Origin of the sequence: Streptomyces sp. NBC_00878, from assembly GCF_026341515.1 — a bacterium.
Lineage (GTDB): Bacteria > Actinomycetota > Actinomycetes > Streptomycetales > Streptomycetaceae > Streptomyces.
The window spans coordinates 7731849-7788381 of record NZ_JAPEOK010000001.1; the positions used below are offsets into that span (position 1 = coordinate 7731849).

Consider the following 56533-nt stretch of genomic DNA (forward strand, 5'->3'; position numbering starts at 1 on the left):
AACCCTGGATGATGCCGATGATCAATATCGCGGCGCCAAGTGCCAGGCTTAGGACCACGACACACACGTTGACCTCCGAAAAAGGCATCGGTCCCGGCTGTACGGGGTGCCGGCGTTGACGCTGAGCTTCTCGGCGACCTCCGGGACCGGTTTCCCGGTCTCGATCACGATGCGTACAGCACCCTCGCAGAACTCAGCATCATACGTGTGTTGCTTGATAGCTCTGGCGTCGTTGAGTTGGTATTTCCTGATGCGCACTGTCAGGTTCAATCCGCGCGGGACGCTGTCCGACGACGAGCCCGCCAGCGTGTGGTTCGAGTGTGGCGCTGGTTGCCAGGTGCGCGGGTGACTCTCCCGGCCGCTACGAGTTGCGCAGGGCGAGCGTCACGTCGGCCTTGTAGTCGGGTTGCCCTTCCGACCAATTCTGCACGTGTATATTCCTGGCACCCGTTTGCAACGGGAAGAGGAACATGTTCGAGAAGGCTGACGTGCCGTCCAAGCCGCCCGTATTCGTGCTGGAGCCCTCAAAGAACTTGACCAGGCCGCCGGTCACGCGAATGAAGCCACCCTGCTGGCGGGTGAGAGTGTAGTGAATTTCGACTCCTATCTCTCCACCGCGTCTCCTGGGAGTGACGCGTCCGGCGATTACCGAATGGTGAAAGCGGCGGCCCGGGGATCGGGGGCCGCCGCCTTCGCGTACGGGGGTGTGCTGGACCGGTCAGTACCAGCCGTTCGCCTGCCAGAAGTTCCAGGCGCCGGTCGGGCTGCCGTAGCGGGACTTCATGTAGTCGAGGCCCCACTTGATCTGGGTCTTCGGGTTCGTCTTCCAGTCGGAACCGGCGGAGGCCATCTTCGAGCCCGGCAGGGCCTGGACCAGGCCGTAGGCGCCGGAGGAGGAGTTGGTGGCGGTGACGTTCCAGCCGCTCTCGTGCTCGACGATCTTGCTGAACGCCTTGTACTGCGAGTCGTTCGGGATCATCTTCTGCGCGATCGCCCTGGCCGAGGCGGAGGAGGACTTCGCCGGGGCGGCCTGGGCGGGGGCCGCCGCGAACACCATGCCGGCGGTGGCAGCGGCCACGGCGGCACCGGTGAGGGCCTTCTTCGGAGTGGCGATGCGGCGGATGCGGGTGGAGAGGGACACGGAGCACCTTTTCTTCGGGGACAGGGCGGTCGCTCGTACGCCGTGACCCGTAGGCCCCTGGCATGCGTCGGCGCCGAGGCCCGGGTGGGCACGTCGGCGCCTTGCGACTCGTCCAGAGAAACAGGCTCGGAGACTGCCCGCAATGAACCCTTTTGCTAGTTGTGGTCGTATCCGCCGCAAAAGGCCCTTCTGTGACGTGGCTCTCAATCCCCAGGTCAGGGGCGTTGGCGACGCGTGCATGACAGGGTGGATGATCTACGGCCGCGCTTCGTAAGTGACCTGGGTCCTGTGGGGCGCCTCACGGTAGGTGTAACCGGCAGTGGTTGAAGCGTCTACGAAGGGTTCGCGAAGGGTCTACGGCGTGCGGCCGGGCGGTGTGACGGGCGCCGCACCACCCGGGTCCTCGAACGTGACCGGCGTCTCGAAAGCCGCCCTCCGCGTGGCCCGGCGCAGCGCCTTGAGGATCGTCGCGCCGAGCGTGAGGGTCAGCACGACGGTGACCGTGGCCCGGCCCAGGTCCCAGCCGAGGGAGGTGGCCAGGCAGTACGCGACGAAACGGGCCAGGTTGGCGTCCACGTCGTCGCGCGGTTCGAAGGCGACGTTCGACGACAGCGCGTCCATGAAGGGCCAGCCCGCCAGGTTCATGATCGTGCCGTACGCGAAGGCCGCGACGAACCCGTACAGGGCGAGCATCGACAGCTCGCCCCGGCCGCGCAGCCGGTCCGGGCCCGGGAGCAGTCCCGCGCCCATCGTGAACCAGCCCATGGACAGCATCTGGAACGGCATCCACGGCCCGACCCCGCCCGTGAGCAGCGCCGACGCGAACATCGTGACCGCCCCGAGGACGAATCCGAAGCCCGGCCCGAGGACCCTCCCGCTCAGCACCATCAGGAAGAACATCGGCTCGATGCCGGCGGTTCCGGCTCCGATCGGCCGCAGCGCGGCCCCCGTCGCGGCGAGTACGCCGAGCATGGCCACGGCCTTGGGGCCGAGCCCCGACTCGGAGATCGACGCCGCGACGACCCCGACGAGGAGTACGAGCAGCCCGGCGAACAGCCAGGGCGCGTCCTTCGCGTGGGCACTCACCTGTGAGGTGGGCCCACTGAAGAAGGGCCAGGTGAGCGCGGCGAGACCGACGAGGCTGACGAGGAGGAGGGCGGCGAGGGAACGGGGGCCCAGACGGATGGGGCGGGCTTGGGATTGAGGTTGGGCTTGGGCCCGGGCTTGGGCTTGGGGGAGGGGGCGAGGTTCGGGGAGGGGGTGCGACTTCTCGTTCATGAGCCCGTCTCCCTCTCCCCTTCGGTCGCGCGGAGCGCCTCGCGTACGTGCGCGACCGTCAGCCACTTCTGTGGCGAGAGGATCTTGGTGACCTGCGGGGCGAAGGACGGGGAGGCGACGACGACCTCGGCCGTCGGGCCGTCGGCGACCGTTTCGCCGTCGGCGAGGATGACGACCCGGTGGGAGAGTTCGGCGGCCAGTTCGACGTCGTGGGTGGCCAGGACGATGGCGTGGCCCTCGGCCGCCAGCCCCCGCAGGACGGTGACCAGGCGGGACTTCGCCGCGTAGTCGAGGCCGCGGGTCGGTTCGTCCAGGAGGAGCAGGGGTGGGCGGGCCGTCAGCACGACGGCCAGCGCGAGCGCGAGCCGCTGGCCCTCCGAGAGGTCCCGCGGATGTGTGTCGTCCGCGATCCCCGGGAGCAGCCCGGACACCAGGGTCCGGCAGGCGCCCGGTTCCGCACCGGCGTCGGCATCCGCCGCCGCGCACTCCGCCGCCACCGTGTCGGCGTACAGCAGGTCGCGAGGCTCCTGCGGTACGAGGCCGACGTGGCGGATGAGTTCACGGGGTGCCGTGCGGTGGGGCTCGACGCCGCCCACGCGCACGCGGCCCGTCGCCGGTGCCACCAGGCCGACCAGGGCGGAGAGCAGGGTGGACTTGCCCGCGCCGTTGCGGCCCATGAGGGCGACCGTCTCGCCGGGGCCGATGCTGAGCGTGACGCCGTGCAGCACCTCGGTTCGGCCGCGGCGGACGGTGAGGTTCTCAACCACCGTTGTGGGGTGGGGGGTTGAGGGTGGGGCTGCGGTCGAGGGTGTGGGTTCGGGGGTGCGCTTACGGAAGAGGCGGGGGCGCCGGGAAGGTGCCGGGGTGGTTTCCGTCGGGAGCAGGGGCGCTGCGGTGTTCGCGTCCGCGTTCGCGCTCGCCGCTGCCGCTGCCGCTGCCGCTGCCGTTGTTGCCGTTGCCGCCGTTGCTGTCGCTTCGTACGTGGTCTTCGCCAGGCGTTCCCGCAACGCCCCCGCCCGGCGTCGGGCGTCCCGCACCGTCAGAGGCAGGGGTGACCAACCGGCGAGCCTGCCCAGCGCCACCACCGGTGGGTACACGGGGGAGACCGCCATGACCTCGGACGGTGTGTCCAGCGTCAACTGGGCGCCGGGGGACGGGAGTAGGGCGACCTGGTCGGCGTACTGGATGACGCGTTCCAGGCGGTGTTCGGCCATGAGGACCGTCGTGCCGAGGTCGTGGACGAGGCGCTGGAGGACGGCGAGGACCTCCTCCGCGGCTGCCGGGTCGAGGGCCGAGGTCGGTTCGTCGAGGACCAGGACCTTGGGGTGCGGGGTGAGGACCGAGCCGATCGCGACGCGTTGCTGCTGGCCGCCGGAGAGCGTGGCGATGGGGCGGTCGCGGAGGTCGGCGAGGCCGAGCAGGTCCAGTGTCTCCTCGACGCGGCGGCGCATCACGTCGGGCGCGAGGCCCAACGACTCCATTCCATAGGCGAGTTCGTCCTCGACCGTGTCCGTCACGAAGTGCGACAACGGATCCTGGCCCACCGTGCCGACCACGTCCGCGAGTTCGCGCGGCTTGTGCGTGCGGGTGTCGCGGCCCGCTACTGTCACGCGCCCGCGCAGGGTGCCGCCCGTGAAGTGCGGGACCAGACCGTTCACCGCGCCGAGCACCGTCGACTTGCCGACCCCGGAGGGTCCGACCAGCAGCATCAACTCGCCCTCGGGGACGGCGAGTTCGATGCCCTGGACGGTCGGCCCTGCCGCTCCGTCGTATGTCACGGAGACATTCTCGAAGCGGATCATGAGGGTTCCTTGCGGGTGTTCTTGGGGCGGGTGGTTCTGGGGTGGGTGTTCTCGGGCGCGGGCGCGGGTGCGGGTGCGGGGGCGACGAAGGCGGGGAGCAGGCCGAGGAGGATCGCCGCCGCGGGCCACAGGGGGAGGGTCGGCGCGGTGAGCGGGACGACGCCGGGGTGCAGGGACGTGGAGGCGTACGGGGCGTGGGAGGCGTACAGGATCAGCAGCGTCGCGACCGCTGCGCCCGACGCGGCGACCAGCCATGCGCGGACGCCCCACCTGTCCGGCCGGTACCGGGTACGCAGCGAGCGGCGGCCACCGAGCCACAGGCCTGCGAGGGCCGCGGCGAGTCCGGCGAGCAGTACGGGCAGGCCGTAGCCGCCGCTCTCCGCTGTGAGCAGGCCGTACGTTCCGGCGCAGACCCCGACCAGGCCGCCGAGCGTGAGGACGGCGGTGGTGCGGCGGACGGTTCGTGGTACGTCCGCCGTGCGGCCGTAGCCGCGGGCGTCCATCGCCGCCGCGAGGGCGACTGACCGCTCCAACGCGCCCTCCAGGACCGGGAGTCCGACCTGGAGCAGGCCGCGCAGGCCCTTGTCCGGGCGGCCTCGGAGGCGCCGGGCCGCGCGCAGGCGCTGGACGTCCGCGATCAGGTTCGGGGCGAACGTGAGGGCTACGACTACCGCAACTCCCGCTTCGTACAAGGCTCCTGGAAGGGACTTGAGGAGGCGGGCCGGGTTCGCGAGGGCGTTCGCCGCGCCTACGCAGATGAGGAGGGTGGCGAGTTTCAGGCCGTCGTAGAGGGCGAAGACGAGGCCTTCCGCGGTGACTCGGCCTCCGATGCGGATGCCCTGGGCCCAGTGGGGGAGGGGGAGTTCGGGGAGCGTGAGGAGGGCGTGCGTGCCGGGGATGGGGGAGCCGAGGAAGACGGCGAACGCCAGGCGGATGAGCAGGACGGCGAGGGCGAGCTTCACGAAGGCGCCGTAGGAGTGGGCCCAGGGGGCCTCTGTTCGGCGGGCCGCTACTACATAGCCGACCACGCCGATGAGGAGGGCCAGGAGGAGGGGGTTCGTGGTGCGGGATGCGGCTGTTCCCAGGCCGAGGGCCCAGAGCCACCAGGCGCCGGGGTGGAGGGCGTTGGTTCGGGTTGCCTGCGGCGCGGTGAGTCGGCGTTGAACTCTCTTGGATAGGGCGCCCGGTGCCGTGGGCACAGTGGTAGCGGCGGTAGCGGTAATAGCTGCGGAGGCGGAGGCGGAGGTGGGGGCCTGGGGCTTGTCGTCGTTGGCGGCGGTCACTGCATGGCCCCGTCAGCCTCGGCGGCGGCGTGCTTGCCAGATTGCTGCCGCGCCCAGCGTTGCCACGGCGGCGATTCCGGCCAGCAGGCCCACCGAGGGGCCGCCGTCCCCGTCCCCGTTGCCGTCGCCGGACTTGCTTTCCGTCTGCTCGCCGGGCGACGCCGAAGCCTTGGGGCGGTCGCCCGAGACCGGCTCCCCGCAGCCCGTGCTCGGGTAGCCCGCGATGGCGCAGAGCAGGGCGTTGGTGTCGTAGCGGAGGGGTTTGGCGACGGCGGCGAGGGCGTCCGCGGTCGTGGCGTCGTCGTCGACGCGGGCGCAGGCCGTGCGCGGGCGGGGCGGTGTCGAGTCGGACGGGGCGTCCGCGGCCGTGCCGAAGTCGAGGACGAGGCCGACCCGCTTGGACCCCTCCCGCGCGGGCGTCTTCGCGCAGATCGTCGCGAAGTCGGCCGCCCCGCGCGGCTTCGCCGAGTCCTTCGAGTCCTCGCTCACCGAGAAACGGAACCCCTGCACGTCACCGTCCGAGGGCCGCGCGGTGGACGGCCCCTGGGTCGCGTACGCCCACGTACCGGCGGCGGAGTCCCGGTCCCAGAAGGACCAGTAGCGGTAGCCGACCGCCTGGGCCTGCCCCGCCGTCGCGCCGAGGACGGCGAGCAGCAGGCCCAGGACCGGCAGAACCAGTCGGCGGCGGGTCACGGCTGCTGGTCCTTCTTGGTACGGCCGCTGATGAGGAACCCGACGCCGATGCCGCCGACCAGGCCGACGCCGATGATCCACCAGAGGCTGACCCCGCCGTCGTCCTGGGCGTTCTCGCTGTCGGCCTTGTTGTCGACCGGGACACTGGAGTAGTCGGAGGAGTTGGAGGACGTCCCCGTGGGGCCGGTCGCGGCGAGTTCCTTCACGAGGTCGACGCCGCCGAAGTCACGCGGGTCCGTACCGGTGGCGTGCGCCGCGAAGATCAGCTGTGCGTACGCGGCCGGGCCGCTCTTCGCCGCCCAGGTACCGGAGTTCTTCTCCAGCCAGGCCAGCGGCTTCGCGGTGTCGGCCGAGCGGCCTGTAGCGGCGAGCGCGACGACCGCGTCGGCGGTCGTGCCGTGGTCGGGCTGGTCCTCGGCACCGGGGAGGACGGACTTCAGGTAGCCGTTCTTGGCAACCGCGCCCGCGAGGTACGCGGCACCGCCCGTCGCCGCGTCCTTGATGGTGACGAAGTCGCCGCTCACGCACTGGGCTTCCTTCGGGCTCTCCTTGGCCCCGGGTTCCACCACCATCCCCTCACCGAGTGCGCCGAGCACCCCGGCCGCCGTGGCGTCGGCGTTCTCGGTGAGCGCACCCTCTTTGTCCGGGAAGCCGAAGGCGCCGATGCCCTTGTCGCAGACGATGGTGAATGCACGCAGGGCCTCGTACGGAGTCTGGCCGTTCTTCGTCTTCATGCCCGCCACGTCGGTGTCCGCGGCCTCCAGGGCGCCGATCACGACGGACGTCGAGTTGGGGTCGCTGGGCGTGCCGGGGAAGTAGCCCCAGCCGCCGTCCTTGTTCTGCACGGACTTCAGCCACGTCACGGCCGCGCCCATCACGGCGTCGCTCGCGTCGAGCGCCTCCAGGGCCTGCAACGCGGCCCCCGTGCTGTTCGTGTCGACCTTGGTCTTGGCGTCGCACTTCGCGCTCGGGTCGGCGCGGTACGCCGCGAAGGCCCCGCTCTCGCACTGCTGGCCGACGAGCCAGTCGACGGCCTGCTTCGCGGGCTTCACCCCCACGGTGTCCTGGGCGAGCAGCGCGAGCGACTGCCGCCAGACGCCGTCGTAGGTGGGGTCGGTGCTGCCGTACAGGGCGGAGGGGAACGCCAGGGATGGGGACGAGGACGGGGTCGCGCCGGGTGACTCGTCGGCGAGGGCGGCCGGCGTGAACGCCGTACCGATCACGGCGGTGGCGGCCAGTACCGCTGCGCTGCGGCGGACAAACATGATCGGCGGATGCCTTTCCCGGTCAGGAAGCCGGGCAGCCCAGAGCCCCGGGCGGCTCGGCTCCGTATGCCTCGACGGTGCCGGTCACCGGCGGACCCGATGACGCGAGCCGGTCACGTCCGTACGAGGCAATCCGGCTCGCCGCCCCTGATCGACTGATCGGCGATCCACTGATCGACCGGGCGGCACACGGTTGCGGGTCAGCGCCGGATTTGCACCAGCTTCCCCCCGTACGACTGTGATGACGACCTGCTCACTGTACCGGCCCGTAGGAATTCGCTGAGGGGCGGCTGTGAGGTGGCTGAGTGGCTTCGGTTCATGGAGATTCCTGCGGGCGCTTGACGAGACGGATCGTCTCGTCTAGCTTTGTGCTCGTCGGTCAAGCAGTCGGTGCTCCGTCTGCTTGCCGCACGACCCTGATCACCGAGCAAAGGACCGCACTTGCACTGTGCTTCCGTCGGCACCACCGTCACTGCTTCTCCTCTCACCGTGTCTCTCGCCATGTCCCAGATCGCTCTCGCCGAGGTGACCAAGCGCTACGGCGACCGCATGGTGCTGGACCGCGTGTCCCTCACTGTCCGGCCGGGCGAGAAGGTCGGGATCGTCGGGGACAACGGCTCCGGGAAGTCCACGCTCCTGCGGCTGCTGGCAGGACAGGAGCCGGTCGACAACGGCAGTCTGACCGTTGTCGCACCGGGCGGGATCGGTCACCTCCGCCAGACTCTCGACCTGCCCGGTGCGGCGCGCGTGGGCGATGCCGTGGATCACGTACTGGGCGAACTGCGCGCCCTGGAGCACCGTATTCGTGTCGCCGAGACCGCACTGGGCACGGCCGGCGCCGCAGAGTTCGAGCGCTACGCCGCACTGGTGGCCGAGTTCGACGCGCGGGGCGGGCACGGAGCGGATCGCCGGGTCGAGGTGAACCTGCGCCGACTCGGCGAGCGCGCGCCACTGGACCGGGAGCGGGCGCTGAGCACCCTCTCTGGAGGGCAGCGCTCCCGGCTCGCGCTCGCCGCGACTCTGGCCCTGGCGCCCGAACTGCTGCTGCTCGACGAGCCGACCAACGATCTGGACGACGAGGCCGTGGCCTGGCTCGAAGGACAACTGCACCGTCATCGGGGCACGGTCGTCGTGGCCACGCACGACCGGGCGTTCCTGGAGCGCGTCACCGACACCATCCTGGAGGTGGACCACGACCAGCGCACGGTACGGCGCTACGGCAATGGTTACGCCGGCTTCCTCACCGCCAAGGCGGCGGCCCGGGCCCGTTGGGCGTGGGATCACGAGCAATGGCGCGACGAGGTCGCCCGGCAGGAACTCCTCGCCGACTCCGGTATCGGGATGCTGGGCGAGATCCCCCGCAAGGGGCCGCGGGCGTTCAGCGGCGCCGGCGCTTTCCGAGGGCGCTCGCGGGCACATGGAGCACAGAGCCGCATCCGCAACGCACGCGAGCGGTTGGAACGGCTGATCGAGCACCCCGTGCCGCCACCTCCGCAGCCACTGCGGTTCACGGGCCGCGTCGAAGGCACGCCGACGCCAACGCCGACGTCAACGTCAACGCCGATGACCGTCGAGGAAACATCAACGGCAGCGCACCTGGAAGGAGTTCTGGTCGACGGGCGGTTGTCCGTTCCGTCCCTGACCCTCGCCCCGGGTGACCGACTCCTCGTCACCGGCCCCAACGGTGTCGGCAAAAGCACCCTTCTCCACCTGCTGGCAGGGGAGTTGACACCCGACGCCGGTGTAGTACGCACACCGCGCCGGGTCGGATTCCTGCGTCAGCAGAGCGCGCCCGACGACGCCTTCGACGCCCGTACGCTGCTCGCGGCATTCGCGGCCGACAGGGCTGGGCACCCCGACGAGCGCGCCGACGCACTCCTTGCGCTCGGCCTGTTCCACGCCGCCGACCTCACCGTCCCCGTACGGAACCTGTCCGTCGGGCAGCGGCGCAAGCTCGAACTGGCCCGGCTCGTGACGGCCGGTCCACTTGATCTGCTCCTGCTCGACGAGCCGACGAACCACCTGGCCCCCGCCCTGGTGGAGGAGATCGAGGCGGCCCTGGCCCGCTACACCGGCACGCTGGTCGTGGTGACGCACGACCGGCTCCTGCGCGAACGCTTCCACGGGGCCCGCCTGGAACTACCCATGGCCGCCGAGAAGGCGCCACGTCAGACCGCCGAGACGACACGCCAGAATTGACGACCTTGAGCCGCCTGACACGCCCTGGGCGTCGAGGGGGAGGATCCAAGAGGATTCAAACGGCCACGTACGTCACCGGATCGCTCCCCGCCACCGCCTCCGCGTGGCCCAGTTTGATCAGTCGGCGCAGGTGGGCCTCCGCCTCCGAGACCGCGATGTTCCTGGAGCCGTAGGGGATGTCGGCCCACGGGCGGTTCCACTCCATGCGGACGGCGAGTTGCCATGTGGTGAGCGGCGTGGCGAGGAGGGCGCGGAGGTCGGTGAGGCGGGACTCGTGGTGGTCGAGCAACTCCCGTACGCGGGACGGGGCGTCGGTGAAGGCGTGCAGGTGGGCCGGGAGGATCTCCGCCGGTTCCAGGCGGCCGATCCGCTCCAGGGACGCCAGGTAGTCGCCAAGGGGGTCGGCGACGGTCTCGTCGTCCGGGTCCTCGTACAGGCCGATGTGAGGGGTGATCCTCGGCAGGAGATGGTCTCCCGAGAACAGGCGGCCGTGGCCCGGGAGTTGGGCCGGATGGGTCTCCTCCAGGTGGAGGCAGACATGGCCGGGGGTGTGGCCCGGTGTCCAGATCGCGCGGAGGCGGCGGCCGGCGAGGTCGAGGAGTTCGCCGGGGACGATCTCGCGGTCGGGGAGCGCGGGGGAGGAGCCCGGGAACATGTGGGAGCGGGCGGTACGCATCGGCGCCACGTGTTCCTCGGGCGCCCCCGCGGCGGTCAACTTGTCCGCCATGTACGTGAACCAGCGCCCGGGCCGCGTCCCGCGCGTCCGCCGTACGATCGAGATGTCGGCGGCGTGCATCGCGATCCAGGCGCCGGACGCCTCGCGCACCTTGCCCGACAGGCCGTGGTGGTCCGGGTGGTGATGCGTGATCACCACTCCGTGGATCTCCGCGGTCGACGTCCCGCACGCCACGAGCCCCTCGGCGAGCGCGTCCCAGGACGCCGGATCGTCCCAGCCCGTGTCGATCAGTACCGGCCCGCGGTCGGTGTCCACGACGTACACGAGCGTCGTTCCGAGGGGATTGTCCGGGATGGGAACCTCGACGGATCGTACGCCCCCGCCGTGATCGGTCACCTGCGTCATGGGTTCCCCTGTCGCCGACTCCCGGCCACTATAACTAGAACCGGTTCCAATGGGAGCCCAAGTCACTCACCGGGTCGGCGTGATGGATCGCGATGGATCACGGGAGTGGTGAAGTGGCGTGGAGCGGCCAAGTGGTGTGAGGTCCGTGGACTCCTCCAACCGGAACTGGTATCAGTTCCAGTGTTGTTGTTTCTGATGCATCGTCAGAAAGCGTCCCGCGGAGAGGCAGTCGGCCATGACCGAGCTCGTGGAACACGGACAGCTGTTCATCGGCGGGGAGTTGGCCGCTCCCCTGGGCCAGGACGTCATCGAGGTCGTCTCCCCGCACACGGAGGAGATCATCGGACGGGTGCCGCACGCCTCGCGGGCGGACGTCGACCGGGCCGTCGCCGTCGCGCGGACCGCGTTCGACGAAGGTCCCTGGCCGCGGATGTCCCTCGACGAGCGCATCGCGGTCGTCACCCGGATCAAGGACGCGATCCTCGTACGCCACGAGGAGATCGCCCGCGTCATCTCCTCCGAGAACGGCTCCCCGTACTCCTGGAGCGTCCTCGCGCAGGCCCTCGGCGCGATGATGGTGTGGGACGCGGCGATCACGGTCGCGCGCGACTTCACGTACGAGGAGTCGCGCGACGGAGTGCTCGGACGCATCCTCGTGCGGCGTGAGCCGGTGGGGGTCGTGGCGGCCGTCGCCCCGTGGAACGTGCCGCAGTTCGTGGCGGCGGCCAAGCTCGCGCCCGCGCTGCTGACCGGCTGCACGGTCGTGCTCAAGCCCTCGCCGGAGTCGCCCCTCGACGCGTACATACTCGGCGAGATCGCGCAGGAGGCCGGGCTGCCCGAGGGCGTGCTGTCGATTCTGCCGGCGGACCGCGAGGTCAGCGAGTATCTCGTCGGGCATCCCGGGATCGACAAGGTCTCCTTCACGGGTTCGGTCGCCGCGGGCAAGCGCGTCATGGAGGTCGCGTCGCGCAACCTCACACGCGTGACACTGGAGTTGGGCGGGAAGTCGGCGGCCGTGGTCCTGCCGGACGCGGACATCGCGACCTCCGTGCCGGGCATCGTCTCGGCGGCCTGGATGAACAACGGCCAGGCGTGCGTCGCGCAGACCCGCATCCTGCTGCCGCGCTCGCGCTACGACGAGTTCGCGGAGGCGTTCGCGGCGGCGGCGAACGCGCTCGTGGTCGGCGACCCGCTGGACCCGGCGACCCAGGTCGGACCGCTGGTGGCGCAGCGGCAGCAGCAGCGCAACCTCGACTACATCCGCATCGGCCAGGAAGAGGGCGCCAAGATCCTCACGGGCGGCGGGCGTCCGCCCGGTCTGGACCGCGGCTGGTACGTCGAGCCCACGCTCTTCGGCGACGTCGACAACTCCATGCGCATCGCGCGCGAGGAGATCTTCGGCCCGGTGATCTGCCTGCTCCCGTACGGCGACGAGGCCGAGGCGGTCAAGATCGCCAACGACTCCGACTACGGCCTGAGCGGCAGCGTCTGGACGGCCGACGTGGCCCGCGGCATCGACGTGGCCCGTCAGGTCCGTACCGGCACGTACTCCGTCAACACCTTCAGCCTCGACATGCTCGGCCCGTTCGGCGGCTACAAGAACTCGGGCCTGGGGCGGGAGTTCGGGCCCGAGGGCTATGGCGAGTTCCTGGAGCACAAGATGATCCACCTGCCGGCCGGCTGGGAGGGCTGACCGATGGGCGACCGCTGGCACGTCGAGGTCGACCGCTCCGTCTGCATCGGCTCGGCCCAGTGCACCCACCTCGCCCCCACCGCCTTCCACCTCGACTCCGCCATGCAGTCCCACCCGGCGGAGCCGGAGGCCGACGCCAACGAGAAGGTCCTGGAGGCGGCGGAGGGGTGTCCGGTGGAGGCGATCATGATCACGCTGATCGGGAGCGGGGAGGCGGTGTTCCCGCCCGAGGAATGAGTGCCTCGGGCGGCGGGGGCTATCGGTTCCTGTCGCTTCCCGTCGCTTCCCGTCGGCCCTACCGCCAGGAGGCGATGGTGCGGGCTACGTCCCTGAGGTTGGCTTCCTGGGCGCGAATGGCTCCGGCCAGCAGGTGAACGTCGTCGGGCTTGGGATCGACCGGCTGCTCCGAGGCGTTCATGTAGAGCGCGGTGCAGGCCCAGCCGATGACGGCGTTGTAGTCGGCAAAGGGGCGGAGGAGCAGGGCGGTGTGGAAGAGCGTCGCAGCGCGCGCAGCCGGCTCCTCGTAGTAGAGCTGGCCGTGCGGCTGCTCGAAGAGGTGGCGGTCCGCCATGGTGTCTAGGGCGCCCCAGTCCGCGACGGGGGTGTTGACGGGCGAGACACGAGTCTGGACCTCCAGGATCCATCCCGCGTCGACGCGGATGACAGGGCTCAACGCATGCCCTCCGGCATGTCCTTGAACACGTCCATTGCCCAGGCGACGGTCTCGTCGACGCCCTGTAGGAACGCCGTCCGCTGTGCGTCCGCGAGGATTATGTCGTGCGCGTGGGCACGCATCGACTTGCCGAGCGAGGCCACGTGCGCCTTGGCGAAAGCGAGCTCTTCCTCGGTGAATTCCACTGTGATCATCGGCATGCCGAAATGGTAGCAGCGATGAAATCGATGGCAGTAGCACCGGTCAGTCGTCCGTTGACGTCAGGTCGATCAACCTGCACACCGTCTCGATGTCGATCTTGACCTGGGCGATGGAGGCTCGGCCGGAGAGCCAGGTGATCAGGGCCGAGTGCCAGGTGTGTTCGATGACTCGGACTGCGGAGAGCTGGGCGGGGGTGGGGTCGTCGAGGCCCATCGCGTCGAGGATGATCACCGTGGTCTGGCGGGAGACCTGGTCGACCTCCGGGCTGACGCTGCGGTCGGCGAACGTGAGGGCGCGGACCATCGCGTCGGCGAGGTGCGGCTCGCGCTGGAGGGCGCGGAAGGCGCGCATCAGCGTCTCCGCCACCCGCTCCGCCGCCGTGTCGCCCGTCGGCGGCTTCTTGCGGAGCGTCCCGTGCATATGGGCGAGCTGGTCCTGCATCGTCGCGACCAGCAGGTGCACCTTGGACGGGAAGTAGCGGTAGAGCGTGCCCAGGGCCACCTGGGACGACTCCGCGACCTCCCGCATCTGTACCGCGTCGAACCCGCCCCGGCTCGCCAACTGCGCGCTCGCGTGCAGGATGCGCCGCCGTCGCGCCTCCTGGCGCTCGGTGAGCGGGGGAGAGAGCGGGGGAGTGACCGGCTGTGCGGCCCGTACCGCCGGCTGCGCGGCCTTCGCCGCAGTCTTGGCTTCCGCGGCCTTGGCTTCCGCGGCCTTGGCTTCCGCGGTCTTGGCATCCGCAGTCTTGGCTTCCGCAGGCATGGATCCCGTTCCGTGACGTTCGTACAAGATTCGTACAACAGAGGGCTCGATGGGGACGAGTGGGCGACAGCAGCGTAGAGCCCGGCCGTGGCGTGAATCACCCGATCCACCGCTCACAGGAGGGCTACCTGCCGGTAGATTCGGTGCTCCCTGAACGATCAAGTCTGAAACTTGTTCTAGATTACCGTCCCGAAGTAATCTCGCGGGAACGTGCTGGAAGAAGGGGGCCGAGAGTGACCCATGAGGCCATGGAGGCAGGCCTCCACGCGGGCTCGGCCGCCGACGCCGACCGACCGCTGCGCATCGCGCTCCTCACCTATAAAGGGAACCCGTTCTGCGGCGGCCAGGGCGTCTACGTACGGCATCTGTCGCGCGAGCTCGCCCGCCTCGGACACGAGGTGGAGGTCATCGGCTCCCAGCCGTATCCCGTGCTGGACGAAGGCCTTCCCGCCCTGAGCCTCACCGAACTGCCCAGCCTCGACCTGTACCGCCAGCCGGACCCCTTTCGCACCCCGAAGCGCGACGAGTACCGGGACTGGGTCGACGCGCTGGAGGTCGGCACGATGTGGACCGGCGGGTTTCCCGAGCCGCTGACCTTCTCGCTGCGCGCCCGGCACCATCTCCGGGCCCGGCGCGGTGAGTTCGACGTCATCCACGACAACCAGACCCTGGGATACGGGCTGTTGGGGGACGTGGGCGCCCCGCTGGTCACCACCATCCACCATCCCATCACCGTGGACCGGCAGTTGGAGCTGGACGCCGCGGACGGCCGGCGGCGCCGGATGTCCGTACGCCGCTGGTACGCGTTCACGCGCATGCAGAAGCGCGTCGCCCGCCGCCTCCCCTCCGTCCTCACCGTCTCCGGCACGTCCCGTCAGGAGATCGTCGAGCACCTCGGCGTACGCGACGACCGCATCCACGTCGTCCACATCGGCGCCGACACCGACCTCTTCTCGCCGGATCCGTCCGTGCCGCAGGTGCCGGGCCGGATCGTCACCACGTCCAGCGCGGACGTCCCCCTCAAGGGCCTGGTCTTCCTCGTCGAGGCGCTCGCCAAGGTCCGTACCGAGCATCCCGCCGCCCACCTCGTCGTCGTCGGCAAGCGCGCCGAGGACGGGCCGGTCGCCCAGCTCATCGAGCGGTACGGCCTCGAAGGCGCCGTCGAGTTCGTGAAGGGCATCTCGGACGCGGAACTCGTCGACCTCGTACGGTCCGCCGAAGTCGCGTGTGTGCCCTCCCTGTACGAGGGGTTCTCGCTGCCCGCCGCCGAGGCGATGGCGACGGGGACGCCGCTCGTGGCCACGACCGGAGGGGCCATCCCCGAGGTCACCGGCCCCGACGGCGAGACCTGCCTGGCCGTCCCGCCGGGCGACGCGGGGGCGCTGGCCGCTGGGCTGAGCAGGCTGTTGGGCGACCCCCGCCTGCGTGAACGGCTCGGCTCGGCCGGGCGCGCACGCGTGCTGGACCGCTTCACGTGGGCCAAGGCGGCGGAGGGCACGGTGGCTCGCTACCGTGAGGCGATCGCGAGCGTTGACCGCTCCGGGGCCCAGCGTCCCGGCCGCTCCGCGGCCTCACAAGACGCGGACCCGGCGCCCGTCACGCCTGCACACGCGGTGCCCGTCGCCCCCGCGAACCCGGAGCCCACCCCCACCCCCGTGAACATCGCCCCCTCCGGGGCCACCCCCGTGGAACCCCCTCACCGCGAAAGCAGGACCACGTGCTGACCGTCGACTTCTCCCGGTTTCCGCTTGCCCCGGGGGACCGTGTGCTGGATCTCGGGTGCGGGGCGGGACGCCACGCCTTCGAGTGCTACCGGCGCGGCGCCCACGTCGTCGCGCTGGACCAGAACGCCGAGGACATCCTCGAGGTCGCCAAGTGGTTCGCCGCGATGAAGGAGGCGGGCGAGGCCCCGGAGGGTGCCACCGCCACCGCCATGGAGGGTGACGCGCTCCAACTCCCCTTCCCCGACGAGTCGTTCGACGTCGTCATCATCTCCGAGGTGATGGAGCACATCCCGGACGACAAGGGCGTGCTCGCCGAGATGGTCCGGGTGCTCAAGCCCGGCGGGCGGATAGCCATCACGGTCCCGCGCTACGGGCCCGAGAAGGTCTGCTGGACGCTCTCGGACGCGTACCACGAGGTCGAGGGCGGCCACATCCGCATCTACAAGGCGGACGAGTTGCTCGGCAAGATCCGCGAGGCGGGCCTGCGGCCGTACGGCACGCATCACGCCCACGCGCTGCACAGCCCCTACTGGTGGCTGAAGTGCGCGTTCGGCGTCGACAACGACAAGGTGCTGCCGGTGCGGGCGTACCACAAGCTTCTCGTCTGGGACATCATGAAGAAACCCCTCGCCACCCGGGTCGCCGAACAGGCGCTGAACCCGCTGATCGGCAAGAGCTTCGTGGCGTACGCGACCAAGCCCCACCTGCCCGTCGACGCCGCCGCGGTGGCCCCTTCCGGCGCTGCCACGGTGGCCCCTTCCGGCGCTGCCACGGTGGACCCCTCCGACGCTGCCACGGTGGACCCTTCGTGACGACACCGCGCACGGAGCACCTCGTCCTGACCGGAGTGCTCACCGCGGAACAGGCCGCGCAGACCGTCCGGGGCATCCTGGCCGTACAGCGCGCCGACGGCGCCATACCGTGGTTCCGCGGCCACCACCTCGACCCCTGGGACCACACCGAGGCCGCCATGGCCCTGGACGCGGCCGGCGAGCACGAGGCCGCCGGGCGGGCGTACGACTGGCTGGCCCGGCACCAGAACGAGGACGGTTCCTGGTACGCCGCCTACGCCGACGGGGACGCCGACGACGTCACCGACCGCGGCCGCGAGACCAACTTCTGCGCGTACGTCGCCGTCGGCGTGTGGCACCACTACCTGGCGACCGGCGACGACACGTTCCTCGACCGGATGTGGCCGACCGTGTTCGCGGCGGTGGAGTTCGTCCTCGAACTCCAGCAGCCCGGCGGGCAGATCGGCTGGAAGCGCGAGGAGGACGGGACGCCCGTCAACGACGCGCTGCTGACCGGGAGTTCGTCCGTCCACCACGCGCTGCGCTGCGCGCTCGCCATCGCCGAGCAGCGCGAAGAACCGCAGCCCGACTGGGAGTTGGCGGTGGGCGCGCTGCGCCACGCGATACGCCGGCACCCGGAGCGGTTCCTCGACAAGGACCGCTACTCGATGGACTGGTACTACCCGGTGCTCGGCGGCGCGCTCACGGACACCGAGGCCAAGGAACGGATAGAGGAGCACTGGGACCGCTTCGTGGTTCCGGGACTCGGCGTGCGCTGCGTCGTCCCCAACCCGTGGGTGACGGGCGGGGAGTCGGCCGAACTCGCCCTGGCGCTCTGGGTCGTGGGCGAGTCCGACCGGGCCCTGGAGATCCTCCAGTCGATCCGGCATCTACGGGACCCGGCGACCGGCCTCTACTGGACGGGCTACGTCTTCGACGCCCAGGCCGTCTGGCCGGAGGAGTTGACCTCCTGGACGGCCGGCTCCCTCCTCCTCGCCGTCGCCGCGCTCGGTGGTGACGAGGCGACCTGCACGGTCTTCAGCGGCGACCGCCTGCCGACGGGCCTCGACCCGGACTGCTGCGAGTAGGAACCCGGAAGCCCGGGAGCCCGCTCCCAACTTGGTCCATAACCTGGTCCGTACTCAGCGGTGGGCGCGGTTGGCGATCGCGTGCCCCACGAAGAGGTAGACCACGGCCGCGAGGCCGTAGCCCGCGACGACCCGTGCCCACTGCCTGTCGAAGGTGAACAGGTCGTACGACCAGCCGGCGAGCCAGCGGGCCGTGTCGTGGATGAGCTGGACGAAGTCGTTGCCCTGGTTGGCGTCCAGCAAGTACATCAGGATCCAGAGGCCGAGGATCAGGGCCATGATGTCGGCGACGATCGCGATGATCGTCCCGGCCTGGTTGGCACTGCGAGATCGAGAGGACATGTCCTGCGGGTAGCCCTTGAATCCTGGATGAAACCCCCGCGGCGGGACGGGGGTGGCGCCGCGGCCGTGAAAACGCCGTGAACACGGTGCCGGTCAGGCTCTCCACGCGACGCTTCGTCAGCCGTTAGCCTTTGCTTCAACTGCCGTTCGCCGTGAGGCGGTTCGGCGGTAAGCGCGGTCACCGACGATCCTGCCCCACGCTAGGGGGAGACGCCGATGTCCGCGAGCAGAGTTGTTGCAGAGGAACCCCGTTTAGTCGTCAACAGACCTGAGCGCGGTCGCCTGCGCCGCGCACTCACCCTCACGCTCCCGGTCCCCGTGATCGGCCTCGTCCTGTTGCTCTCCCACGGCCATCTGCTGATGCCGCTCGACCGCATCGTCACGATCGAGGCCAAGATGGCCTCCAAGCGGGACTTCTTCGAGGATCCCGAAGTCCAGCGCATCCTGATGAAGCGCGGCTTCCGGGTGCACATCACGAGCATGGGCTCCCGGGGCATCGCCACCCAGGACGTCGAGGGATACGACGTCGTCTTCCCCTCCGGGCAGCCCGCCGCCGACCTGATCACCGACAGGCGGGCAGCGGCAGGCCGACCGGCCCTCACCTACCGGCCGTTCGTCAGCCCCATCGTCCTCGGCACCTACCGGGAGTACGCCGAGACGCTGCGGGACGTGAAGATCGCGAGCCCGCAGCCGGGCCAGGGCGCCGATCCGCTGTACTACACGCTCGACATGGCCAAGTTCCTTCAGCTGGCCGAGGACGGGACGAGGTGGGACGGTCTCCGCCCCGAGGGGCGCCGCCGCGTGCAGAACGGCAACAAGGTCCTCGCCCAGACCTCGGACATCTGCGAGTCCAACTCCGGCGGCACCTACCTCGGCCTCGTCTCCTTCGTCTGGCACAAGAACGAGGCCCCGAGCACCGCCAAGGAGGCCGACAAGTACGCCAGTGACATCAAGAAGCTGCTCATCGCACAGGGTCTGCCGGGCTCCGAGCGGGCCGAGACGTATCTGTCCGTGGACGGCAAGGGCATCGCACCGATCTCGGTCATCTACGAGCACCAGTTCCTGGCCCACCAGATCCAGTACGAGGCCACGCACGGCAAGCCGGACAACGAGCGCGTGCTGCTCTACCCGTCGACCCGCTTCGTCACCGAACCCCAGCTCGTGGCGCTCACCGACGACGGTGAACGGCTCGGTGAACTGGTCCTGAAGGACCCCGGACTCCAGGAGAGGGCAATGGAGTTGGGCTTTCGCGTACGGGACGCCACCAGTGACTCGACCAGTGAGCAGCTGGCGGCCTTCCTGAAGGACCGCGGCATCCAGGCGCCCGTCACCTCCGCCGACGACACCAAGGCGGTCCTCCCCAGCCTGCCCCTCCTGGAACGCATGATCAAGGCCGTCGGCGACTGCCCGGAGCTGCCCCGGGAACCCAAGTGAGGCGCGCGCTCGGCATTCTGACGCTGTGTCTGACACTGACGCTGACGGTCACCGTCGGCTGCTCAGGCGGCGACGAGGACCGGACCACGCTCCGCGTGCTCGCCGGTCCCGACCTTGCCGTACTGGAGCCGCTGCTCGACGAGTTGAAGGAGGAGACCGGCGTCGAGCTCGACATGGACTACGAGGCCGACGCGGACACCGGTGACGCGCTGGCCGCCGAGAAGGGGAGCGGGCACGACCTGGCGTGGCTCTCCACCGACCGTTCCTTCCGGCTGCGCCACAAGGACTCCGCCCAGGGGCTGCCGCGTACGCCGACCATGCTCTCGCCGGTCGTCGTCGGCCTGCGGCCGGACGTCGCGCGCGAGCTGCGCGCCAAGTCGCCGGGCGGGCGGCTCAGTTGGGCCGACATCGCCGATGCCGCCGCCACCGGGACCGTACGCTTCGGGATGGCCGATCCCCGGCAGACGGGCAGCGGGCTCGCCGCGCTCGTCGGCGTCGCGACCGCCGCGGCGGGCACCGGCGGCGCCCTGCGCGAGGCGGACGTCTCCTGCGACCGGCTGCGCGGCTTCCGCTCCGGCCAGAAGCTCACCGCCGACTCCACCCGCGACCTGCTCGACGACTTCGTCGACCACCCCGGCACGGCCAACGCGCTCATCACCTACGAGTCCGACCTGCTCGCGCTCAACGCCGGTGGCCGGCTGAAGGAGAAACTGGAGATCGTCCGCCCCGAGGACGGCATGGTCCTCGCCGACTTCCCGCTGCTGCTCCTCGACCCGGACGACCCGGACCGGCGGGCCGCGTACGACAAGGTCGTGGAGTGGCTCCAGCGGGACTCCGTACAGGAGAAGATCATGCGGACGGCTCTGCGGCGGCCGGTGAGTCCGTCGGTCCCGCGGGACGGACAACTGCGTGCCCCGGTCGGCAACGCGCTCTACTTCCCCGACCAACAGGGTGTCGTGGAGAGTCTGTTGGCCGACTACGGCGATCCCCGCCGGCGCGTCCCGGACCAGGTGATCTTCCTGCTCGACTTCTCCGGGTCGATGCGCGGCGCGCGCATGGCGGCCCTGCGCGAGGCGTTCGCGGACCTCAGCGGCGCGGACGACTCGGCGACGGGCAAGTTCGCGCGGTTCTACCTGGGCGAGCGGCTGACCGTCGTACGGTTCGGCGGCCGCGTACTGGAGGAGCGGACCGTCGCCGTCGACGGGCCGAAGGACCTCAGCACACTCGCCGACATCGTCGCGCGCGGCGGCTACGGCGACGCGACCGCCGTATGGACCGCGCTCGACCACGGCTACCGCACGGCCTCGGCCGTGGTGGCCGACGACCCCGAACGGGCCGTGTCCATCGTGCTGATGACGGACGGCGAGAACAACGCCGGTATCGCGTACGAGGAGTTCGTACGCCGCTACGAGGCGCGGGCGGCCCAGACCCGTGCCGCGGTCCACACCTACCCCGTGCACTTCGGGGAGGCGGACGCCGACGCACTGCGGCGCGCTGCCGAGAAGACGGGCGGGCGCATGGTGGACGCGCGAGGTTCATCCCTTTCCGAGTCGTTCAAGGAGATCCGTGGCTGTCGTTGACGCGCAGTGGTGGGGTGTGTGGTGGCCTTGGATGACGGTGTGGCTGGTCACCGCGGTCGGTCTGGTGGTGCTCGGTGTCGTGCTGGTGCGGGACGTCCGCGAGCGACGACGACGGACCCTCGACCGGCGGTCCGCGTACAGCATCTGCTTCTACCTCGACGACAAGTCCGTCATGGACCTCTTCCAGATCGGCAACTACAGCGCGGCACTCGAACAGGCCGTCGAGCACCGGACCAACGTCAATACGAGCGTGGGGTTCTGGGGCCGTTTCCTTGCCTGGATGTTCCGGGCGAAGCGGGATGTCACCCAGGAGACGTTCAGCAGCTATGTGCGCAAGAGCGAGCCGATCAGTGTGATCGGCATGCTCATGGACGCCTTCGAGCGGGCCGACCTCATCGTCCACGCCGATCTGCGCGCCGGCAGCGTCACCCCGAACCGGGCGCTCGCCGCCACCCTGGACGACGAGGGCGGGGCCACCCTGAGCGACATAGAGGAGTTCGTGTCGGTCAAGGGCCGCTTCCTGATGGAGTCGGACACCTCGGAGGGCATCGTCCTGCGTGCCCCGTACGGAGGACGTGCCCCGTACAGCGAACCGGCGGCGTACGTCCGCGTCGTCGGCGCCCCCGGCGGCCTGCGCCGCGACAAACTGCCCGAGGGCACCTTCCCGGCGCGCTGCCTGGGCAAGATGACGGGCTGGCGGGAGGAGACGGGCGAGGTGACGTTGGAGGCGCTCGCGATCTTCCGTTAGGGCCCCGACGGGCAGCGAGGTGCGGCGACGCGCGGCGGCCTGTCCGGCACGGTCCGCCGTAGAGGGGGCTATGCGTTGAGCTCGGCCAGGACTCGGAGGGTGTGCGGGTCGGGGGACAGGAGCAGCAGGTCGGTCACCGGTCCCTTGCGCCACAACTCCAGCCGTTCCGCGATCCGTTCGCGCGGGCCGACGAGGGAGATCTCGTCGGCGAAGGCGTCGGGCACGGCGAGTACGGCCTCCTCGCGGCGGCCCGCCAGGAACAGTTCCTGGATGCGGCGGGCCTCCTCCTCGAAGCCCATCCGCGCCATCAGGTCGGCGTGGAAGTTGCGTGCCGCGTGGCCCATGCCGCCGATGTAGAAGCCGAGCATCGCCTTCACGGGCAGCAGCCCTTCGGCGATGTCGTCGCAGACCTTGGCCCGGGCCATGGGCGCGATGAGGAAGCCCTCGGGAGCGGCGTCGAGGGAGGCCTCGTACACCTCGGTCCGCAGCGGCGACCAGTACAGGGGCAGCCAGCCGTCCGCGATCCGGGTGGTCTGCGCGATGTTCTTCGGGCCCTCGGCGCCCAGCAGGACGGGCAGTTCGGCGCGGAGGGGATGCGTGATCGGCTTGAGAGCCTTGCCGAGTCCCGTCCCGTCCGCGCCCCGGTACGGATGCGTGTGGAACCGTCCGTCCAGCTCAACGGGGGCCTCGCGCCTGAGGACTTGGCGGACGACGTCGACGTACTCGCGGGTCGCGGTGAGCGGCGACTTGGGGAACGGGCGCCCGTACCAGCCCTCGACGACCTGTGGCCCCGACAGGCCGAGGCCGAGCAGCACGCGTCCGCCCGAGAGATGGTCGAGGGTGAGCGCGTGCATCGCGGTCGTGGTGGGGGACCGGGCGGCCATCTGGGCGATCGCCGTACCCAGCTTGATCCTTGAGGTCTGCGCGGCGATCCAGGTGAGCGGGGTGAAGACGTCGGAGCCCCAGGACTCGGCGGTCCACACGGAGTCGTAACCGAGCCGCTCCGCCTCCTGCGCGAGAGGCACATGGTCCGCCGAAGGGCCGCGTCCCCAGTAACCGAGAGCCAGTCCGAGCCGCATGCACACCACTCCACTCCTGACGATGCGTCAGATATGGGATACCCCGGCGACTGTACGTCGAACGGCCCCCCACCCGGAAGAGCTCCCGAAGAGCTCGTGAGGGTGGAGGGCCGTGACAGAACCCGGCGGTGGCGGTGTGCGTCAGTCGCAGTCGACGGCGGTATGCCTCAGCCGCGCTGTATCCCCGACGTGTCCTGCAGCACGCCGCGGCGGCCGTCCTGCGTCTGCGCCACCAGGCTCGGGCCGCGCTGCTCGACGGCCAGGTACCAGGTGCCCGGCGCCAGTTCGGCGATCGGCGTCGGCGAACCGTCCTCCGCGAACAGCGGACGCGGCACCGGCACGGCGAACCAGAACGGCGAGAAGTCCCCACCGGGCGGCTGCGCCTGCGGGGCCTGCGCCTGCTGCGGCTGGGGCTGACCGGGCTGGGTACCGAACGGCTGGCCCTGCTGCGGCTGACCACCGTAGGGCTGGCCCGGCTGCGGGGCACCGGCGCCCGGGTAGCCGTAACCACCCTGCGGCTGGCCGCCGTACGGCTGGGGGGCGGCGGGCTTGGGGGCGGGGAGGAGGGCGCCCTTGAGGGCCGGGACGAGAGGGGAGGCGACCGCGCCGGCGGCGAGGACCAGGGAGCCGATGAGGAGCAGGATGAGGCCGGTGCCCGCGTCCGGGCCGGGCGAACCGTCGCCGACGTTGTTGACGCCGCCCGACGGGTCGAAGATGTTCGCGAGCGCGCTCCACGCGGAGAAGATGCTGAGCGCGATGCCGAACTGACCGAGGTCGAGACCGGCGACCTTGGGTACCTGCGGCAGACTGTGGGCGACGACGATGAGTGCGGCGCCCGCGATGCCCGTCAGGACGACTCCCAGCAGGAGCGGCGCGCTCGACCAGGCGTTGGGCATCTCTACGGCTCCGGCGCCGTCGTACGAGTAGATGTCGAGGAACGACGCGATCAACAGCAGAACCGCTGCTCCGATCACCACGCCGTCGCCTCGAGTGAGGGAGCGGATATTCACTTCAGGTCCTTCGTCAGTCGTCTCGTCATCGGTGGAGGCGTCGCTGTTCACCCTGTCGCCGTCAGACCGATGTCGCCGTCAGGCCGTGGTGTGTAGCGCGGGGGTGGCCCCTCATCGTAGGGACGACACTATCGCCCGTCCCACACGGGTGTCCGCCCGGATGTATGGGCTGATCACTACCCGTGCAGGAAACTCACGATTCCCTCAGAGATCCCCTGCGCCGCCTTCTGCCGCCACGCGCCGCTGGTCAACTGCGCGGCGTCCGTGCTGTCGCGCATGTTGCCGCACTCGATGAACACCTTGGGAACCGTTGACAGATTGAGACCGCCGAGGTCGGTGCGTACGTCGAGGCCGGTGCCGTCGCCGATGTAGTTGGAGGGCGCGCTGCCGGTGACGCGCAGGAAGCGGCCGGCGACGTGCTCGCCGAGATCGCGGGAAGAGGCCACGATGGGACGGGTGTCGGCGGCGCCGGAGTGCACCGGGCCGGGCAGGATCACATGGAAGCCGCGGTTGCCCGCCCCCGAACCGTCCGCGTGGATCGACACCACGGCGTCTGCCTTCGCCTTGTTCCCGATCTCGGCCCGCTCGTCCACACACGGACCCCAGGCGCGGTCGCCGTCCTGCGTGAACTTCACCGTGGCGCCCTCCTCTTCGAGGATCGCGCGCATGCGACGGGCGACGTCGAGGGTGAACTTGGCTTCCGTGTAGCCGTCGTTGGTGGAGGTACCCGTTGTGTCGCACTCCTTCCAGTTCGTCCCGATGTTCACCTTCTGGTTGATCTCGGACGTGTGCTGGAAGTTGCCGGAGTTGTGGCCGGGGTCGATGACGACGACCTTGCCCTTGAGCGGGCCGGAGGCGGCGGGGGCCGAGGCGGAGGGCGACCCGCCGGGCTCGTCGCCGTCACCCGTACGGTCGGTGCCGCCGCCCGGTTGCTCCTTGCCGTCGTCCGAGGAGCCGAGCGTGGCGGACCGGCCCGACGAGGAGGACGAGGACGACGTCTGCGCCGCCGACTCGTCCCCGCCGGAGTCGCCCACCGTCTGCCACGCCAGCCAGCCCACCAGCGCCCCCGGCACGAGCGCGGCGACGGCGACGGTCAGGGGGCCGCGCAGGGGGCGGCGCGGAGGGCGGGGAGGTTCGAAGTCAGGACCTACGTACGACACGCCTGCCACCTTACGGGGAGGCCCTGAGGTCCGCTGGATTCCAGCCGTCGAGCGGGTGAACGGGGTGCGCCCCTCCGGCAAGGTCAGGGCGGAGGGGCGCACCCCGTGGGCGCATCGTGTGTGGGTTCGGGCCTACGGGCAGGCGGACGCCGTGTCGATCCTGATGCCGGTCACGGTCTGCGACGCGTTGAAGGAGACACCCGAGTTGGGGTTGATGCAGTAGTAGTACGTGCCGCCGTTCTGGGTGTAGCGGAGGTACGCCCGGTCGTCGTTACGGGTGTTCCACACGTGGTTGGCGCCTTGGCTGTTGGGGCCGAGGTTCTGGTAGGCGGTGGTGACGTCCTGGTACGCGGCATTGGGCGCCGCGGCGTTCCAGTCGGTGAGGGTCTGGTAGAAGCAGACGCGGGGGTACACGCATCCGTTGTAGGTCGTGGCGGACGCGGGAGGAGCCGTGATGGCCATGACGCCGGCGAAGGCGGCTGCGACGACACCGACGGTGGTGACCTTTTTGGGCATCTTCATGACCCCTGAGCCTGATGGCGGAGCACCAGCCTCAGGAGGGGACTTCCGGACAAGACGGCGACGGAAGACGAACCAACTGGCTGGAATGTGCGGCGAGTCGGGACGAGCTGAAGTGGGTTGGAGCGAGTCGGGGTGATTGGACGCCGCAGGTGATCAGACTCCGGAGGTGATCAGACTCTGCGGGTGAGTCAGACCCCCGCGCCCGTCCGCCGCAGCACCCGCAGTGAATCCGTAGCCGAGACTTCCGTGAACGCGCCCGACTCCAGCGCCCGCAGATACACGCGGTACGGCGCCTGCCCGGTGAACTCGTCCACCGGGTCGGGAAACACGTCGTGGATGAGCAGCAGCCCGCCCTCGGCGACATGGGGCGCCCAGCCCTCGTAGTCACCGGTCGCGTGTTCGTCGGTGTGGCCGCCGTCGATGAAGACGAGGCCGAGGGGGGAGTTCCAGAAGGCGGCGATCTGCGGCGAGCGCCCGACGACGGCGACCACGTGGTCTTCGAGGCGCGCCTGGTGGAGCGTACGGCGGAAGGTCGGGAGCGTGTCCATGAGGCCGAGCTCCGGGTCGACCGTCGCGGGGTCGTGGTAGTCCCAGCCGGGCTGCTGCTCCTCGCTGCCGCGGTGGTGGTCGACGGTGATCGCCGTGACACCGGCCGCGCGCGCCGCGTCGGCGAGCAGGATCGTGGAACGCCCGCAGTAGGTCCCGACCTCCAGCAACGGCAACCCCAACCGCCCCGCCTCAACGGCAGCTTCATACAAGGCGAGCCCTTCACCCACGGGCATGAACCCCTTGGCAGCCTCGAAGGCGGCCAGGACATCCGGCTTGGGTGCGACGGCGGGCATGGGGTTCCTCCAGGTCGTACGTATGCGTTATGCGTTGGCTGGCCGCCTCATGGTGCACCACACCCCGGCCCGCTGAGATGGCAGGGGCGCAGCCCTGCCATCTCAGGGGCGCGGGGCTGTGACACATGCGGCTCCTCCCCCACTCTCGGCTTCGCTCGAGCGGGGGGACCCCCATCGCGGGCGCGACCAGCCCCCACCGCCCCGCAGACGAATCACGACGTGACCCGGGCGACCGGCTCGCCGTCGGCGCTGAGGACACGGCCACGGAAACCGGCCCCGTCGGCCCAGGCGACCCCGGCGGCATCGGGCAGCTCGGGCGCGTCCTCACTGGACGCCACCAGATGCGGCTTCGCCGCACGCGCTGCCACTCGCGCCGCCGCCCGCCGCCCCGGCAAGAGCACCGCGAACACCAGCCCCACCAACACCGCACCCGTGGCGATCAGGAACGACACCCGGAACCCCTGCATCGTCGGCACCGCGACACCGCCCACCTGGTCAGCCGTGTTCGCCAGCACCATGCCGATCACGGCACTCGACACGGACGTACCGATCGAGCGCATCAACGTGTTGAGACCGTTCGCCGCGCCCGTCTCCGACGCCGGTACGGCCCCGATGATCAGCGCGGGCAGCGAGGAGTACGCGAGACCGATGCCCGCGCCCAGGACCACCGCGATGACGACGGTCTGCCAGGCGGCGCTCATCAGGCCGAGCCCGGCGCCGTACCCGACCGCGATGATCAGCATGCCCATCATCAGGGTGACCTTGGGGCCGTACTTGGCGGAGATACGGGCGTACACCGGCGCCGTGAACATCATCGTCAGGCCGAGCGGCGCCACGCACAGACCCGCGACGACCATGGACTGGCCGAGGCCGTAACCGGTCGACGTGGGCAGCTGGAGGAGCTGGGGCAGGACGAGCGAGACGGCGTAGAAGGCGACGCCGACCATGATCGAGGCGAGGTTGGTGAAGAGCACCGCAGGGCGGGCCGTGGTGCGCAGGTCGACCAGCGGCGCCTTCACCCGCAGCTCCATCACGCCCCAGAGGAAGAGGACGACGGCCGCCGCGCCGAACAGGCCGAGCGTGGTGCCGGACGTCCAGCCCCAGTCGCTGCCCTTGGTGATCGGCAGGAGGAAGAGGACCAGGCCGGCGGAGAGGCCGAGCGCGCCCCAGACGTCGAAGGTGCCCTCGGCGCGCATCGGGGACTCCGGTACGAAGACGAGGGTGAGCAGGATCGAGAGGGTGCCGAGGCCCGCCGAACCGAAGAACAGCGCGTGCCAGTCGGTGTGCTGCGCGATCAGGGCGGCGACAGGCAGTGCCAGTCCGCCGCCGACGCCGATCGAGGAGCTCATCAGGGCCATCGCCGAGCCGAGCTTCTCGCGCGGCAGCTCGTCGCGCATCAGGCCGATGCCGAGCGGGATGGCGCCCATCGCGACACCCTGTAGGGCACGGCCGACGATCATCACGAGCAGTTCGCTGGTGAAACCGGCTGTCAGTGAGCCCACGACCATCACGGCCAGGCTCGCGATCAGCATGCGCCGCTTGCCGTACAGGTCGCCGAGGCGCCCCATGATCGGCGTGGCCACGGCGCCCGCGAGCAGGGTCGAGGTCATCACCCAGGTGGCGTTGCTGGGCGAGGTGCCCAGCAGCTCCGGCAGGTCCTTGATGACCGGCACCAGCAGGGTCTGCATCACCGCGACAACGATGCCCGCGAAGGCCAGCACCGGAACGATTCCGCTGCCGCTGGGCCTCCGTGTGCGCGGTTCCGTCGTTGTCCGGGTCATTACGTGCTGCCTCCAGAGGCGTGAGCGGGGTAGGTGCAGTGTGAACCCCGTGCGCCCAGGCAACTATTCCGTTGCTTCGAGCCGCTAACGAATTCTTGACCTTCTCATTACGTGGAGAAGTGGAGTCGGGGGCGGATCGGCCCGTATCTGACCTTCCGTCAGATTGGAACGTGTTCTAGTCTTGCGCCGCATGGGGATCGCGATCACGCGGGAACAGCGGGACCTGGCCGAGGCCGTACGCGGCTGGATCGCCCGGACGGTGCCACCCGAGGAAACGCGCAAGCTGCTCGACGCACCCGGCGGCCAGGGCGGACGGCCCGCGTACTGGGACGCGCTCGCCGCGCAGGGATTCCTCGGGGCGCACCTCCCGGAGGAGCACGGGGGCGGCGGCGGGACGGTGCTCGACCTCGCCGTCGTACTGGAGGAGGCCGCACGGGCGGCACTGCCGGGGCCGTACGCGGCGAACGCGCTCGCCTCGCTGGTGCTCGCGCGGGCGGGCGTCCCGGCCGAGGGCCTGGTACGGGCCGTGGTGGCGGGCGAGCGGATCGGGGCGGTCGCCTTCGGGGCGGGGACGCTGACCGCCGTGGCCGACACGGAGGGCGGGGAGGACGGGGAGGGCAGGGAAGGTGGGGAGGTCGGGGGCGGGTACGTGCTCGACGGGACGGCCCCGCCCGTACTGTCCGGCGGTGACGCGGACCTGCTGATCCTGGAGGCGGCGGAGGCGGGGGCGGGGGCGGGGGCGTCGGGCGGTCGCACGCTCTGGATGGTGGTGGACGCCGCGCAGTTGTGCGTCCGCGTCCATGAGAGCGTCGACCCGACGCGCGCGACCGCGGAGGTCGTGGCCACGGCGGTACGTGTCCCGCGCGACCGCGTTCTCGACATCGACTCCGGACTCGTACGGGACCTCGCCGCGACCGTGTTCGCCGCCGACGCGTGCGGAACCGCCGCCTGGGCGCTGGAGACCGCGACCGCGTACGCGAAGGTGCGGGAACAGTTCGGGCGGCCCATCGGGCAGTTCCAGGGGATCAAGCACCTGTGCGCCGACATGCTGGTGCGCGTCGAGCGGGCCGGTGCGCTGGCGTGGGACGCCGCCCGCGCCGTACAAGAACCCGACGGCCAAGAACCTCACGACATACGGGAGTTGGTGAGCGCCCTCGCCGCCGGTGTCGCGCTCGACGTGGCCCTCTCGTGTGCCAAGGACTGCGTCCAGGTGCTGGGCGGCATCGGCTTCACCTGGGAACACGACGCGCATCTGTACCTCCGACGGGCCCTGGTGGCACGGCAGTTGCTCGGGAACGGGCACCTGCTACGGGCGGTCGCGGCGGCGGAGAGCGGGGCGAGACGCGAGCTCCGCACCGAGCTTCCCGAGGCGGAGGCCGCACCGCACCGGGTGGCGGCCCGCGCCGCGATCGCGCGCGTACGAGGCCTCGAACCGGCTGCGGTGCGGAGGGAGTTGGCGCCGACCGGGTATGCCGCGCCCCATCTGCCCCCGCCGTACGGACTCGGTGCGGGAGCCGTCCAGCAGATCGCCGTACAGGAGGAGTTGGCGACCGCCGGAGTGCGCGTCGGTGAACTGGGGATCGCCACCTGGGTCGTACCGTCGCTCATCGCGTACGGGACCCCGGAACAGCAGGAGCGGTATCTGCTGCCGACGCTGTGCGGGGACGTGCTGTGGTGCCAGCTCTTCTCGGAACCCGGGGCCGGGTCCGACCTGGCCTCGCTCCGGACCCGCGCCGAGCGGACGGCGGACGGGCGCTGGCGCGTCAACGGGCAGAAGGTGTGGACGAGTTCGGCGCAGTGGGCGGACTACGGGATCCTGCTCGCCCGGACGAACCCGGACGCGCCCAAGCACAAGGGGCTCACGTACTTCGTCGTCGACATGAAGGAGACGGACGGCATCGAGATCCGTCCCCTGAAGGAGATCACCGGCGAATCCCTCTTCAACGAGGTCTACTTCGACGACGTGGTGCTGCCCGCCGACGCCGTGATCGGTTCGGTCGACGACGGCTGGCGGGTCGCGCGCAACACTCTCGGCAACGAACGCGTCCACATGGCCGACCAGTTGACCTTCGGCACGGGCCTCGAAGCGATCGTCGCCCGCTCCGCCGACCTCGACGACACCGTACGGGCCCGGGTCGGGACCCTGATCGCGGAGGCGCACGCGCTGGGCTGCATCGGACTCCGTACGACCATGCGGCAGGTCTCGGGCGTGGACCCGGGCGCCGGTGCCTCCGTACGCAAGCTCGTCCAGACCGCGCACCAGCAGAAGGTCGCCGACCTCGCACTCGAACTCCTCGGCCCGGCCGGTGCGTTGCGCGAGGGCGCCGGGGAGCGGGCCGTGCACGGATTCCTGCTCTCCCGGTGTCTGACCATCGCCGGCGGGACGACACAGGTGCAGCTGAACGTGGTCGCGGAGCGCATCCTCGGCCTGCCGAGGGATTGAGGGAGCGAGCAGATGACGGCGTACGTCGCCGGTGTGGGCATGACCAAGTTCGAGAAGCCGGAGACCCGGGACTGGCAGTACTGGGACATGGTCCGGGAGGCGGGCACCAACGCCCTTGCCGACGCCGGGATTTCGTACGAAGCCGTGGAGCAGGTGCCCGTCGGCTACTGCTTCCAGGCCTCCACGGCCGGACAGCGGGCCGTGTACGAACTCGGCCTGAGCGGTGTGCCCGTCTACAACGTGAACAACAACTGCGCGACCGGCGCGACCGCGTTGCTGCTCGCCCGGCAGTTCGTCGAGGCCGGTGCGAGCGACTGCGTACTGGCGGTGGGGTTCGAGAAGATGGCGCGGGGCGCGCTCGGGGGCGGGGCCGACGGCGGTGACTTCAAGACGTCACCGGTTGCGCGTCATTACGCCGTGATGGCGGCGCGGCACGGCTTCGAGATGACGCCGCCCACCGCCCAGATCTTCGGCAACGCGGCGCGCGAGCACATGGAGAAGTACGGCACGACTCAGGCGCAGCTCGCGGCCGTGGGCGCCAAGAACCACCGGCACTCGGCGAACAATCCGTACGCGCAGTTCCAGGATGTCTACTCGGTCGACGAGATCCTCGCCGCGCGTACCGTGCACGCGCCGCTGACCAAACTCCAGTGCTCGCCCACCTCGGACGGGGCCGCCGCGGCCGTCGTCGTGTCGGAACGGTTCGTGGAGCGGAACGGGCTGGGGGAGCGGGCCGTGGAGATCGTCGCGCAGGCGATGGCCACGGACACGGAGGAGTCGTTCGCGTCCGGGTCGTGCGTCGACGTCGTCGGGCAGCCGATGTCGCGGGCCGCCGCCCGGCAGGTGTACGAGAGGGCAGGGCTCGGCATCGAGGACGTCGACGTCGTGGAACTCCACGACTGCTTCTCCATCAATGAACTGCTGACGTACGAGGCGCTCGGCATGTGCGAGGAGGGCGAGTCCGGGAAGCTCGTGGAGTCGGGCGCGACGACGTACGGCGGACGGTGGGTGGTGAACCCCTCGGGTGGGCTCATCTCCAAAGGGCATCCCCTGGGAGCCACCGGAATCGCGCAAGTGGCCGAACTGGTATGGCAGTTGAGGGGCGAGGCGGCGGCCCGACAGGTGACGGGCGCGCGGGTGGGGCTCGCGCACAACATCGGGCTCGGGGGCGCGGCGGTGGTGACCCTGTTGAGGCGGGGCTGAGCGGGGCTGAGCGGGGCTGAGCGGGGCTTCCGGGCGGGGCCAGGCGGCTTGGCGCGTGAGAAGGGGCGGGGTCGGGGTCCTCGGGGTCCTCGGGGTCCACGGGGTCCTCGGGGTCCACGGGTCCTAGGTCTCGCGGCCGACGGATCGTGCAGCGAAATTCCGATGTACGGGGCACGGGACCGCTGCGACCATGACACCCATGCCGACGCTCAGAACCGCCGCAGAGACACCCGTGTCCGGTCGTGCCGCGCCGCCCACCTGGGTGGTGGTCGCACTCGCCTGCGCGGGGCAGTTCCTCGTCGTCCTCGATGTGTCCGTGGTCAATACGGCGTTGCCGTCGATGCGGGCCGACCTGGGGCTGAGCGCTTCAGGGCTGCAGTGGGTCGTCAACGCGTACACGATCGCCTTCGCCGGTTTCATGCTGCTCGGCGGGCGGGCCGGTGACCTGTACGGCCGCAAGCGGATGTTCCTGATCGGGCTCGCGCTGTTCACGCTGGCCTCGCTCGCGGGCGGACTCGCCCAGGAGGGCTGGCAGTTGCTGGCCGCGCGCGCCGCGCAGGGGCTGGGGGCGGCGGTGCTCGCGCCCTCGACGCTGACGATCCTGACCTCGGCCGTGCCCGAGGGCGCGGCACGCGCGCGAGCCATCGCGACCTGGACCGCGGTCGGCGGGGGCGGCGGCGCGGCGGGCGGCCTCGTCGGCGGGGTCCTGGTCGACGGGCTGTCGTGGCGGTGGGTCCTGCTGATCAATGTGCCCATCGGCGCGGTGGTCCTGGCCGGCGCCCTGCTCCGGCTCGCCGAGAGCCGGGCCGGTGACGGACGGCGGATCGACCTGCCGGGAGCCCTGCTGGTGACGGCGGGCCTCGCGACCCTCGCGTACGGGATCGTGCAGACCGAGGCGGAGGGGTGGGCCTCGGCCGCGACCCTGGTGCCGCTGGCCGCCGGGGCTGCCCTGATCGGGCTGTTCGTGCTCGTCGAGGCGCGGACGAAGGTGCCGTTGATGCCGCTGAAGCTGTTCCGGCTGCGGTCCGTGTCGTCGGCGAACGTGGCGATGTTCCTGTGCGGTTCGGCGATGTTCTGCATGTGGTTCTTCATGACGCTGTACGCGCAGAACGTGCTCGGCTACTCGCCGCTGGACGCCGGACTCGCGCTCGTGCCCAGCTCGCTGGCGGTCGTGCTCGGCTCGAAGGCGGCGCCGCGGTTGATGCGGGTGGTGGGGGCGCGCAACGTCGCCGTGCTGGGCGCGCTGGTGGCCGCCGTCGGGTTCGGCTGGCAGTCCACGATGACCGCCGACGGCTCGTATCTCACCGCGATCATGTTCCCCGGGATCCTGATGATGCTCGGCGCCGGGTTGTCGGCGACGCCGCTCGCCGCGTTGGCCACCTCCGGGGCGGAGGCGGGGGAGGCCGGGTTGGTGTCGGGGCTGATCAACACCTCCCGCACGATGGGTGGTGCGATCGGGCTCTCGGTGATGTCGACGATCGCCGCGGCGCGGACGGGGGGTGGGGTGTCCTCGCCGGAGGCGTTGACGGAGGGGTATGCGTTGGTGTTCCGGACGGGTGGAGGTGTGTTGCTGGTGGGGGTGGTGCTGATGGTGGTGTGGCTCCCGCGTGGGGTGGTGGGGCGGGGTTGAGGTTCGCAGCGGTTGCGCTCCGCTGGGGGTGCGTTATGTGGCTGCGGGTCCGTTGTGGCTTGTCGCGCAGTTCCCCGCGCCCCTGAAAACAGGCGGTACGCGCAACGCCCTGCTTTTAAGGGGCGCTGGGCTGTTCCGATTTGCGGCTCCGCCGCGGGGCGCGACCAGCCCCCACCCACCCGCAGACAAAGAACCCCTCTTACAGCCAACCCTGTTGGCGAGCCTCCCGCATGGCCTCCATGCGATTGCGCGTGGCCGTCTTGCCGATCGCCGACGAGAGGTAGTTGCGGACGGTCGACTCGGAGAGGTGGAGCTTGGACGCGATGTCGGCGACCGTCGCACCGTCCGCCGACGCCTTCAGTACGTCGCACTCCCGGGCGGTGAGCGGATTGGGCCCGGCGCTCAGCGCAGCCGCGGCCAGCGCCGGATCGATGACGGTCTCGCCGGTCAGCGCCCGGCGGATCGCCTCGGCCAACTCCTCCACCGGCCCGTCCTTGACGAGGAACCCCGCGGCGCCCGCTTCCATGGCCCGCCGCAGATAGCCCGGCCGGCCGAAGGTGGTGAGGATCAGCACCCGGCAGTCGGGCGCCTCGTCCCGGAGCAGCGCGGCGGCGTCCAGGCCGCTGATACCGGGCAGTTCGATGTCCAGCAGCGCCACGTCCGGCCGCGACTCCAGGGCCGCACCCACGATCGCGTCCCCCGTCCCGACCTGCGCCACCACCTCGATGTCCGCCTCCAGACCGAGCAGGAGGGCGAGGGCGCCCCGCATCATCCCCTGATCCTCGGCGAGAAGAACGCGGATGGATTTGGCGGGCCGATGGTCTCGGGGCATCTCGTTCACGGGCTCAGAGTAGGCGGCGGTTGCGCTCCGCTGGGGGCGCGTTGTTTGGCTGCGGGTCCGTTGTGGCTGGTGGCGCAGTTCCCCGCGCCCCTAAAGACAAAAGCAGGGGCGCAACCGCCTGCCTAGGGGCGTGGGGAACTGCGCGACCAACCCCCACCCACCCGCAGCCAAACAACACACCCCCCGGCCCCCCGGCGGAGCCGACCCGCACCTATAGAACGGCCTCCGCCGGTTCCACCGGAAGCTCCGCCATCACCGTGAACCCGTTCCGCACACCGGGCCCCGCCTCCAACGAGCCCCCGGCCGCCGCGAGCCGCTCGGTCAGCCCTTTCAGCCCGGTGCCGCCGATGCCGGGCATGGGCGTGTCCGGCGCGGTCGGCGTGTCCGGCGCGGCCGGCGGCGCCGCCCCCCGGCCGTCGTCCGTGACGCGCAGCCGGACATGCTCAGCCGAACCATCCACCGTGATCTCGCAACGCGTCGCGCCGCTGTGGCGTACCGCGTTGGTGACGGCCTCGCGGACGACCCAACCGAGCAGCGCCTCGGTCTGGGCGGCCAGCGGCGGACCCGACTGACGCACCACGGCGTCGATGCCCGCGGCCCCGAGAGCCGAGCGCGCCCGGTCGAGGTCGGTGGCGAGGCTGCCGTCGCGGTAGCCGGTGACCGCCTCACGGATCTCCGTGAGCGCCTGGCGGCCCACCGACTCGATGTCGGAGACCTGGACCAGCGCCGCGTCCATGTCGCGGGGCGCGAGCCGACGGGCCGCCTCCGACTTCACGACGATGACGGAGAGCGTGTGGCCGAGGAGGTCGTGCAGGTCACGGGAGAACCGAAGGCGTTCCTTCTCGACGGCCTGGCGGGCCAACTCCTCGCGGGCCGCGCGCAGTTCACGTACGGCGTCCGACAAGGACAGGATCGCCGCCGTCACCATGGTGGACAGGAACGTGCCGTACGCGACGTTCACCGCGCCCCAGCCGTCCCGCAGCCCGGCCACGACACCCGCGAGCAGGCTCAGTCCGATGCCGGTCCTGCCGAGCCACGGTCCCCGGACGATCGCGCCCGCGGCCAGGCCGAGCAGCGGGAAGAAGAGCAGCCAGCTGCCGCCGTACAGGCCGCCGAGGAGGCAGGTCACCACGCCGAGCGCGATCAGCGCGCCCCGGGTGGAGCGGGCCTCGCGGGCCTCCTTGGTGAAGGCACGGAACACCACATGGATGTAGAGGGAGTTGAAGACGAGGAGGCCGATGCCGCCGATCCACGGGTTCGGGGTCTTGCCCTGGAAGAGGTTGGAGAAGGCGCCCATGCCCATCAGGAGCCAGGGGAGGAGCGCGAAACCGCTGGGCGGCGGGCCCAGACGTTCCGGCAGCTTCCCGGTCTTCCGTACGGCCTTCTGGTCGGCCACGAACGCGTCCCGGTCGGCCTTCCAGTCCGGCCGCGACATCTGCCACTCAGCCATCCGGCAGCTGGTCCTTCGCAACCAGGACATGTCTTCAGCCCCCGTTCAGGCGGTCCGTGCGGCCCTGCGGTACGAGACCACAGCGTACGAGCCGAAGGCCAGCAGCCACCCGGTCAGCACCAGCACCGCCCCGAGGGCGGGCGCGTGCCCGTCGGCGACCGACGTGCCGAGCTGTGCGAACCGGTTCGTGGGCGTGTAGGCGGACAGCGACCGGAGCCAGGAGGGGAAGAGGCTCAGCGGGAACCACAGGCCGCCGACCACCGCGAGCCCAAGATTGCACACCATGTTCAGCACGCCCGTGGCCTGCGCGGTCAGCCGATAGCCGTTGCCCAGGCCGAGCAGCGTGAAGGGGATCGAGCCGAGCCACAGCAGCAGCGCGATCGCCGCCCACTTCCAGGCGTCGAGCCGTACGCCGTTGACCAGGCCGCCCGCCACCAGGACCGCGACGATCGCGGGCAGTACCGTCACCGCGCCCGTGAGCGCCCGGCCCGTCACGACCTGGCGCGGGCTCATCGGTGTGATCCGCAGCTGCCGCAGCCAGCCGATGGTCCGGTCCTCGGCCACCCCGCCGCCGGTGTTCAGGGCCGCGCCCATCGCGCCGTACGCCGCCATGCCGATCATCGAGACGGTCCGCCAGTCGCCGTCGGCGCCGTCACCGAGGTTCGTGAACAGCAGATACATCACCACCGGCATCACGACACCGCCGATCACGAAGCCGGTGTCGCGCAGCGTCCGGCGCACTTCGAGTCGCAGGTAGTCGACCATCACACCGTCTCCAGAGAGGTACGCGTAGAACCGGGAGTGGAAGTGGAAGTGGGAGCGGAGGCGGGCGGGGAGGTCAGCGTCAGGAACGCGTCGTCCAGCGAGGCCGGTGCGACCTCCAGGCCGCGTATCGCGCCGCGCTCGGCGAGCGCGATCACCGTCGCGTCCGAGTCGTCGGTCCGCAGCCGAGCCCGGCCCCCGCGCACCTCCACGGAGACCACACCGGGCAGGTCCGCCAGCCCGTCCGTGCCCATGCCCGTGCCCATGCCCGTGCCCGCGTCGGCGAGGTCGAAGGCGACCAGGCTGCCGCCCGCGGCCCGCTTCAACTGCTCGCCGGTGCCGTCGGCGACGATCCGCCCGTGGTCGATGACGACGATCCGGTCGGCGTTGGCGTCCGCCTCCTCCAGGTAGTGGGTGGAGAAGAGGACGGTGTGACCGCGCCGCGTGTACGCCCGCATCGAGTCCCAGAAGGCGTACCGCGCCTCCACGTCCAGCGCCGCGGTCGGCTCGTCGAGCACGATCAGCGCGGGGTTCCCGACGAGCGCGACCGCGAACCGCACCCGCTGCGCCTGGCCCCCGGACAGCCGGTCCACGCGCCGCCCGGCCAGCTCGGCGATCCCCGCGAGCTCCAGCGCCTCGGCGACGGGCATCGGCGCGGGATACGTACCGGCCACGAACCCGACCAGTTCGCCCACCGTCACCCGTGGCACCGGCCGGGTGTCCTGGAGCATCGCGCCCACGCGCCCCGCCCGTACGGACTGCTCCGGGGCGGCGCCGAAGAGGCGTACGACGCCCTCGTCGGGCTCGTTCAGGCCCAGCAGGAGCGAGATCGTGCTGGACTTGCCGGCGCCGTTGCGGCCCAGCAGCGCGACCGTCTCGCCGCGCGCGATCTCCAGGTCGACGCCGTCCACGGCCCGCACCGCACCGAAGGCCTTGACCGCCCCCCTGAAGCACACGGCCTGGTCCTCCCCACTCGCCCGCGTCCCCGCCCGCTTGCCCGTCTTCGTCCCCGTCTTCGTCATGGGTACGACGCTACGAATCCGGGGTGTCGTCGGGGCAGATGCGCATGTACGGACTCGGGCAGGACAAATGTCACGGCCGCGTCCGTGCGAACGTATCTGACATGCCGTCAGGAGTCTTCACATGTGCCGGGCCCTGGGCTATACAGGGGGTCGCCGTACTGGAACGCGTTCTAGAACAGGCGGGTTCCTCGGCTCAGTGTCGACCTCGGTGCGGCCGACGGTGCGGACGGCCGCACCGGGGTCTTCTTCACCGGCAGTCAGGAGCCCCATGCCCATCGACGTTGCCCAGGCCCTCGCGGCCGAGCCCCGGTCCGCCGGGATCGCCTGGGGTCCCAAGGACGTCCAGCTCTACCACCTCGGCCTCGGCGCCGGAGCGAACCCCGACAAGGTCAGTCCGGCGACCGACCCCGACGAACTGCGCTACACCCTGGAGTCCAGGCTGCACGTGCTGCCGAGCTTCGCCACCGTCGCGGGCGCGGGCTCACCGGGCGTGATCAACGGCCTCTCCATGCCGGGCATCGACGTCGACCTCGCGCACGTCCTGCACGGCGGCCAGGCCATCACGCTGCACCGCCCGATCCCCGTCGAGGGCGCGGCGGTCGCCACCGCGCGGATCGCCGCCGTCCACGACAAGGGCAAGGCCGCCATCATCGTCGTACGCACCGATGTCGCCGACGAAGAGGGCCCGTTGTGGACCAACGACGCCCAGATCTTCGTACGAGGCGAAGGGGGCTTCGGCGGCGACCGCGGCCCCTCCAGCCGCCCCGAACCGCCAACAGGCGATCCGGACAGGACGGTTGAGCGCCCGACCCGCGAGGACCAGGCGCTGCTGTACCGGCTCTCCGGCGACTGGAACCCACTGCACGCCGACCCCGAGTTCGCCAAGCTCGCCGGGTTCGACCGGCCGATCCTGCACGGGCTGTGCACGTACGGGATGACGCTGAAGGCCGTCGTGGACACGGCACTCGGCGGCGACGTCGGCCGGGTCCGCTCCTACGCCACGCGCTTCGCCGGGGTCGTGTACCCGGGCGAGACCCTGCGCATCCGCATGTGGCAGGGGGACGGCAGGGTCCGCGTGACGGTGGGCGCGGCCGACCGGGACGACGCACCGGTCCTCGCCGACACCGTCGTGGAGCACACCTGAGCCCCGCACCTGAACCGGAGTAAGTCCCGCACCTGAGCCGTAGCAAGTCCCGCACCTGAGCCCCGCACCTGAGCCGTAGCAAGTCCCGCACCCGAGTGTCGGCACACCTGAGTGTCGTACGTAATTTCCGAGGGGAGCCGCACCATGCGCGCAGCCGTACTGCACGAGATAGGCCAGGACAAGCTGGAGATACTCGACGACGTCGAGGCGACGGGCTTCGGGCCCGGCCGGGTGCGGATCCGGGTGCGGGCCACCGGCCTGTGCCACTCGGACCTCTCCGCGATGGCCGGGGTGCTGCCGCAGCCCGGGCCGTTCGTCCCCGGCCACGAAGGGGCGGGCGAGATCCTGGAGGTCGGCGAGGGCGTCACCAACGTCAGGCCCGGCGACCGGGTCGTCGTCTGCTGGCTGCCCGCCTGCGGCGCCTGTCCCGCCTGCAAGCGCGGCCAGACCGAGCTGTGTCTCGCCGGGTTCATGAACGCGGGCACGCCCAACTTCAAGCGGACCGGCGGCAGTTCTTCCGACGTGTTCGGCTTCGCGGGCACCGGGACCTTCGCCGAGGAGGTCGTCGTCGACGCGGGCTGCGCCGTGCCGATCCCGGACGACGTGCCCTTCGACATCGCCGCCCTCATCGGCTGCGGGGTCACCACGGGACTCGGCGCCGCCCTCAACACCGCCGACGTGGAGGCCGGTTCGTCGGTCGCCGTCATCGGCTGCGGAGGCGTCGGCATCTCCGCGATACAGGGCGCACGGCTCAAGGGCGCCGCCGAGATCGTCGCCGTCGACCCGGTGCGCTCGCGCCGCGAGGCCGCGCTGAAATTCGGCGCCACCAAGGCCGTCTCGCCCGACGAACTCCCCGACGCCAAGCAGTCGGTGACCGCGGGCGAGGGCTTCGACTACGTCTTCGAGGTCGTCGGCCGCTCGGCCACCGCCCGCACCGCGTACGAGAACACCCGCCGCGGCGGCACGCTGGTCGTCGTCGGCGCGGGCGCCATGGACGACTTCCTCCAGCTCAACATGTTCGAGCTGTTCTTCGACGAGAAGCGGATCCTGCCGTCCATGTACGGCGGCGGGGACGTCCTGCGGTCGTACGAGCGGACCATCGCGCTCTGGCGCGCCGGACGCATCGACCTGGAGGGGCTGATCACCCACCGGGTGCCGCTGAGCGAGATCAACGAGGCGCTCGACCAGATGCGTACGGGTGTGGCGCTGCGAACGTGCATCGAGATCTGACGCCCCGATCCTCTCGTCTCCTCTCCTCTCCTCTCCTCTCGTCTCCTCTCGTCACCGTCGGATGGAAGGACCTTGATGTCACTGCCACTTGAGGGCCGGTCCGCGATCGTCACGGGTGCGGGCCGCGGCCTGGGCCGGGCGGAGGCGCTGGAGCTCACCCGGCTCGGCGCCGCCGTCGTCGTCAACGACTTCGGACAGCCCGGCCGGGACGGCTCAGGCGCCGCGTCCGCCGCGCCCGCCGAGGAGGTCGCCGCCGAGATCCGTACGGTGGGCGGCCGTGCCGTCGCGCACACCGGGGACGTGTCCGACCACCAACAGGCCCGGGAACTCGTCGAGTTGGCGGTCGCCGAGTTCGGGCAGCTGGACATCCTCGTCAACAACGCGGGCATCCTGCGCGACCGGATGGTCTTCTCGATGTCCGAGGACGAGTGGGACTCGGTGATCCGGGTCCATCTGAAAGGCCACTTCAACACCACCCACTTCGCCGCCGCGCACTGGCGGGCCCGGTCCAAGGCGGCGGACGCGCCGGTGTACGGGCGGATCGTCAACACCTCCTCGGAGGCGTTCCTCGCGGGCTCCGCGGGACAGCCCAACTACGCCGCCGCGAAAGGCGGAATCGTCGGACTGACCACCTCGACGGCACTGGCACTCGCGAAGTACGGCGTCACGGCGAACGTGATCTGCCCGCGCGCCCGGACCCGGATGACGGCGGACGTCTTCGCGGGCTTCCAGGAGCCGGCCGGCGACGGGTCCGGGAACCGCCTCGACCCGCTCGCTCCCGAGCATGTCGCCCCGCTCGTCGGCTACTTGGCCTCGCCCGCCGCCGCACACGTCAACGGCCAGCTCCTCGTCGTGCACGGCGGAATGGTCGCGATCGTCGAACGGCCGCGCGTGGCCGCCAAGTTCGACACCAAGCAGGACGCCTTCACGTACGACGAACTCGACGCGCTGCTCACGCCGCACTACGCGGACCGGCCGGCGGGGGAGACGTTCGCGGCGGCGGAGGTGCTGGGACTCAAGCACGGGTGACCAGCTACGGTGACCAGCTACGGTGACCAGCCATGGGTGACCGGCTGTGGCGCCGCTCGCACGGAACGGCCCCGCCCGGCGAGTGCCGGGCGGGGCCGTGTGACGATCCGGACCTGAGGTCGTCAGGCCGTCGTGTCGCCGTGCTCGGCGGGCTTGCGATGCCGGCCGCGAGGGGTCGCCTCGCTCTCCTGCGCGGAGACGGGCCCCCGGTGCCGGCCGTGGCCACCGTCGTCTGCTGCCTGGGCCACCGTCGCCCGCGGGTCGGTGGCCGTCGTCTCCATGGTGTTCGTGTCGCGCATGTGGAAAATCACCCCGTGTCAACATGATCCTTCTGTACAGCGCGGGCGAGTCTAACGGGCGGGTGTGACAGTGCTGAGGGGTGGTTGGGGCTACTCGGTAGTCACTTTGCGGGGGGTCGGAGGGGGCGTCTCAAGGGGGGTGGCAAAGGGGGTGGCAAGGGGGGTGGCAAGGGGTGGCGTTTCGGCGGTCACCTGGAAGGCGCGGAGGGCACGGAGGGCCGGCGGACCCTCGGTGCTCACCTGCTCCACATGGAGCGGCTGCACCTGGGCCGGGGCCAGGGCCGGAGGCGGGGTTGGGGCTGGTGGCGGTGTCGGGTCGGGGGCGGGCCCGGCCACCTCATGGGCGGCTGTCGGGTCGGGGGTGGGCCCGGCCACCTCATGGGCGGCTGTCGGGGTCCCCGTCCGGACTTCTGGGCGAATGCTTTCAGCGGCGGCCAGGCCGGTCACCTCGGCGGCCATGAGGCAGATGGTTTCCGTGTCCGCCGGGACCATGTGAAGGGGGCTTCCGGCAGGCGCACCCGCACCACTGGAGCCTTCGACGGCCGCCCCCGCCGCCGCACCACGGGCGCCTTCGCCTTCGGCGGTCGCCCGGTCCCAGCCCTCGGTGCTCGTACGGCCCCCGCCTTCGGCGGTCGACCGGTCCCAGCCCTCGGTGCTCGCACGGCCCCCGCCCCCGGTGCCCGCCGTGTTCGTGCCTCCAACGGCCGTCCAGCCCCTGCCGTCCGTGTCAACTCGCCCGGCACCCCGGCCAGTTGACGATCCCGCCCTCGCTCCCATTCCTTGCGCCCCCGCTTCCTGCGCCCTGCGGCGCCCCGCGAACGCGCTTGCCATCCCTCGTCCCCTCAGCGGGGCCTGCTGGAGCGGTACCGGGCGGGCCGCCGTGGGCTCCAAGGGCTCCAAGGGCTCCGGGGGACCCGTGACCGACGGCCCCCGTGACGCGTCCCCCCGCGCCTCAGCCGTACGGTCCGGATCCCCCGGCCCCCCGTCCCCCGCCCCCGTGGGTGCGCCCATCCGCGATACTCCGCACGCCACCGCCCCCGTCGCGTACGGCAGATGGAGCACCCCGTCCCTGGTCCACCGGCCCGAGCCCGTCAACCACCCGACGGGCCCCGGCAGTTGGTGGAGGTGCCGCTCGGCGGGACGCCACACGCCGAGCCAGCTGCCGGAGGGGCCGCCGATCCGCAGGGCCACCGCGCAGCTCTCCGGCGTCAGCACCTGGCCCGGCTGGATCGCGAACGGCGTGACCGAACGGCCGGGCAGTTGCAGGTACTCCGGGAAGCGCACCGGGAGCGTGCTGCCCAACACGCCCCAGCCGAGCCGCTCCTGACCGGGAGAGGGCGCGTCCGAGCGGATCAGGAGCAGCCCGCTGTCGGCGTCCGCGAGCAGCAGCCGGTCGTTGCTCTCCTCGGAGATCTGCAACAGCGGCGACACCTCGCCCCCGCGCTCCAGATCGACCACCACGGTCTTGGTCCGGCCGCCCAACTCCCGGTCCAGCGCGAGCAGTCGGTCCCCGCCGCCCAGCCACACCCCGCCCGAGCAGCGGCCCGGTACCTCCGCGAGGTGCTCGGGCCCGAAGGCGCCGCCCGTGACCAGCCACACGGCGGTCGAACTCCGGCCCACGGCAAGGGCGTACGCACGGGTTCCCGCCGGAGCGGGCGGCAGCAGTCGCAATTCCGTTCCCGTGTCCGGGCATTCCACCGCGCCGAGCAGTACCTCGCCCGTCCCCGGGCCCGTCGGGTACAGCAGCGAGAACGCGTGCCGTCCGCCGGTGACGCGGTGGATGAGCACCCGCCCGTCCGCCATCGGCAGCACTTCCGTGCCGGGCTCCTCCGGCTGGTGGCCGGGCAGTGGCACGGCGTACGGCTCGGGGCCGTCCAGTGTCCAGCGCTCCGGGAACCAGGAGTCGCCGCTTCGGGCCAGGCGGGCCGCGTACGACCCGTCGACGGTGATCACGCATCCTGCCCGCGCGGCCCACTCGTTCTCGTTCACCGCCGCGGACGATGGGGTTCCCCCCTGCTCGAGCGAAGTCGAGACCTCGGGGGAGGCACAGGCCGTCATCGTTCGGTCACCTCCGGCCATGAAGCTAGTTTTCGCACGCACAGTCGTGGGACCGGCTGGTGACCGCTTCACACATAAGAGTGGCCCGTTTTCGATTCGCCTGAGGGAACGGGGGCGGGTGTGCTGGGCGGGGAGTGAGGTGGTCGGCCGGACGGCGAGACGGCCAGCCGACCAGATGGCCGGACGGTCAGTCGATCAGATGGCCGGACGGCCGGTCCGACGCACGGGCGGCCGTCGGCCCGTCGGAGCGGGGTCGCGCGGTCACGGCTGGTCAACTAGCCCGCGACCGGTGGGGCACGGACACAAGGCAGGTAGCCTTTTGCTCGTGCCCCGTCTGTCTGAAGTCATCGCCGCGCTCGACGCCCTCTGGCCCCCCGGCCGGGCGGAGGACTGGGACGCGGTCGGGACGGTCTGCGGCGACCCCGACCAGGAGGTCTCCCGCGTACTCTTCGCCGTCGACCCGGTCCAGGAGATCGTGGACGAGGCGGTGAAGCTGGACGCCGACCTGCTGGTCACCCACCACCCGCTCTATCTGCGCGGTACGACGACGGTCGCGGCCTCGACCTTCAAGGGCCGCGTCGTGCACACCCTCATCAAGAGCGACATCGCGCTGCACGTCGCCCACACGAACGCCGACCGCGCCGACCCGGGCGTGAGCGACGCCCTCGCCGGAGCGCTGGACCTCCGCGTCGTACGCCCCCTCGTGCCCGACCCGACCGACGCCGAGGGCCGCCGGGGCCTCGGCCGCGTCTGCGAGCTGGACCGTCCGGTGACCGTCCGCGAGTTCGCCGCCCGCGCCGCCGAACGGCTGCCCGCCACCGCGCAGGGCATCCGCGTCGCGGGTGACCCCGAGTCGCTCGTACGGACCGTCGCGGTCAGTGGCGGCTCGGGCGACAGCCTCTTCGCCGACGTACGCGCCGCCGGCGTGGACGCCTTCCTCACCGCGGACCTGCGCCACCACCCGGCGTCCGAAGCCCGCGCCCACAGTCCCCTCGCGCTGCTCGACGCGGCGCACTGGGCCACCGAGTGGCCCTGGTGCGAGCTGGCCGCCGCCCAGCTCGACGAGATTTCCGACCGTCACGGCTGGGACCTGCGGGTCCATGTCTCGAAGACGGTCACCGACCCGTGGAACTCCCACTCCCCTTCACCTGGAGCCCCCAACTGAACGCCGCGCCCGCCGACCAGATCCGACTTCTCGACGTCCAGTCCCTCGACGCCCGCCTGCAGCAGCTCGCGCACAAGCGCAGGTCGCTGCCCGAGCACGCCGAGATCGAGTCTCTGACCAAGGACCTCACGCAACTGCGCGACCTGCTGGTCGCCTCGCAGACCGAGGAGAGCGACTGCTCCCGCGAGCAGACCAAGGCGGAGCAGGACGTCGACCAGGTGCGCCAGCGCGCCTCGCGCGACCAGCAGCGCCTCGACTCCGGCGCCGTCACGTCCCCCAAGGACCTGGAGAACCTCCAGCGCGAGATCGCCTCCCTCGCCAAGCGCCAGGGTGACCTGGAGGACGTCGTACTGGAGATCATGGAGCGCCGCGAGTCCGCGCAGGAGCGGGTCGCCGAACTGACCGAGCGCGTCTCGTCCGTCCAGTCCAAGATCGACGACGCGACGGCTCGCCGGGACGCGGCACAGGACTCCCTCGACGGCGAGGCCGCGTCCGCGACCAAGGAGCGTGAGGTCATCGCGGGCTCCGTCCCCGCCGACCTCCTCAAGCTCTACGAGAAGCTCCGCGAGCAGCAGGGCGGCGTCGGCGCGGCCCGCCTCTACCAGCGCCGCTGCGAGGGCTGCCGCCTGGAGCTCAACATCACCGAGGTGAACGACGTGAAGGCGGCCGCCCCGGACGCGGTCCTGCGCTGCGAGAACTGCCGCCGCATCCTGATCCGTACGTCAGAGTCGGGTCTGTAGGTCTGTAGGTCTGTGGGTCTGTGGGTCTGTGGGTCTGTGGGTCTGTAGGCCGGGTAGGGCCTCTGGGCCTCTGGGCCGGTGGGCCCGTGGATCGGTGGATCGGTGGATTGGTGGGTCGATGGGGCGGTGGGTCTGTAGGGGCGGTAAGGAGCTTTCGGCTTGCGTGAGTTGATCGTCGAGGCCGACGGGGGTTCCCGGGGAAACCCGGGGCCCGCGGGCTACGGCGCCGCCGTCATCGACGCGGCGACGGGGGAGACACTGGCCGAGGCCGCGGAGTACATCGGCGTCGCGACGAACAACGTCGCCGAGTACCGCGGCCTGATCGCGGGCCTGCGCGCGGCCCGCGAACTGGACCCGACGGCCACCGTGCGGGTCCGCATGGACTCCAAGCTCGTCGTCGAGCAGATGTCGGGCCGCTGGCAGATCAAACACCCCGCCATGCGCCCCCTGGCGGCCAAGGCCCGCGCGGTACTCCCCGCTGACCAGGTCACCTACGAGTGGATCCCCCGAGCCCAGAACCAGCACGCGGACCGCCTGGCGAACGAGGCGATGGACGCGGGAGCAGCGCCCCCTAAGGGGCGCGGGGCTGTGACAGACGCGGCTCCTCCTCCACTCTCGGCTCCTCCTCCACTCTCGGCTTCTCCCCCACTCTCGGCTTCGCTCGAACGGGGGGACCCCCATCGCGGGCGCGACCAGCCAAGGACGGCCCGCAGCCAGGCGACTCCCGCCAGGTCCCCCGACGCTGATGACGTAAGGGCCGCACGGAACCTGGCCTCGGCGGCACCGGCCCCGCCCCCAGACCTCGGCCCGCCGACCACCTTCGTCCTGCTGCGCCACGGCGAGACCCCCCTGACCCCCCAGAAGCGGTTCTCGGGAAGCGGCGGCAGCGACCCCGCGCTGTCGGACACGGGCCGCCACCAGGCCGAGCGCGTCGCAACCGCACTGGCCGCCCGCGGGACCGTACAGGACATCGTGTCGTCCCCCCTGGCCCGCTGCCGCGAGACCGCGGGTACCGTGGCCGCCCGGCTCGGACTCGACGTACGGATCGAGGACGGGCTGCGGGAGACGGACTTCGGGGCGTGGGAGGGGCTGACCTTCGCCGAGGTGCGGGAGCGGTACCCGGACGACATGAGCGCGTGGCTGAGTTCCCCAGACGCCGAACCCACCGGCGGCGGCGAGAGTTTCGAGGCGGTGGCCCGGCGCGTGGCCGCGGCCCGCGACAAACTGCTCGCGGCGCACACCGGCCGCACCGTCCTCGTCGTCTCCCACGTCACGCCCATCAAGACCCTCGTACGGCTGGCCCTGGGCGCCCCGCCGGAGGCCCTGTTCCGGATGGAACTGTCGGCGGCCTCGCTCTCGGTGGTGGCGTACTACGCCGACGGCAACGCGAGCGTACGGCTTCTCAACGGAACGTCACCGCTGCGCTCGGCTTGAGCGGAGGGGGGCTCGCATTCGGGTCGTGGATGAGTTGCCGGCCGGTGGGGGCTGGGCGCGCAGTTCCCCGCGCCCCTAAAGGCAAAGACACCGGGCGCCTTGAGGGACGCCTCAGTGTGAGCCGGGTCCCAGGCTCGCGGCATCTCGGGCCAGCTTCTCCACCCGTGCCCAGTCGCGCGTCGCTATCGCGTCCGGCGGGAGCATCCAACTCCCGCCCACGCACAGGACGTTGGGCAGTGCCAGGTATTCCGGCGCGACGCCGGGACCGACGCCCCCGGTCGGGCAGAAGCGGGCCTGCGGCAGCGGCCCCGCCAGCGCCTCCAGATACGCCGTGCCGCCCGACGCCTGGGCCGGGAAGAACTTCATGTCGCGCACCCCCCGCTCCAGCAGCGCCACGACCTCCGACGTCGTCGAGACCCCCGGCAGGAACGGCACCCCGGACGCCTTCATGGCATCGAGCAGTACGTCCGTCCAGCCCGGGCTCACCAGAAAGCGCGCCCCGGCGGCCACCGACTGCGCCACCTGCTCCGGCGAGATGACCGTGCCCGCCCCGACCACCGCCGCCGGGACCGCGTCGGCGACCGCCCGGATCGCGTCGAGCGCCACCGGCGTCCGCAGCGTCACCTCGATCGCGGGCAGCCCGCCCGCGACGAGCGCGCGGGCCAGCGGCACGGCGTCCGCGACGTCGTCGACGACGACCACGGGGATGACGGGCGCCAGTTCGAGTACGGACAAGGACGGCGGCGCTGTGGACAGCGGCGAAGAGGGCTGCGGCGATGAGGGCGGGGACGAGGCCATGCCGTCATCCTGCCCGCACCACACAACATGCGCAAAGGCCGTTGCGTACACTGCAACGACCGCCTCGCAGGCTCAGCGCTCCCGCCTGCTCAGTGAATCCCGCCTGCCCGGTGAATGCGGCGCGCCCGGTGAATGCGGCGCGCTCGGCGAATGCGGCGCGCTCGGCAAAATAGGGCGCCTCGGTGAGTACGGCGCGCTCGGCGAAATGCGGCGTGCTCGGCGAAATGCGGCGTGCTCAGTGAATCTCGTCCACCAGCACGTCCAGTGTCCACGCGCGCCCCGCGCCCGCCGGAGCCGTCGCCTCCACCACGTACCCCAGATCCCGCAGCGCCTCCACCAGCTCCGCCGGCCCCGAAGGAACCGCACCGGACTGCATGAGCCTGCGCACGATGCGGCCCTTGGTCGCCTTGTTGAAGTGGCTGACCACCTTCCGGGTGGGCGCGTGCAGCACCCGTACGCTCGCCGTGCGCTCCGCGACCTCCCCCTTCGGCTTCCACGCGGTCGCGTACGAGGAGGACCGCAGGTCGAGCACGAGCCCCTTCCCGGCCGTCTCGGGCAGCACGGAGGCCATCGCCGTACGCCAGTGCGCGCCCAACGGTCCGAGGCCCGGCAGCTTCACCCCCATCGAGCAGCGGTACGAGGGAATCCGGTCCGTCACCCGGACCGCGCCCCACAGCCCCGAGAAGACGAGCAGCGAGCGCGTCGCCCGCCGCTTCGCGGCCGTGTCGAGCGAGGCCAGGTCGAGGGCGTCGTACAACACCCCCGTGTAGATCTCCCCGGCGGGCCGCGTCCCCGCGGTCCGCAGCTCCGTGTTCTTGGCGATCTCGCCGCGCAGGCCCTCGCTCAGCCCGAGCACCTCGCGCGCCTTCTCCTCGTCGCCCAGGCACAGTTCGACCAGTTCGTCGAGGACCGCCTGCCGCGCCCCGGCGAGCCCCGGCGACGACAGCGACTCCGGCTTCAACGGCGCGCCCCGCCCGGAGGGAGCCTTTCCTTCGGACGGCGGCAGCAGCACAAGCACGGCGGTTCTCCCTGGAGCATTCGGTACGGGATCGGTAGGTGTTCGGTACGTGAGATACGTGAGAGGGGTGCGCGCAAGCCTACGGGGTGCCGCTCGCCCCGCCCCGCCATACGCTCGCCCTATGCCCCGCCGCCAGATCCGTGTGACCGGCGCAGCCGAGGCGCCCCTGCGGGCCGCGCTGCGCGCACTGCGTACCGAACTCGGTGTGCCCGAGGCGTTCGAGCCGGAGGTGCTCGCCGAGGCGGAGAGAGCCGCGCGCGAACCGAGGCTGCCGGCCCACGACGCGACGGACATCCCCCTCTTCACGATCGACCCGCCGGCATCCACCGACCTAGACCAGGCGATGCACCTTTCCCGCCGCCCGGACGGCTACCGCGTGCGGTACGCCATCGCCGACGTCGCCGCCTTCGTCGTACCCGGCGGAACCCTGGACGCGTCCGCCCACCGCCGGGTGTCCACGCTCTACTTCCCGGACGGGAAGATTCCCCTCCACCCGCCGGTGCTGAGCGAGGGGGCCGCAAGCCTGCTCCCCGACCAGACCTCCCCAGCCGTCCTGTGGACGATCGACCTGGACGCGGACGGCCGCCCCACGGCCACCGACGTCCGCCGCGCCCTCGTCCGCAGCCGTGCCAAGCTCGACTACGAGTCCGTGCAGAAGCGGCTCGACGCGGGCACCGCCGAGGAACCCCTCGCCCTCCTCAAGGACATCGGGCTCCTCCGAGAACAGCGGGAAGTGGCCCGCGGCGGCATCTCCCTCAACGTCCCCGAGCAGGAGATCGCCGAGCGCGACGGCGCGTACGAACTCGCCTACCGCGCCCCGCTGCCCGCCGACGGCTGGAACGCGCAGATCTCCCTGCTCACGGGCATGGCCGCGGCCGAGCTGATGCTCGCGTACGGCACGGGCGTGCTGCGGACGCTCCCGGCGGCCCCGGGCGGCGCAGTGGGCCGGCTGCGGCGTACCGCGCGGGCACTGCGCATCGACTGGCCGCACCACGTCTCGTACGCGCAGCTGATCCGTACCCTCGACCCGCACCTGCCCCGCCATGCGGCGTTCCTCCAGGAGTGCACGACGTTGCTGCGCGGCGCGGGCTACACGGTCTTCCGGGACGGCGTCACTCCGGACATCACCACCCACGCCGCCGTGGCCGCGCCCTACACCCACTGCACGGCCCCGCTCCGCCGCCTGGTCGACCGCTACGCCTCGGAACTGTGCCTGGCGGCGGCAGCCGGGCAGGAGCCGCCGGAGTGGGTGCTCGCCGCCCTCGACGACCTGCCGAAGCGGATGGCCGAGGGCACCCGCCGGGCCGCTACGGTCGAGCGCGAGTGCGTCGACATCGTCGAGGCGGCGCTGCTCAAGGACCGCGTGGGCGAGCTCTTCGACGGCACCGTCGTGGACGTACAGGAACGCGAACCCACCGTGGGAACCGTCCAGTTGGAGTCCCCGGCCGTCGTCGCCCGCATCAAGGGCGAGGGGGCCGCCGGGCCGCTGCCGCTGGGGGAGCGGCTGCGGGTACGGCTCATGCAGGCCGAACCGGGCTCGGCGAAGGTGCTGTTCGCTCCCGCGTGAGTTCAGCGGTGATTTCGGTGGTGGGTTCCTGCCCGAGTTCTCGTACGCGCGCCAGAGCCGCGCGTATCTCCCGTACCAGCGCCTCGGGTTCGTCGGCGTGGAAGCGGATCAGGTGTACGTCCTTGGGGCGGCCCAGGAAGGTGAAGTGCCGTACGAGGGTGGAGAGTTCGAGTGTGATCGTGGTCTGCGCGCCGATGGCCAGGTCGAGCCGGCCGTCGCGCTTCTCGTGCGTGGTGACCAACTCGCGGCGTACGGAGGCGATCGCCGCGAGTGGGACGCGCAGGTCGATGTGGGCGGCCCGGCGGATGCGCAGGACGGTGTCGTCCAGCACGTGCGGGCGGGTCACGGAGGCCGCGTGCATGCCGACGATCAGGAGCAGTGTGTAGACGTCGAGCATGAACACGACCCGGTGCACGGCGGGATGGTTCCGCAGGAGCACCGCCATGCAGACGCTTTCGAGGACGGACACGAAGCCGAAGCCGAACATCATCGCGCCCTGGCCGCGACCGTACGCGAAGGCATGCCCCCGCTCGACGCCGTGCGGCCGCCGGGCCACCCACCGGCCGATGCTCGCCAGCAGCCGCACCTCATGGGCGACGAGCCGCCGTGCGGCCCTGACCACCCCTGCCGCGCTCATCCCGCACGCTCCACGAGCAGCTGGATCGTCCGGCGGACCGCAGCGGCCTGCGCGGGAGCGAAGTCGTCGAGGAAAGCGCGGAAGAAGCTGCCGGAGTCGGTCATCTCGGGGCTGCCCAGGTCGAGTTGGCCGAGACCCATGCCCTCCAGGGCCTCGTCGGGGAGGCAGCCGGCGAGGGCGCGGGCGGCCTGCTCGACGCGCGGGTCGGCCGGGTCGACGCCGACCAGCGCGTCGAGCTGGGCGTACGCCTCGTGCGTCCGCTCCAGGGCGCCGGGCACGTCCGCGGTGGCGCGCAGCGCGGACAGCAGGCGATCACGGTCCGCCGGCGCCGCGACCGTTTCGAGGAAGGCGATCATCTCGCGGTCCTTCGCGGCCATCGCCGGTTCCGGATGCCGGGTCAACTCGCCGAAGAGGGCGGCCAGTTCGGGGGAGACGGGCCCCTCGGCGGGCAGGTCGCCCCCCTCCAGCAGGCTGCGCAGCCGCAGCCGCCGCTCCCGGATCGCCGCTTCCTGTCGCGCGAGGTCGTCGTCGAGTTCCGCGAGCACCTCGGCGAGATCGCGTCCCGCGTCGTCCGCGAGGGCGTCCCGCACCTCGGCGAGACCGAGCCCCAGCTCGGTCAGCCGTTTGATCCGGGCGAGCACGACGGCGTGCCGCAGCTCGTAGTCGCGGTAGCCGTTGGAGCGCCGCTCGGGTTCGGGCAGCAGCCCGAGGTGGTGGTAGTGCCGGACGGTCCGCGTCGTGACGCCGACGGCCGCGGCGAGTTCTCCGATCCGCATGCCCCCAGTAGAAACGTTGACGCTGCGGCAGGGTCAAGCGAGGGCTTTCCCGGCGGGTCGCCGGCATCGGCGACGCGCCTCGGATGGCGAAGGGACGGCTCCAGCCGCGCGCGGTCCCGTCCTACAACACCGCCCACCGAGCCCTCGTCCCGCTTGCCCTCATGGCTCCCTACGCCTTCGGGCTCGTGACCTGGGCCCCGGGCTTCGCGGCCCTGTGCGGCTGGCTCGCCCACATCTCGTACGATCGCGCCCTCGGCTACGGGCTGCGGACGAAGGAGGGCTTCCAGCGTGACTGACCGGCAAGGCAGCCAAGGCGCGGACCGGCAAGGGGCCAAGGGCGCTGCCCGGCAAGGCGCCAAAGCCGATGTCCGACAAGACGCCCAAGGCGCTGTCCGACAGGGTGCCGCGAACGGTGGGCTGCCGCCGCGGGCCCGTTCGCTGGACGGTGGGCTGTCGCCGCGGGCCCGTTCGATCGTCGCGGCGGCCCGTGCGCTTCTGGAGGAGTCCGGCCCCGCCGCGCTGACCATGCGTGCACTCGCCGCCCACCTGGGTATCAAGGCCCCGTCCCTCTACAAGCACTTCCCCGACAAGTCGGCCGTCGAGGTCGAGTTGATCGCGCAGATGCTCGCCGAGTCCGCCACGGCCCTGGAGGAGGCCGAGGCCCACGCCCCCGGCTCGATCCCGGCCCTCGCCGAGGCGTATCGCGCGTACGCCCTCGAACACCCCCACCTCTACTGCCTGGCCACCGAGCGCCCCCTGCCCCGCGCCTCCCTCCCGCCCGGCCTGGAGGACCGCGCCGCCGCGCCCCTCGTCCGGGCCTGCGGCGGCGACATGGAGCTGGCCCGGGCGGCCTGGGCGTTCGCCCACGGGATGGTGGTCCTGGAGATCCACGGCCGGTTTCCGGACGACGCCGACCTGACCGGGGCATGGAAGAGGGGCACGCGGGCGTTGCTCCCGTGAGGAGGTGCGGTGCCATGGGGGCAAGGGGTGATCACGAGCGGGTGGGTGGGAGCGGCGGGACAGTCGGGCCCGGAGAGGTAGCCGTGCCCACAGCAGGGCTCGGAGAGACAGCCAGGTCGATAGCCGGGCCAAGAAGGACCGGTTCCGTCGGCCGGACGGGTGGGCGCGAGCAGGCGATCTGGACCAGGGCGACCCTCGGCCGCCGTGGCCGTCCGCTCGACCTCCTGACCGCCCGCTTCGACCGCCACCGCTTCGCGCCGCACGCCCACGACGAGTACACCATCGGCGTCTGCGTCGGCGGCTCCGAGGTCATCGACTACCGCGGCGGCCGGATCGAGGCGAACCCCGGCTCGATCGTCGTACTCGGCCCGGGGGAGACGCACACAGGCGGCCCGGCCACGTCCGACGGCTACGCCTACCGCGCCCTGTACGCCGAGATCTCCTTGCTCTCCGAAGGCACGTACGACATCCCGCACTTCCGCGACCCCGTCCTCGACGACCCCGAACTGGCCGCGGCCCTACGCCTCACCCACACCGAACTGAGCGCCTGCCCCGACCCGTTGGAGACGGAATCCCGCATACCGTGGCTGCTCACGGCCCTGGCCCGCCGCCACTCCTCGGCCCGCCCGGTGTGCGACACGATCCCGGGCGCGAACCGCATAGCCGCAACGGTCCGAGCCCGCCTGACGGACGAACTCCTCTCCCCACCCTCCCTCGCGACTCTGGCCGCAGACCTGGACCTGTCCCGCTACCAGCTCCTCCGAGCCTTCCGTACGAGCACGGGGATGCCGCCGTACGCCTGGCTGGCCCAGCACCGCGTGAACCGGGCTCGCTGCCTCCTGGAGAAGGGCCACCGCCCCGCCGAGACGGCCGCACTGGTCGGCTTCGCGGACCAGGCGCACCTGACGCGCTGGTTCCGGCGGGTACTGGGCGTGACTCCGGCGGCGTACCGCAACAGCGTTCAAGACACCCGCCGCTGACCGGGCCGAGACTGCGCGAATGACTGCACGCGGCTGGTTTCTCTTCTCCCTGATGGGAGTGCTCTGGGGCGTCCCCTACCTGATGATCAAAGTGGCGGTGGACGGCGACATGTCCCCGTCCATGGTGGTCTTCGCGCGATGCGCGCTGGGCGCGGCCCTGCTGCTGCCCTTCGCCATCCGCCAGGGAAACCTGGCCGGAGTCGTACGCGGGCACTGGCGCCCCATGCTGGCCTTCTCCTGCATCGAGATCATCGGCCCCTGGTGGACCCTGACCGACGCCGAGCGCCACCTCTCCAGCTCGACGGCGGGCCTGCTGATCGCGGGCGTACCCATCGTGGGCGTCCTCCTGGCCCGCTTCTTCGGCGACACGGAACGCATGAGCGCCCGCCGCCTGGCGGGCCTGGCGCTGGGCCTGGGCGGAGTAGCGGTCCTCACGGCCCCGCACCTGAACGGCGGCAACGCCCGCGCCCTGACGGAGATGCTGGTGACGGTGGTGGGCTACGCGACGGCCCCACTCATCATGGCCCGCTACCTGAAGCCGGTCCCGACCCTGCAGCTCATAGCCCCCTGCCTGCTCCTGGCGGCGCTGGTGTACGCCCCGGCAGCGGCGCTGACCCGGCCGACATCGCTCCCGTCCGCCTCGGTCCTGGCCTCGCTCGCGGGCCTGGGCGTGATCTGCACGGCGCTCGCCTTCGTCGTCTTCCTGGAACTGATCCGGGAGGCCGGGCCGACCCGGGCGGTGGTCTTCACGTACGTCAACCCGGCGGTGGCGGTGGCGGCGGGCGTGGCGTTCCTGGACGAGGAACTGACAGCGGGGGTGGTGGCGGCGTTCACCCTGATCCTGCTGGGCTCGTTCCTGGCGACGGCGACCCCGAAGGCTCCGGCGTCCCCGGCGTCCCCGGCGTCCCCGGCGTCCCCGCCCGGCTCCGGCGGCTCCGGTGCCGGGCGGGGCCGCGGGCCCGGTACCATGGTCGACACGGCAGACGAGCCGGGCGGACGGCCGCGTGGAGTCCCCTTCGGGGGTGCTTCCCGAGGAACGTCCGGGCTCCACAGGGCAGGGTGGTGGCTAACGGCCACCCGGGGTGACCCGCGGGACAGTGCCACAGAAAGCAAACCGCCCGGGACCTCGGTCCCAGGTAAGGGTGAAACGGTGGTGTAAGAGACCACCAGCGCCTGAGGTGACTCAGGCGGCTAGGTAAACCCCACCCGGAGCAAGGTCAAGAGGAGCCGCCTCTTCGCAAGAAGGACGGCTCTGCGCGGACGTTCGAGGGCTGCCCGCCCGAGTCCGCGGGTAGACCGCACGAGGCCGACGGCAACGCCGGCCCTAGATGGATGGCCGTCTCCCGGCCGACCGCGAGGTCGACCGGCGACAGAACCCGGCGTACAGCCTGACTCGTCTGCCGCTCTAAGTTTCCGCAGGTAAGGGCATAGCTTTTGCGTACCCTTACCTGCGTGGGTCGATTCTAGGTCGAATTTATGTGTGTCTCCGAATCGCGACGGGCCGATGTACTCCGAGTACTGTCGTCTGCGTCTCAGTCGTAGGGTGCGTGTGGGGCATATCGGGCGCTCCGTGAAAGCGTTGACTGCAGCCAGTGCTGCCGCGTACGGACAAAAACGCATCGGACGCCCTCGCGGTATTGTCCGGCGTGGCCGGAGTCGATGACGATGACCTCGCGTATACCGTCCTTCGCGGTCACGGTGTTCGAGCCTCCTGCTTGGCGTCGATCCCGGTGATCACGGCCTCGATACGGATCTTGATCTCGTCGCGGATCGGGCGTGCGGACTCGATGCCCTTGCCGGCTGGGTCTTCGAGGTCCCAGTCGAAGTACCTCTTGCCGGGGAAGGTCGGCGAGTCCTGCGTTCCGCCGCCCTGCGGCCGCACCCTCGACGGCGAGATCAACGGCTTCGCGATCTCCCACAGCCCGTCCGGAACAATCCAGCCATTGGCAAGGCGGTTGCCCAGGAAACAGCTATACCTGTGGGTCTGGCCAGCAGCGATGCCATCCGCGTGGTCACCGACGCCTGTCCTGACGCGTCCTTCATCGCCACCACCGGCTACACCGGCCGGCAACTTCTACATGCAGGGCTCCATGGGCCACGTCTCCTCACCGGCCTGGGCGTCGCGCTGGCCCCCCGAGCGCCGTCGTCGTCCTGGACGGCGACGGCGCCGCACTGATGCACCTCGGCGCCCTGCCGATGATCGGACACGAGGCACTCGCCAACCTGATCCACGAGTCCATTGGAAGCCAGTCGACGACCTCGGGCAGCACCTCATTCCCGGCCGTAGCCCTCGCAGCCGGCTACCGCACCGCGGAGGGCTGCGACAACTCAAGATCACTTCCGCCTTGCTCCGCCCGTGTTGGTAGGCATTGAGCTCGCGCGCAGCACCTCGCGCGGGGCCCGCCCCGTACGAAGGTGACAGCTGGGATGTTGTTCGGGGCGCCTCTGCGGGAGATCACTGGCAGGATCCGGCGGCGCCGAAGTTCACGGCGCACAGCGCATGAGTCGTACGCCTTGTCGCCCAGGACGGAGTCGGGTCGTCTTCGTGGGCGGCCGGTCCGTCCGGCGACGGGCGGGATGCCGTCGACCAGGTTGAGGGTTTGGGTGATGCCATTGACGTTGGCGGCAGTTGTGATGGCCAGGAGCGGGGTGCCGCGCCCGTCGCAGATCAAGTGGTGTTTGCTGCCTGTCTCGCGCCGGTCGACCGGCGACGGACCGGTTGCGGCACCCCCTTTTTTTCGCGCGGACGTGAGAGCCGTCCGCGCACGCGCGCGTCCAGTCGAGTTCGCCGGCCGCGTGCAGTTCGGCGAGCAGGATGTGGTGCAGCTACTCGAAGACTCCGGTCTTCTGCCAGCGGCCCAGGCGTCGCCAACAGGTCTGTCCGGAGCCGAACCCGAGCTCCAGCGGCAGGAGTTGCCCGGCGATGCTCTTCGCCGCCTGCTCAGGCAGGGTGAGATCGTCCACATCGGTACGGCCTTCGACGGGCTCGGCCACGAGACGGAGTTCGCCCGCACGCCCACTGAGCGGTGCGTCCGACGAGCGGGGAAGGTTCCCGTGGCGGAGCGGCAGCTCGTGCTCAGAAGCGTGGTTAACGAAGGACCGGGCGTGCATCGTGAGGACCTGCTGCGGGAGGTCGCTCGCTTCTTCGGGTGGGCGCGGCTCGGAGCCGATATTC

General features: G+C 71.1%; 52 protein-coding genes, 1 other RNA gene, 4 pseudogenes and 1 riboswitch (2 of these 58 only partly in view). Of the genes and pseudogenes, 25 read left to right on the plus strand and 32 right to left on the minus strand.

The window, feature by feature from the left end; all coding sequences use genetic code 11:
• The 8 genes from OHA11_RS33505 to OHA11_RS33540 form a co-directional block, all read right to left on the minus strand.
• Positions 1-88, minus strand: partial view of a hypothetical protein gene (locus OHA11_RS33505; protein ID WP_266502744.1) — the beginning only. Its footprint begins 110 nt before the window's first position; 88 of the gene's 198 nt are visible here — the first part of the coding sequence; its start codon is at positions 86-88; its stop codon lies beyond the left edge, outside the window.
• Between the two features lie 273 nt (positions 89-361).
• Entirely contained in the window at positions 362-553 is a 192-nt protein-coding gene (locus tag OHA11_RS33510) for a hypothetical protein (RefSeq protein WP_266502745.1), read from the minus strand.
• A 165-nt stretch (positions 554-718) separates the two neighbouring features.
• Positions 719-1141: a transglycosylase SLT domain-containing protein gene (locus OHA11_RS33515; protein ID WP_266502746.1), complete on the minus strand. Its 423-nt coding sequence runs from the start codon at positions 1139-1141 to the stop codon at positions 719-721.
• Positions 1142-1495: 354 nt separating this feature from the next.
• Complete coding sequence (locus tag OHA11_RS33520) at positions 1496-2419, minus strand: ECF transporter S component (RefSeq protein ID WP_266502747.1); 924 nt, start codon at positions 2417-2419, stop codon at positions 1496-1498.
• Positions 2416-4221 (minus strand): ABC transporter ATP-binding protein, encoded by a 1806-nt coding sequence (locus tag OHA11_RS33525; protein ID WP_266502748.1) that lies wholly within the window; start codon positions 4219-4221, stop codon positions 2416-2418. The genes OHA11_RS33520 and OHA11_RS33525 overlap by 4 nt, the downstream gene beginning before the upstream one ends.
• A complete protein-coding gene (locus tag OHA11_RS33530) occupies positions 4218-5420 on the minus strand; it encodes an energy-coupling factor transporter transmembrane component T (protein WP_266507633.1) in 1203 nt (400 codons plus the stop codon). The genes OHA11_RS33525 and OHA11_RS33530 overlap by 4 nt, the downstream gene beginning before the upstream one ends.
• Positions 5421-5516: 96 nt before the next feature.
• Positions 5517-6197 (minus strand): SCO2322 family protein, encoded by a 681-nt coding sequence (locus tag OHA11_RS33535; protein ID WP_266502749.1) that lies wholly within the window; start codon positions 6195-6197, stop codon positions 5517-5519.
• A complete protein-coding gene (locus OHA11_RS33540) occupies positions 6194-7462 on the minus strand; it encodes a prenyltransferase/squalene oxidase repeat-containing protein (protein WP_266502750.1) in 1269 nt (422 codons plus the stop codon). The genes OHA11_RS33535 and OHA11_RS33540 overlap by 4 nt, the downstream gene beginning before the upstream one ends.
• Positions 7463-7589: 127 nt before the next feature.
• Positions 7590-7689: riboswitch (cobalamin riboswitch) on the minus strand.
• 274 nt (positions 7690-7963) lie between these two features.
• On the opposite strand from OHA11_RS33540, the gene OHA11_RS33545 reads away from it, so the two are divergent.
• Positions 7964-9661, plus strand: a complete 1698-nt coding sequence (locus OHA11_RS33545; protein WP_266502751.1) for an ABC-F family ATP-binding cassette domain-containing protein — start codon at positions 7964-7966, stop codon at positions 9659-9661.
• Between the two features lie 55 nt (positions 9662-9716).
• Here the strand turns inward: OHA11_RS33545 and OHA11_RS33550 are convergent, their stop codons facing one another.
• A complete protein-coding gene (locus OHA11_RS33550; protein ID WP_266502752.1) occupies positions 9717-10742 on the minus strand; it encodes an MBL fold metallo-hydrolase in 1026 nt (341 codons plus the stop codon).
• A 235-nt stretch (positions 10743-10977) separates the two neighbouring features.
• Between OHA11_RS33550 and OHA11_RS33555 the strand changes: the two genes are divergently transcribed.
• Both OHA11_RS33555 and OHA11_RS33560 read left to right on the plus strand, forming a co-directional pair.
• Entirely contained in the window at positions 10978-12435 is a 1458-nt protein-coding gene (locus tag OHA11_RS33555; RefSeq protein ID WP_266502753.1) for an aldehyde dehydrogenase, read from the plus strand.
• Between the two features lie 3 nt (positions 12436-12438).
• On the plus strand, positions 12439-12672 hold the full coding sequence (locus OHA11_RS33560) for a ferredoxin (RefSeq protein WP_266502754.1): 234 nt from the start codon (positions 12439-12441) through the stop codon (positions 12670-12672).
• A 58-nt stretch (positions 12673-12730) separates the two neighbouring features.
• Here OHA11_RS33560 and OHA11_RS33565 read toward each other — a convergent pair whose 3' ends face one another.
• From OHA11_RS33565 to OHA11_RS33575, 3 genes are read right to left on the minus strand one after another with little or no spacing between them, the layout of a single operon-like run.
• On the minus strand, positions 12731-13108 hold the full coding sequence (locus tag OHA11_RS33565; protein WP_266502755.1) for a hypothetical protein: 378 nt from the start codon (positions 13106-13108) through the stop codon (positions 12731-12733).
• On the minus strand, positions 13105-13308 hold the full coding sequence (locus OHA11_RS33570) for a hypothetical protein (protein WP_266502756.1): 204 nt from the start codon (positions 13306-13308) through the stop codon (positions 13105-13107). Before OHA11_RS33570 ends, OHA11_RS33565 begins: the two co-directional genes overlap by 4 nt.
• A gap of 43 nt (positions 13309-13351) precedes the next feature.
• Positions 13352-14071: a TetR family transcriptional regulator gene (locus tag OHA11_RS33575; protein WP_266502757.1), complete on the minus strand. Its 720-nt coding sequence runs from the start codon at positions 14069-14071 to the stop codon at positions 13352-13354.
• A 248-nt stretch (positions 14072-14319) separates the two neighbouring features.
• On the opposite strand from OHA11_RS33575, the gene OHA11_RS33580 reads away from it, so the two are divergent.
• Genes OHA11_RS33580 through OHA11_RS33590 form a run of 3 tightly spaced genes read left to right on the plus strand, consistent with a single transcriptional unit; the run spans position 14320 to position 17674 of the window.
• Positions 14320-15795, plus strand: a complete 1476-nt coding sequence (locus tag OHA11_RS33580) for a glycosyltransferase family 4 protein (RefSeq protein ID WP_266507635.1) — start codon at positions 14320-14322, stop codon at positions 15793-15795.
• Positions 15789-16607: a class I SAM-dependent methyltransferase gene (locus OHA11_RS33585; protein WP_266502758.1), complete on the plus strand. Its 819-nt coding sequence runs from the start codon at positions 15789-15791 to the stop codon at positions 16605-16607. The genes OHA11_RS33580 and OHA11_RS33585 overlap by 7 nt, the downstream gene beginning before the upstream one ends.
• Positions 16604-17674: a prenyltransferase gene (locus tag OHA11_RS33590; RefSeq protein WP_266502759.1), complete on the plus strand. Its 1071-nt coding sequence runs from the start codon at positions 16604-16606 to the stop codon at positions 17672-17674. Before OHA11_RS33585 ends, OHA11_RS33590 begins: the two co-directional genes overlap by 4 nt.
• Positions 17675-17728: 54 nt before the next feature.
• Here the strand turns inward: OHA11_RS33590 and OHA11_RS33595 are convergent, their stop codons facing one another.
• Positions 17729-18016 (minus strand): hypothetical protein, encoded by a 288-nt coding sequence (locus OHA11_RS33595; protein ID WP_266502760.1) that lies wholly within the window; start codon positions 18014-18016, stop codon positions 17729-17731.
• Positions 18017-18334: 318 nt separating this feature from the next.
• Between OHA11_RS33595 and OHA11_RS33600 the strand changes: the two genes are divergently transcribed.
• Genes OHA11_RS33600 through OHA11_RS33610 form a run of 3 tightly spaced genes read left to right on the plus strand, consistent with a single transcriptional unit; the run spans position 18335 to position 21778 of the window.
• The gene (locus OHA11_RS33600; protein WP_266502761.1) at positions 18335-19450 is read left to right on the plus strand and encodes a hypothetical protein; all 1116 of its coding nucleotides are present in this window, start codon (positions 18335-18337) and stop codon (positions 19448-19450) included.
• Entirely contained in the window at positions 19447-21030 is a 1584-nt protein-coding gene (locus OHA11_RS33605; RefSeq protein WP_266502762.1) for a VWA domain-containing protein, read from the plus strand. The genes OHA11_RS33600 and OHA11_RS33605 overlap by 4 nt, the downstream gene beginning before the upstream one ends.
• Positions 21017-21778, plus strand: a complete 762-nt coding sequence (locus OHA11_RS33610) for a hypothetical protein (RefSeq protein WP_266502764.1) — start codon at positions 21017-21019, stop codon at positions 21776-21778. Before OHA11_RS33605 ends, OHA11_RS33610 begins: the two co-directional genes overlap by 14 nt.
• Positions 21779-21846: 68 nt before the next feature.
• On the opposite strand, the gene OHA11_RS33615 is transcribed toward OHA11_RS33610, so the two are convergent.
• The 6 genes from OHA11_RS33615 to OHA11_RS33640 all read right to left on the minus strand — a co-directional run bounded on the left by OHA11_RS33615 (position 21847) and on the right by OHA11_RS33640 (position 28172).
• The gene (locus tag OHA11_RS33615; protein ID WP_266502766.1) at positions 21847-22857 is read right to left on the minus strand and encodes an LLM class F420-dependent oxidoreductase; all 1011 of its coding nucleotides are present in this window, start codon (positions 22855-22857) and stop codon (positions 21847-21849) included.
• A 167-nt stretch (positions 22858-23024) separates the two neighbouring features.
• Positions 23025-23867 (minus strand): hypothetical protein, encoded by an 843-nt coding sequence (locus OHA11_RS33620; protein WP_266502768.1) that lies wholly within the window; start codon positions 23865-23867, stop codon positions 23025-23027.
• A gap of 176 nt (positions 23868-24043) precedes the next feature.
• Positions 24044-25027, minus strand: a complete 984-nt coding sequence (locus tag OHA11_RS33625) for an N-acetylmuramoyl-L-alanine amidase (protein ID WP_266502770.1) — start codon at positions 25025-25027, stop codon at positions 24044-24046.
• 132 nt (positions 25028-25159) lie between these two features.
• Complete coding sequence (locus tag OHA11_RS33630; RefSeq protein ID WP_266502771.1) at positions 25160-25549, minus strand: hypothetical protein; 390 nt, start codon at positions 25547-25549, stop codon at positions 25160-25162.
• 188 nt (positions 25550-25737) lie between these two features.
• Positions 25738-26391: a class I SAM-dependent methyltransferase gene (locus tag OHA11_RS33635; RefSeq protein WP_266502773.1), complete on the minus strand. Its 654-nt coding sequence runs from the start codon at positions 26389-26391 to the stop codon at positions 25738-25740.
• A 212-nt stretch (positions 26392-26603) separates the two neighbouring features.
• On the minus strand, positions 26604-28172 hold the full coding sequence (locus OHA11_RS33640) for an MFS transporter (protein ID WP_266502774.1): 1569 nt from the start codon (positions 28170-28172) through the stop codon (positions 26604-26606).
• A gap of 190 nt (positions 28173-28362) precedes the next feature.
• On the opposite strand from OHA11_RS33640, the gene OHA11_RS33645 reads away from it, so the two are divergent.
• The 3 genes from OHA11_RS33645 to OHA11_RS33655 all read left to right on the plus strand — a co-directional run bounded on the left by OHA11_RS33645 (position 28363) and on the right by OHA11_RS33655 (position 33448).
• Positions 28363-30615 carry an acyl-CoA dehydrogenase gene (locus tag OHA11_RS33645; protein WP_266502776.1) on the plus strand — a complete coding sequence of 751 codons (2253 nt, stop codon included), beginning with the start codon at positions 28363-28365 and terminating at the stop codon, positions 30613-30615.
• Positions 30616-30627: 12 nt separating this feature from the next.
• A complete protein-coding gene (locus OHA11_RS33650) occupies positions 30628-31818 on the plus strand; it encodes a lipid-transfer protein (protein WP_266502777.1) in 1191 nt (396 codons plus the stop codon).
• Between the two features lie 190 nt (positions 31819-32008).
• Positions 32009-33448: a DHA2 family efflux MFS transporter permease subunit gene (locus OHA11_RS33655; protein ID WP_266502778.1), complete on the plus strand. Its 1440-nt coding sequence runs from the start codon at positions 32009-32011 to the stop codon at positions 33446-33448.
• 199 nt (positions 33449-33647) lie between these two features.
• Here the strand turns inward: OHA11_RS33655 and OHA11_RS33660 are convergent, their stop codons facing one another.
• The 4 genes from OHA11_RS33660 to OHA11_RS33675 form a co-directional block, all read right to left on the minus strand.
• A complete protein-coding gene (locus tag OHA11_RS33660; protein ID WP_266507636.1) occupies positions 33648-34280 on the minus strand; it encodes a response regulator transcription factor in 633 nt (210 codons plus the stop codon).
• A gap of 220 nt (positions 34281-34500) precedes the next feature.
• The gene (locus OHA11_RS33665) at positions 34501-35739 is read right to left on the minus strand and encodes a sensor histidine kinase (protein WP_266502780.1); all 1239 of its coding nucleotides are present in this window, start codon (positions 35737-35739) and stop codon (positions 34501-34503) included.
• A 45-nt stretch (positions 35740-35784) separates the two neighbouring features.
• Positions 35785-36504 (minus strand): ABC transporter permease, encoded by a 720-nt coding sequence (locus OHA11_RS33670; RefSeq protein ID WP_266502781.1) that lies wholly within the window; start codon positions 36502-36504, stop codon positions 35785-35787.
• Positions 36504-37457 carry an ABC transporter ATP-binding protein gene (locus tag OHA11_RS33675; RefSeq protein WP_266507638.1) on the minus strand — a complete coding sequence of 318 codons (954 nt, stop codon included), beginning with the start codon at positions 37455-37457 and terminating at the stop codon, positions 36504-36506. The genes OHA11_RS33670 and OHA11_RS33675 overlap by 1 nt, the downstream gene beginning before the upstream one ends.
• A 334-nt stretch (positions 37458-37791) precedes the next feature.
• On the opposite strand from OHA11_RS33675, the gene OHA11_RS33680 reads away from it, so the two are divergent.
• The 3 genes from OHA11_RS33680 (at position 37792) to OHA11_RS33690 (ending at position 40926) form a co-directional block, all read left to right on the plus strand.
• The gene (locus OHA11_RS33680; RefSeq protein ID WP_266502782.1) at positions 37792-38667 is read left to right on the plus strand and encodes a MaoC/PaaZ C-terminal domain-containing protein; all 876 of its coding nucleotides are present in this window, start codon (positions 37792-37794) and stop codon (positions 38665-38667) included.
• A 144-nt stretch (positions 38668-38811) separates the two neighbouring features.
• Positions 38812-39897: a Zn-dependent alcohol dehydrogenase gene (locus tag OHA11_RS33685; protein WP_266502784.1), complete on the plus strand. Its 1086-nt coding sequence runs from the start codon at positions 38812-38814 to the stop codon at positions 39895-39897.
• Between the two features lie 75 nt (positions 39898-39972).
• A complete protein-coding gene (locus OHA11_RS33690; RefSeq protein ID WP_266502786.1) occupies positions 39973-40926 on the plus strand; it encodes a 3-oxoacyl-ACP reductase in 954 nt (317 codons plus the stop codon).
• A 122-nt stretch (positions 40927-41048) separates the two neighbouring features.
• On the opposite strand, the gene OHA11_RS33695 is transcribed toward OHA11_RS33690, so the two are convergent.
• A complete protein-coding gene (locus OHA11_RS33695) occupies positions 41049-41225 on the minus strand; it encodes a hypothetical protein (RefSeq protein WP_266507892.1) in 177 nt (58 codons plus the stop codon).
• Between the two features lie 834 nt (positions 41226-42059).
• A pseudogene (locus tag OHA11_RS33700) lies at positions 42060-43283 on the minus strand (hypothetical protein); the annotation flags it as partial.
• A 325-nt stretch (positions 43284-43608) separates the two neighbouring features.
• On the opposite strand from OHA11_RS33700, the gene OHA11_RS33705 reads away from it, so the two are divergent.
• The 3 genes from OHA11_RS33705 (at position 43609) to OHA11_RS33715 (ending at position 46622) form a co-directional block, all read left to right on the plus strand.
• Positions 43609-44448, plus strand: coding sequence for a Nif3-like dinuclear metal center hexameric protein (locus tag OHA11_RS33705; RefSeq protein WP_266502787.1), 840 nt, complete (start codon positions 43609-43611; stop codon positions 44446-44448).
• Positions 44445-45188, plus strand: a complete 744-nt coding sequence (locus OHA11_RS33710) for a zinc ribbon domain-containing protein (RefSeq protein WP_266507639.1) — start codon at positions 44445-44447, stop codon at positions 45186-45188. The genes OHA11_RS33705 and OHA11_RS33710 overlap by 4 nt, the downstream gene beginning before the upstream one ends.
• Before the next feature lie 159 nt (positions 45189-45347).
• Positions 45348-46622, plus strand: a complete 1275-nt coding sequence (locus OHA11_RS33715; RefSeq protein WP_266502788.1) for a bifunctional RNase H/acid phosphatase — start codon at positions 45348-45350, stop codon at positions 46620-46622.
• Positions 46623-46733: 111 nt separating this feature from the next.
• On the opposite strand, the gene eda is transcribed toward OHA11_RS33715, so the two are convergent.
• On the minus strand, positions 46734-47420 hold the full coding sequence (gene eda, locus OHA11_RS33720; protein ID WP_266502790.1) for a bifunctional 4-hydroxy-2-oxoglutarate aldolase/2-dehydro-3-deoxy-phosphogluconate aldolase: 687 nt from the start codon (positions 47418-47420) through the stop codon (positions 46734-46736).
• 235 nt (positions 47421-47655) lie between these two features.
• Positions 47656-48438 (minus strand): peroxide stress protein YaaA, encoded by a 783-nt coding sequence (yaaA, locus tag OHA11_RS33725; RefSeq protein WP_266502792.1) that lies wholly within the window; start codon positions 48436-48438, stop codon positions 47656-47658.
• A gap of 121 nt (positions 48439-48559) precedes the next feature.
• On the opposite strand from yaaA, the gene OHA11_RS33730 reads away from it, so the two are divergent.
• Positions 48560-50005 (plus strand): RNB domain-containing ribonuclease, encoded by a 1446-nt coding sequence (locus tag OHA11_RS33730; RefSeq protein WP_266502793.1) that lies wholly within the window; start codon positions 48560-48562, stop codon positions 50003-50005.
• Here the strand turns inward: OHA11_RS33730 and OHA11_RS33735 are convergent.
• Together OHA11_RS33735 and OHA11_RS33740 are read right to left on the minus strand one after the other, a co-directional pair.
• Positions 49956-50642 carry a hypothetical protein gene (locus OHA11_RS33735; protein WP_266502795.1) on the minus strand — a complete coding sequence of 229 codons (687 nt, stop codon included), beginning with the start codon at positions 50640-50642 and terminating at the stop codon, positions 49956-49958. The genes OHA11_RS33730 and OHA11_RS33735 overlap by 50 nt on opposite strands.
• Positions 50639-51418: a MerR family transcriptional regulator gene (locus tag OHA11_RS33740; protein WP_266502796.1), complete on the minus strand. Its 780-nt coding sequence runs from the start codon at positions 51416-51418 to the stop codon at positions 50639-50641. Before OHA11_RS33740 ends, OHA11_RS33735 begins: the two co-directional genes overlap by 4 nt.
• Positions 51419-51501: 83 nt before the next feature.
• Between OHA11_RS33740 and OHA11_RS33745 the strand changes: the two genes are divergently transcribed.
• The 5 genes and pseudogenes from OHA11_RS33745 (at position 51502) to rnpB (ending at position 54758) form a co-directional block, all read left to right on the plus strand.
• Positions 51502-51714, plus strand: coding sequence for a DUF4260 family protein (locus OHA11_RS33745; protein ID WP_266502797.1), 213 nt, complete (start codon positions 51502-51504; stop codon positions 51712-51714).
• Between the two features lie 154 nt (positions 51715-51868).
• On the plus strand, positions 51869-52378 hold the full coding sequence (locus OHA11_RS33750; protein WP_266507641.1) for a TetR/AcrR family transcriptional regulator: 510 nt from the start codon (positions 51869-51871) through the stop codon (positions 52376-52378).
• Between the two features lie 119 nt (positions 52379-52497).
• Positions 52498-53358, plus strand: a complete 861-nt coding sequence (locus tag OHA11_RS33755; RefSeq protein WP_266507643.1) for an AraC family transcriptional regulator — start codon at positions 52498-52500, stop codon at positions 53356-53358.
• Between the two features lie 82 nt (positions 53359-53440).
• Positions 53441-54160, plus strand: a pseudogene (locus OHA11_RS33760) (DMT family transporter); the annotation flags it as partial.
• Between the two features lie 182 nt (positions 54161-54342).
• Positions 54343-54758: RNase P RNA component class A (rnpB, locus tag OHA11_RS33765), an RNA gene on the plus strand.
• 293 nt (positions 54759-55051) lie between these two features.
• Here the strand turns inward: rnpB and OHA11_RS33770 are convergent.
• The 3 genes and pseudogenes from OHA11_RS33770 to OHA11_RS33775 all read right to left on the minus strand — a co-directional run.
• Positions 55052-55207: pseudogene (locus OHA11_RS33770) on the minus strand (phosphotyrosine protein phosphatase); the annotation flags it as partial.
• Between the two features lie 451 nt (positions 55208-55658).
• Positions 55659-56060, minus strand: a pseudogene (locus tag OHA11_RS48580) (transposase); the annotation flags it as partial.
• 124 nt (positions 56061-56184) lie between these two features.
• Complete coding sequence (locus OHA11_RS33775; protein WP_266502798.1) at positions 56185-56352, minus strand: hypothetical protein; 168 nt, start codon at positions 56350-56352, stop codon at positions 56185-56187.
• Positions 56353-56463: 111 nt separating this feature from the next.
• Here OHA11_RS33775 and OHA11_RS33780 point away from each other — a divergent pair, with 111 nt between their 5' ends.
• A protein-coding gene (locus tag OHA11_RS33780) for a hypothetical protein (RefSeq protein WP_266502800.1) crosses the window boundary here: on the plus strand, positions 56464-56533 show its 5' portion. Its footprint extends 92 nt past the window's final position; the window shows 70 of its 162 coding nt (coding positions 1-70); its start codon is at positions 56464-56466; its stop codon lies beyond the right edge, outside the window.

Bases quoted from the DNA above. Each gene is read 5' to 3' on its own strand.
- OHA11_RS33520 (WP_266502747.1), bottom strand. From the start codon at position 2,419: ATGAACGAGAAGTCGCACCCCCTCCCCGAACCTCGCCCCCTCCCCCAA.
- OHA11_RS33525 (WP_266502748.1), bottom strand. From the start codon at position 4,221: ATGATCCGCTTCGAGAATGTCTCCGTGACATACGACGGAGCGGCAGGG.
- OHA11_RS33540 (WP_266502750.1), bottom strand. From the start codon at position 7,462: ATGTTTGTCCGCCGCAGCGCAGCGGTACTGGCCGCCACCGCCGTGATC.
- OHA11_RS33545 (WP_266502751.1), top strand. From the start codon at position 7,964: ATGTCCCAGATCGCTCTCGCCGAGGTGACCAAGCGCTACGGCGACCGC.
- OHA11_RS33550 (WP_266502752.1), bottom strand. From the start codon at position 10,742: ATGACGCAGGTGACCGATCACGGCGGGGGCGTACGATCCGTCGAGGTT.
- OHA11_RS33555 (WP_266502753.1), top strand. From the start codon at position 10,978: ATGACCGAGCTCGTGGAACACGGACAGCTGTTCATCGGCGGGGAGTTG.
- OHA11_RS33560 (WP_266502754.1), top strand. From the start codon at position 12,439: ATGGGCGACCGCTGGCACGTCGAGGTCGACCGCTCCGTCTGCATCGGC.
- OHA11_RS33570 (WP_266502756.1), bottom strand. From the start codon at position 13,308: ATGCCGATGATCACAGTGGAATTCACCGAGGAAGAGCTCGCTTTCGCC.
- OHA11_RS33575 (WP_266502757.1), bottom strand. From the start codon at position 14,071: ATGCCTGCGGAAGCCAAGACTGCGGATGCCAAGACCGCGGAAGCCAAG.
- OHA11_RS33580 (WP_266507635.1), top strand. From the start codon at position 14,320: ATGGAGGCAGGCCTCCACGCGGGCTCGGCCGCCGACGCCGACCGACCG.
- OHA11_RS33595 (WP_266502760.1), bottom strand. From the start codon at position 18,016: ATGTCCTCTCGATCTCGCAGTGCCAACCAGGCCGGGACGATCATCGCG.
- OHA11_RS33615 (WP_266502766.1), bottom strand. From the start codon at position 22,857: ATGCGGCTCGGACTGGCTCTCGGTTACTGGGGACGCGGCCCTTCGGCG.
- OHA11_RS33630 (WP_266502771.1), bottom strand. From the start codon at position 25,549: ATGAAGATGCCCAAAAAGGTCACCACCGTCGGTGTCGTCGCAGCCGCC.
- OHA11_RS33635 (WP_266502773.1), bottom strand. From the start codon at position 26,391: ATGCCCGCCGTCGCACCCAAGCCGGATGTCCTGGCCGCCTTCGAGGCT.
- OHA11_RS33640 (WP_266502774.1), bottom strand. From the start codon at position 28,172: ATGACCCGGACAACGACGGAACCGCGCACACGGAGGCCCAGCGGCAGC.
- OHA11_RS33645 (WP_266502776.1), top strand. From the start codon at position 28,363: ATGGGGATCGCGATCACGCGGGAACAGCGGGACCTGGCCGAGGCCGTA.
- OHA11_RS33650 (WP_266502777.1), top strand. From the start codon at position 30,628: ATGACGGCGTACGTCGCCGGTGTGGGCATGACCAAGTTCGAGAAGCCG.
- OHA11_RS33655 (WP_266502778.1), top strand. From the start codon at position 32,009: ATGACACCCATGCCGACGCTCAGAACCGCCGCAGAGACACCCGTGTCC.
- OHA11_RS33660 (WP_266507636.1), bottom strand. From the start codon at position 34,280: ATGCCCCGAGACCATCGGCCCGCCAAATCCATCCGCGTTCTTCTCGCC.
- OHA11_RS33665 (WP_266502780.1), bottom strand. From the start codon at position 35,739: ATGGCTGAGTGGCAGATGTCGCGGCCGGACTGGAAGGCCGACCGGGAC.
- OHA11_RS33670 (WP_266502781.1), bottom strand. From the start codon at position 36,504: ATGGTCGACTACCTGCGACTCGAAGTGCGCCGGACGCTGCGCGACACC.
- OHA11_RS33680 (WP_266502782.1), top strand. From the start codon at position 37,792: ATGCCCATCGACGTTGCCCAGGCCCTCGCGGCCGAGCCCCGGTCCGCC.
- OHA11_RS33685 (WP_266502784.1), top strand. From the start codon at position 38,812: ATGCGCGCAGCCGTACTGCACGAGATAGGCCAGGACAAGCTGGAGATA.
- OHA11_RS33690 (WP_266502786.1), top strand. From the start codon at position 39,973: ATGTCACTGCCACTTGAGGGCCGGTCCGCGATCGTCACGGGTGCGGGC.
- OHA11_RS33695 (WP_266507892.1), bottom strand. From the start codon at position 41,225: ATGCGCGACACGAACACCATGGAGACGACGGCCACCGACCCGCGGGCG.
- eda (WP_266502790.1), bottom strand. From the start codon at position 47,420: ATGGCCTCGTCCCCGCCCTCATCGCCGCAGCCCTCTTCGCCGCTGTCC.
- OHA11_RS33730 (WP_266502793.1), top strand. From the start codon at position 48,560: ATGCCCCGCCGCCAGATCCGTGTGACCGGCGCAGCCGAGGCGCCCCTG.
- OHA11_RS33735 (WP_266502795.1), bottom strand. From the start codon at position 50,642: ATGAGCGCGGCAGGGGTGGTCAGGGCCGCACGGCGGCTCGTCGCCCAT.
- OHA11_RS33740 (WP_266502796.1), bottom strand. From the start codon at position 51,418: ATGCGGATCGGAGAACTCGCCGCGGCCGTCGGCGTCACGACGCGGACC.
- OHA11_RS33745 (WP_266502797.1), top strand. From the start codon at position 51,502: ATGGCGAAGGGACGGCTCCAGCCGCGCGCGGTCCCGTCCTACAACACC.